We start from the raw sequence: 56,116 nt of genomic DNA on the forward strand, positions 1-56,116 counted from the left end.
GTGGCCCGCGCACTGCGCGACGGCATAGGCGCCATGCCCTCGTTCAAGGCCACGCTCAGCGAGGCCGAGATCGCCGCGCTGTCGCTCTACGTGAGCAAGGCCAGCGCGAAGAAGTAGGCGGCACGGCCCCTCACCGGCGTTCCTGCAGTTCCCGCCGCGCCTTTTCGTAAGGCGTTTCCTCGGGCTCGGGAACATGCACCACGGCCTCGCCGGCACCGCCCAGCGGCATGCGGTAGACCCAGAGGCTGTGGCGGCCCGGTCCCTGGCGCTGCCAGGAGGGCTCCACGCCGGGCAGCGCAAAGTCCAGGCTGACCAGCCAGGCGCCTTCGGGCAGCTCCGTGGCGGCCTTGACGGCCGCACGGCCCATGCTTTCGGGGCGCTGGAACAGGTAGACCATCTGGTAGCCGCTCCAGTCGGCCAGCCAGATATCGGCGCGGCGCACGCGGGCCCAGGGGCAACGCAGCGCGCACAGCCAGCGCAGCGGCCAGCTCCACTCCATGCCGTTGAGCCGCGCCTGCGGGTACTGGCCGCGCAGCGCGCGCAGGCCGTCACCCAGGCCGCAACCGGCATCGAGCACGGCGGCGCCATCGGGCAGCGGCGCGGCATCGGCCAGGCCTTGCAGCGCATCGGTCGGCGTGGGAAACAGCGGCGCATCGCGCCAGGCGTTGAGCGGGTAGACCAGGGTCAGCAGACCCAGCGCCGCCAGCCACAGCCAGGGGCTGATGGCGGCCAGACCGCCCGGCCCCCACAGCATCAGGCAGGACAGCGGAAATCCCGCCGCCACGGCCAGGCGCCGCCACCAGGGCGTGGCCAGCAGGCTGGCGAGCACGCCCAAAAAACAGGCCGCCAGCCAGGCGGCCAGCGGCCCTAGAGTCGATTGCAGCGCGGCGTAGACAAGCCAGGCGCCCGCCCAGGCAAGAAGGGCCGGGGCCGGCCAGGGAAGGCGCCGCATCATGCGCGCCCTCCGGCCGGGAGCCGCTTATTGCTGTTGCAGTGCTTGCGAGGTGGCACGGTCGAGGCGGCCGGTCTGCGGCAGGCTCTGGTCGCGCTGGAACTCGCGCAGGGCGTTCTGGGTGTTCTTGCCCATGGAGCCGTCAGGCGTGCCTGCGGTGTAGCCCAGGGCATTGAGCTTTTGCTGTGCGGCGCGCAGCGACATGCCGGCGGCATTGGCGCCCGGAGCCGATGTCTGCGACGGTGCGGCACCGCCGTCCACGCCCAGGCGTCCACCGCCGCCCAGGCCCTGGCCCTTGACGGTCTGCGCCTTGTAGTTGCGCAGCGAGCGCACCATCTGGTTGTAGGCGTCCATGAAGGCGGCGGCGATCACCTTGCCTTCGGCCGTGCGCGTGTAGCCGCCCAGCGAGGCGCCAGCGGAGCCGCCGAATAGCGCGCCCATGCCGCCCCAGTCGGTCTTGGAGGACGAGCCTTCGGAAGCCGACACCTGCACGCCCGAGCGGTTGTCCACCAGGGCCAGCATGACCGAGGCCTCGCGCGTCTTGGTGGCTGCAGCCAGCGCACCGAAGATGCCGCCTGCGCGGCCGCCGATGGCGCCGCCCATGCCACCGGCATCGCTCTGGTTGAAGATCACTTCGGGGGACAGGCCGTAGTCGGAGGCCACCATCTGGCCCTTGCCCAGGTTGCTGCCGCCGCGCATTTCGCCCGAGTCCATCAGCGCGCGTTCACGCGCCATGGCACCCATGCCGGCCGCGCCGCGTTCCACGACGATGAAGCAGTTGGACTGCTGGATCATCAGGCGCAGCAGCTGCGAGGTGGGCGGCAGGCGGTACTGCTGCGTGAGGATGGTGTACCAGCCCGCGGTCTGGTTCTCGACCAGGGAGATGGTGCCCAGCGAGGAGTCGCAACGCTCCAGCTCGGTGTTGGCGTTCTCGGCGCTGGCACCGCCTGCGGCGCCCGTGGCCACGGTCTTGGCTTCGGGCGAGCCCATGCGCATGTCGGTGGTCACGCAGCCGGTCAGCGCCACGGCAGCGATGGCAGTCAGGGCAAGATACTTCTTCACGTTGTAATCCTCTTGGTCTGGTCTAGGTGAATCAGCGCCAGGGCAATGGGCATCCACGCACTGGCAGCGTCGCCAGTCAGCGATTACACACAATTACCCCGCATAACAGCGCGCAAATATACCGGGATTCACCCTTGCGAAAAAGCGCTGCATTGCTGGAGAACGACAGATCACAGACGGTTACAAGCTGTTGTCATCACTCGGGTGCATCGCCGCGCAAACGTTCGATCAGCCCGTTGAGCGCATCGAGCGAGCCGAACTGGATCGCCACTTCGCCCATTTCCTGCAGCTTGCCGCCACGGCGCACGGACTTCTTGATGCGCACTTCGACATCGGCCATGAGCAGGTCGGACAGCTCTTCTTCCACGCGCTTGATGTCGCGCGACTTGCCGTCCTTCTTGGACTTCTGGCGCACCAGGCTGAAGTCGGCGCCGATCTTCTTGACCAGGGCCTCGGCCTCGCGCACCGACAGCTTCTTGGCCGCGATCTGGTTGCCGGCCGTGATCTGGGCCGCGCGGTCCAGCGACAGCAGGGCGCGCGCATGGCCCATGTCGATGTCGCCGGCCATGAGCATGGTCTGCACCGGGTCGGCCAGGTTGAGTAGGCGCAGGATGTTGGTGGCTGCGCTGCGCGAGCGTCCCACGGCCTGGGCCGCCTGCTCGTGCGTGAGGCCGAATTCCTTGACCAGGCGCGACAGGCCCTGGGCCTCTTCCAGCGGGTTCAGGTCCTCGCGCTGGATGTTCTCGATCAGCGCCATGGCGGCGGCGGCCTCGTCGGGCACCTCGCGCACCAGCACCGGCACCTCGGCCAGGCCGGCGATGCGGGCCGCACGGAAGCGCCGCTCGCCCGCGATGATTTCGTACTTGCCGGCGTGGTCGCCCTTGGCCAGGCGGCGCACCAGGATGGGCTGCATGATGCCCTGGGCCTTGATGCTTTCGGCCAGTTCGTAGAGCGCGCCCTCGTCCATGTGGGTGCGCGGCTGGTACTGGCCGGGCACCATGACGTCGAGCTGCAGGATGCTGGGCAGGCCGGTCTCGGCCACCGGGCCGCCGCCCTCTTCCTTGTCGTGGACCTTGGGTCCGAGCAGGGCTTCCAGCCCGCGTCCCAGTCCCTTGGGTTTCTTGGTCACCATGGTGTTGTCCTTGTCAAAGCGATGCCAGCAGCGCGTGTCCGCTGTCCCAGTCGCCCAGCCCGCTGGCCGTGTTGAGATGGCCCGAAGGCCCTGCGTCGACGAAGCGTGCGCCCCAGGCATCGGCCATGGCTTGCACGCGCTGGGCGCTGCAGTAAATGTCGTTGTCGCTGCCGACCACGATGGAGGCAAACGGCAGGCGCTGCATCATCACGGGCGACCAGCCGGGCAATTGCTCGCGCAGCTGGGGCTGCTCGGTATCGCCGGGGGCCACCAGCAGCGCGCCGCGCACCTTGCGGGCGGCCAGCGGAGAATGCGCCGCCCACCAGGCCACAAGGATGCAGCCCAGGCTGTGCGCCACCAGCACCACGGGGCGCGGCGCGTCGAGCACCGTCTCCTGCAGCCTGGCGCTCCAGTCGCCGCGCAGCGGACGGTCCCAGTCGTTTTGCTCCAGGCGGCGGTAGCCGTGGCGCTGCTCCCAGCGGCTTTGCCAGTGGTCGGCGTCCGAGTTCTGCCAGCCGGGCAGCAGCCAGACGTCCTCGGCAGTCACGTCGATTTGCATGTTCTGCTCAGCCATTTAAATAACCAATGCGCTGAGTTGCGCCTACAGCCCATGAAACCGGCGTGGCCCAAGGCCAGTGACAGCAAGCAAGGGCCGCCCCGCAGCGAGGCTGTCGTCCCCCTCCCGCAGGAGAGGGGGAAGGCGCGAAGCGACTCAGGGGGTGTTGTGTCGAACCTTGCATGGCTCTCACATCTTCTTGATGCGGCGCACCATCTCGTGCGCGAAATCGATGAAGGCCTTGCTGCCCTTGGCGCCCGGGTCGAAGACCACGCCCGGCACGCCATAGCTGGGCGCCTCGGCCAGGCGCACATTGCGCGGGATGACGGTGTCGAACACCTTGTCGCCGAAGTGTTCCTTGAGCTGGTCGCTGACCTGCTGCTGCAGCGTGGTGCGCGGATCGAACATCACGCGCAGCAGGCCGATGATCTGCAGGTCAGGGTTCATGTTGGCATGCACCTGCTTGATGGTGTTGACCAGGTCGGTCAGGCCTTCGAGCGCGAAGTACTCGCACTGCATGGGCACGACCACGCCATGGGCCGCGCACAGGCCGTTCAAGGTGAGCATGGACAGGCTGGGCGGGCAGTCCACCAGCACGAAGTCGTAGTCAGCATCGACCGCCTTGAGGGCGCCCTTCAGGCGATCGTTGCGGCGCTCCAGGGTGACCAGCTCGATCTCGGCGCCGCTGAGTTCGCGGTTGGCGCCCAGCACGTCGTAGCCCACGGCATCGGAACGCACGGCGGCTTCCTTGACGCTGGCGTTCTCCAGCAGCACGTCATAGACCGACAGCTCCAGCGCACGCTTGTCCACGCCCGAGCCCATGGTGGCATTGCCCTGCGGGTCCAGGTCGATCATCAGCACGCGCTGGCCGACCTTGGCCAGGCCCGCTGCAAGGTTGACGGCGGTGGTGGTCTTGCCGACCCCGCCCTTTTGATTGGCGACACAGAAGATTTTGGCCATGGTATTTACACGCTTATTTGGCGATGGCCAGCTTGAGGCCAAAACCGATCAGGAACACGCCCGCAGTCTTTTCGAGAACCCGGGAAACCGCAGGATTGGCGCGCATGCGCTCGGCCAGATGCGCGGTCAGCAGCACCACGATCAGGCAATAGAGAAAGGTCAGAGCGGCCACCGTGGCCGCCATCACCGCGAACGTGAGCAGGCCCTGGTGGCTTGCGGGATCCACGAACAGCGGGAAGAAGGCCATGTAGAACACGATGGACTTGGGGTTCATCAGGGTGATCAGGCCGGCCTGGCGAAAGTAGTGGCGCGGCTCGATGTGCAGCACGGGCTTGTCGCCGGGCTTGGCAGTGAGCATCCTGAAACCCAGCCAGCCCAGGTAGGCGGCGCCCAGCCACTGCACGGCATGGAAGGCCGTGGGATAGGAGGCCAGCAGCGCGGCCACGCCCGCCACGGCCATCCAGATCAGCACCTGGTCGGCCGCCAGCACGCCGGCGCAGGCCGCCATTCCGGCACGTATGCCGCCCTTGCCGGTGGAGGTGATCAGCGCCAGATTGCCCGGCCCCGGAATCAGCAAAAACAGAAGAATGGCAACAACGAATGCGCTGAAATCGGAGATGCCGAACATGCTGACCCCTGAGCGATGAAAGCTGGGAGTTTATGCGAGGGCCATGGCCAGCGCATGTGGAACATGGCCCAGCCGCAACGCGGCAGTGTGCCATTCAGTAAAAAATCAGGCGCAAACGCGCAGCCAGAGGATGCAGCGCTCGGCATCCAGGCCCGGCACCTTCAATGGTTCCACGTGAAACACCTGCACGTCGGCGGGCAGCGCGGCGATTTCATCGTCGGGGTGCTTGCCCTTCATGGCCAGCCAGGTGCCGCCCTCCTCCAGCGCCTGGCGCGACCAGCTGGTGAAGTCCACCAGCGAGGCAAAGGCACGGCAGCTGATCAGCGGATAGCGCGTGGTCAACTGCTCCACGCGGCTGTGGATGCCGCGCAGGTTGGACAGGCGCAGCGTGGCCGCTGCCTGCTGGATGAAGGCGGCCTTCTTGCCCACCGTGTCCACGCAGTGCACGTCGATCTGCGGGCAGCAGATGGCAAAGACCACGCCGGGCAGGCCGCCGCCCGAGCCCACGTCCAGCATGGCGGTGCGGCCTTCGCGCGCAGGCATCTGTGCCAGATGGCGCTGCAGCGCCGGCACGGCAGCCAGGCTGTCGAGCAGGTGATGGGTCAGCATCTCCTGCGGATCACGCACGGCCGTGAGGTTGTAGACCTTGTTCCACTTGCCCAGCAGGGCCTGGAATTCCATCAGCGTATCGATCTGGGCGGGGGTGAGGTCCAGCCCCAACGCCTGCAGGCCGGCTTCGAGCGGAGCGCGCAGTTCCTGGCTCATGCGGATGCCTCCTCGCCCTTCGCGTCAGTCACATCCGGTGCAAAGCCCCGAAAGCCCCCCTTCTTCAGGTGCACCATCAGCAGCGAGATTGCCGCCGGCGTCACGCCCGACATGCGCGACGCCTGGCCCAGCGTCTCGGGCCTGTGCTTTTGCAGCGACTGGCGCACCTCGAAGGACAGGGCCGGCACCTGCATGTAGTCCAGCTCGGCCGGCAGGCGCAGGTTCTCGAAGTGGGCGGCGCGCTGCACCTCGTCCTTCTGGCGGTCGATGTAGCCTGCGTACTTGGCCGCGATTTCCACCTGCTCGACCACGGAGGCGCTGAGATCGCCCAGCACGTCGGGCTGCACATCGGCCGAGGCATAGCGGCCCTCGTTCAGGCTCATCAGCTTGCCGTAGCCCACATCCGGCCGGCGCAGCAGGTCGAACAGGTTGTACTCGCGCTCGATGGACTTGCCCAGCACACGCTCCGATTCCTCGGGCGTGACGATGCGCGGATTGACCCAGGTGGACTTCAGGCGCTCTGTTTCACGTGAAACAGCATCGCGCTTGCGGCTGAAGGCATCCCAGCGCGCATCGTCCACCAGGCCCATGGCGCGGCCGGCCTCGGTAAGGCGCATGTCGGCGTTGTCCTCGCGCAGCTGCAGCCGGAACTCGGCGCGGCTGGTGAACATGCGGTAGGGCTCGGTCACGCCCTTGGTGATCAGGTCATCGACCAGCACGCCCAGGTAGGCCTCGTCGCGGCGCGGCAGCCAGGCTTCCTGGCCGCGGCACTGCAGCGCGGCGTTGAGGCCGGCGAACAGGCCCTGGGCCGCCGCTTCCTCGTAGCCGGTCGTGCCGTTGATCTGGCCCGCGAAGAACAGGCCCTGGATCTGGCGCGTCTCGAAGCTGCTCTTGAGCGAGCGCGGATCGAAGTAGTCGTACTCGATGGCGTAGCCGGGGCGCAGGATGTGCGCGTTCTCCAGCCCCTTCATGCTGCGCACCAGTTCGTACTGGATGTCGAAGGGCAGGCTGGTGGAGATGCCGTTGGGATAGAACTCGTTGGTGGTCAGGCCTTCGGGCTCCAGGAAGATCTGGTGGCTTTCCTTGTCGGCAAAGCGGTTGATCTTGTCCTCGACGCTGGGGCAGTAGCGCGGGCCCACGCCTTCGATCTTGCCCGTGAACATGGGGCTGCGGTCAAAGCCGCTGCGGATGATGTCGTGCGTGCGCTCGTTGGTGTGGGTGATCCAGCAGGGCATCTGGCGCGGGTGCATGGCCGCATTGCCGATGAAGCTGAACACGGGCAGCACGCCTTCGTTGACACCACCGGGCATGCCGTCGCCGGGCTGCTCCTCGCACTGCGAGAAATCGATGCTGCGGCCATCCAGGCGCGGCGGCGTACCGGTCTTCAGGCGCCCCTGGGGCAGCTGCAGCTCCTTGAGCCGCGACGACAGGCTGACGGCCGGCGGATCGCCCGCGCGGCCTGCCGCGTAGTTGTTCAGGCCCACGTGGATCTTGCCGTCCAGGAAGGTGCCCGCCGTGAGCACCACGGTGCGGCTGCGAAAGCGCACGCCCACCTGGGTGACGGCGCCCACCACGCGGTCGCCCTCGACCATGAGGTCATCCACCGCCTGCTGGAACAGCCACAGGTTGGGCTGGTTCTCCAGCATGTCGCGGATGGCGGCCTTGTAGAGAATGCGGTCGGCCTGGGCGCGCGTGGCACGCACGGCCGGGCCCTTGGAGCTGTTGAGGATGCGGAACTGTATGCCGCCGATATCGGTGGCCAGCGCCATGGCGCCGCCCAGCGCATCCACTTCCTTGACCAGATGCCCCTTGCCGATCCCGCCGATGCTGGGATTGCAGCTCATCTGGCCCAGGGTCTCGATGTTGTGGCTCAGCAGCAGCGTCCTGCAGCCCATGCGCGCAGCGGCCAGCGCGGCCTCGGTGCCGGCGTGGCCGCCACCGACCACGATCACATCAAATTCCTGTGGGTACAACATGCTTATCACTCCGGGGGCCTGCCCGGCCCAAGCCCCCGACACGGAGCACTCACGCTCCGGCGCTCATGGCAGGTGGCCCTCGTTCATGTAGCGAGGGGAACCCAGCGGGGAACCCGCGATTTTCCCACCTTTGCCGCACCAATGCCTTGCAAGGGGTCGGCCGGCCCCGCCACCGGGCCGGCACTGTGCCGGTGTTCCACGTGAAACAGTGCGGCGGACACAGCGCGTGCACCGCAGGATGCTGCGCGCCGCCACCCGCAGGGCGGCCCGCTTGCAAGAAACATGTGCAGGGCCTGTGATGCAATGGCGGCCATGCAGATCCTCATCTTCGCGGGCAGTACCCGCCAACAATCGCACAACCGGCGCCTGGCCGCCGCCGCCGCCGACATGGCGCGCGAACTGGGCGCCCAGCCCACGCTGCTGGAGCTGTCGGATTTCGACATCCCCATGTACAACGCCGACCTGGAGGCCAGCGGCACGCCGCCCGACGTGCTGCGCTTCAAGGCCGCGCTGCACAGCCACCCTGCCTGGCTGATCTGCTCGCCCGAGTACAACGGCAGCTACCCTGCCCTGCTCAAGAACGCCATCGACTGGGCTTCCAGCCCCGTGGCCGGTGATCCGGTCTGGTCCGATGGCACCCTGCCCTTTCGCGGCAAGGTCGTGGGCATGGCCAGCGCCTCGCCCGGCGGCCTGGGCGGCCTGCGCGCCCAGTCGCACCTGGCGCCGCTGCTGCTGAACCTGCAGTGCTGGCTGGCCCCCGTGAGCCACGCCGTCGGCCAGGCAGGCCAGGCATTCGACGAGGCCGGCCGCCTGCAGCGCCCCCAGGACCAGCAAGGCATGAAGGCCGTGCTGGAACAGGTGCTCTGGGCTGCACAGCGCCTGTCGGCCTGAACCCTGCCGCCAGCGCGGTCCCATCATGCGCAGCCCCTGCACATGGGGTTAGCATGGGCGCTTGTCTTTCTTACCCTGATCGGAAGCCATCCACCATGAAGCTCTACTACAGCCCTGGCGCCTGCTCTCTGTCTCCCCACATCGTCCTGCACGAGGCAGGCCTGGCCTACGAGCCGGTCCTGGCCAGCACCAAGACGCACAAGCTGCAGGACGGCACGGACTACTACGGCATCAACCCGCTGGGCTATGTTCCCTTCCTCGTACTCGACGACGGCGACACGCTGCATGAAGGACCGGCCATCGTCCAGTACCTGGCCGATCTGGTCCCCGAGAAGAAGCTGGCACCGGCCAACGGCACCATGGCCCGCTACCACCTTCAGGAGTGGCTGAACTTCATCGGCACCGAGCTGCACAAGGGCTTCGGCCCCCTGTTCAACCCCGCCACGCCCGACGACTACAAGCCCGTGGTGCGCCAGCGTGTGCTGGACCGCCTCAAGTGGGTGGACGGCGAGCTCAATGGCCGCGACTACCTGATGGGCGAGCAGTTCACCGTGGCCGACGCCTACCTGTTCACCGTGACGGGCTGGGCCCAGTTCGTGGGCGTGGACATCTCCGAGCTGACCAACCTCCTGGCCTACCGCGAGCGCGTGCTGGCCCGCCCTGCCGTGCAGGCCGCGATGAAGGCCGAAGGCCTGCTCAAGTAAGCAGCGCCGCGCCCGGGCTCGGCGGCACAAGGGGGGGGGGGGGGGGGCCCCCCCCCCCGGCCCCTTATCTTTTGCGCGTGCGGATGCGCTGCTCTATCTGGGCCGCCGCAGCGCGCACCTGCTGGGCGATGCGCCGCACGCGCGCCGCCGTCATGCGCTGGGTCAGCGCGGCCACGCTGACCGCCCCCATGGCCTGGCCCATGCTGTCGCAAAAATGCGCGCCCACGGCCGTCACGCCCAAGCTCACGCGGTTCTGTATCACGGCCACGCCTGCGCGGGCCGTTTCCTCGCAGGCCAGGCGCAGCCCCGCATCGGTGAGCTTGCCAAAGGCCGGCAGGGCGGGCGCCACGCGCTCGATGATGGCCTCGCGCTCCTCGGGCGCAATGGCGGCCAGCACGGCCAGCCCCCCGGCGCCCACGCCCAGCGGGCGCCGGCTGCCGACCTGCAGCACCAGCGTGCGTATGGGGAAGTCGCCTTCGAGCCGGTGCAGGCACACGGCCTCGAATCCGCTGCGCACCACCAGGTAGGCCGTGTCCTCGGTTTCACGTGACAGCGCCGCCATGGCCGGCTCGCACAGGTCGCGTATGTCGTGCAGCATCGACCCGGCCAGGCCCAGCTCGAAGGCCAGCGGCCCCAGCCGGTAGCGGTGGGTCTGGGCGTCGTGCACCACCAGGCGCTCGGCAATCAGCTGCTTGAGGATGCGGTGGGCCGAAGGGTGGGGCACGCCGGATTTTTCGGCCAGTTCGCTGAGCGGGCAACCGCGCGCGCCCCCGGTCGCCAGCAGCTTGAGAAAGGCCACGCCCCGCTTGAGGGAGCCGGCATCGGACGATGAGGTCATGTTCGTTTATCGGACAACTGAGTGGCGCCGCCGGGCGATTTGAAAACAATCGGAATGGCCGATCAACCACGGCCCGGCCAGGGCACGGCAAGGCCGGGCGCCACGGATTTCCGAATGATGCAACTCTCCCATCCGCCATTGCAAGACAGAATCGCCGTCGTCACCGGCGCCAGCAGCGGCATAGGCGCCGCCACGGCGCGGGCCCTGGCCCGCGAGGGCGCCACCGTCGTGATCGGCTACCACCAGGGCCGCGACCGCGCCCAGGCGCTGCGCGAGAAACTGCCGGGCAGCCACCACACGCTGCAGCTGTCGCTGCAAGACGAGGCAAGCCACGCCACCGCCGCCCAGTGGCTGCAGCAGCACCTGGGCCGGGTGGACCTGCTGGTCAACTGTGCGGGCTTCACCGAGCGCATCGCGCACGCGCAGATCGATGCGCTGGAGCCCGCTCTGTTCAACCGCATCCTGTGCGCCAACGTGGGCGGCACCTATGCCGTGACGCGGGCCCTGCTGCCGCTGCTGCGCGCCTCGCAGGACGCCGCAGTGGTCAACGTGTCCTCGGTCTCCGCCTTCACGGGCCTGGGCAGCAACATGGCCTATTGCGCCGCCAAGGCCGCGCTGGACACGCTGACGGTGTCCATGGCGCGCGCCTTCGGCCCGGTGCGCTTTCTCTGCGTCTCGCCAGCCGCCGTGGACACGGGCTTCGTGGGGGGCCGCAGCCGCCAGGAGCTGGAGAAAAAGGCCGCGCACACGCCGCTGGGCCGCGTGGTCGAGCCCGGCGATGTGGCGCAGGCCATCCTCGCCTGCGCCACGCATCTGCGCACGGCCACGGGCACGCGCATCGTGATCGACGGCGGCCACAGCCTCGGTTGAAAGAAGGCACGTCATGCTCGTCGAACAACGCACCTACACCGCCCACCCCGGCAAATGGCGGGACTACCTGGCGCTCTACCAGGCCGAGGGCCTGGAGCTGCAGCAGCGCATTCTGGGCCGCATGGTCGGCTACTACACCAGCGACTCGGGGCCACTCAACCAGATCGTCCACCTGTGGGCCTATACGGACCTGAACGAGCGCGCCGAGCGCCGCGCCCGCCTGCTGGCCGAGCCACGCTGGCAGGCCTATGTCGCGCGCATGCTGCCGCTGCTGCAAAGCCAGGAATCGAAGTTCCTGGTCCCGGCCCCCTTCTTCCAGCCCCAGTGGAGCGGCTGCCAGGAGCCGCTCCACGGCGCCACAGGCCCCGATTCCGCTTCCGGCCCCCTTTCCACCGACTGACAGGAGACATCCATGCTGTGCAAAAAGCTTCACCACGCCGCCTACCGCTGCAAGGACGCGGCCGAGACCGTGCGCTTCTATACCGAGGTGCTGGGCCTGCGCTTCACCCACGCCATGGGCGAGGACCATGTTCCTTCCACGGGCCAGTACAGCCCGCACATCCACATCTTTTTCGAGATGGAGGACGGCAGCTCCATCGCCTTCTTCGAGTGCCCCAGGGACCCGGGCCAGATGAAGGACATGGAGTCGCCGGGCTGGATACAGCACTTCGCCTTCGAGGTCGCCGACGTGGACACCGTGCTGCGCGCCCGGCAGGACCTGCTGGACCGGGGCATTGACGTGGTGGGTCCCACCAACCACGACGACTTCATCACCTCCATCTACTTCTTCGACCCTTCGGGCCACCGCCTGGAGCTGACCGCACGCACGGCCGACGCGGCGCGCCACCAGGTCTTCGAGCAGGAGGCCATGCAGGTGCTGGCCCTGTGGAACGAGACCCACGACTGGTCGCAGCGCGAAAAGCTCTACGGCGCCCAGACCGGCTACGCACGCGCGGACCGCTAGCCGCAACGCCAGCGAGGCCTGCCAGGCCAGCCAGGCCAGCCAGGCCACTGGACACGTCCGCAGCGCGCAATACAAAAAAGGAGATATGACATGACTGCCATCACCCGACGCACGGCCCTGCTTGCAGGCGCCGCCTCACTCGCCCTGTCCACGGCCCGGGCCCAGGGCGGTTTTCCCAACCGGCCCATTCAATTGATCCACGGCTTTGGCGCGGGCGGCAATGCCGACGTGGTGGCCCGGCTCGTGGCCCAGAAGCTGCAGGAATCGCTCAGGCAGCCCGTGGTGGTGGAGATCAAGAGCGGCGCGGGCGGCTCCATTGCCAGCAACTTCGTGGCCAAGGCGGTGCCGGACGGCTACAGCCTGGTCATGCTCACGGGCGCGCACACCGTGTCGGCCGCGCTGCGCAAATCGCTGCCCTACGACGCGGTCAAGGACTTCGCCTTTGTCTCCACCGTCTCGTCCTTTCCCTTCGTGGTGGCCGTGCGTGCCGAGCATCCCGCCAGGACCCTGGCCGATCTGCTGGCCATGGCCCGCAAGGAGCCGGGACGCATCACCTTCACCTCGGTGGGCGTGGGCTCCACCCAGCACATGGCCGGTGAGCTGCTGGGCTCCACGGCCAAGGTACAGCTGCTGCACGTGCCCTACCGGGGCGGCGGCGCACCCGTGCAGGCCGTGATAGCGGGCGATGTGGACGTGCTCAGCGACACGCTGACCGTGGCCATGCCGCACATCAAATCGGGCAGGCTGCGCGCCCTGGCCGTCACCAGCGCCCAGGCCTGGCCCACCCTGCCCGAGGTGCCACCGGCCTCGGCCGTGCTGCCCGGCTTCGAGGTGCGTTCCTGGCTGGGCCTGGCCGCGCCCGCAGGCACGCCCGCCGACGTGGTGCAAAGGCTGGCCGCCGAAGCCCACAAGGCCCTGAAGGAGCCCGACCTGCTCCTGGCCCTGGCCAGCGCCGGCAGCGCGGCCACGCCCTGCAGCCCCGAGGAGATGCGTGGCATGGTGGGCGCCGAGATCGCGCGCTGGCGCGGCGTCATCCAGCAGGTCGGCATCCCGCTGCAGGCCTGACGCCATGGACATCATCGGCCTGTGCGGCAGCCTGCGCCGCCATTCCCTGAACCGCATGCTGCTGGAGCTGGCGGGCGAATGCCTGCCACCCCAGGCCACGATGCAGGTCTGCGACTGGCGCGCGCTGCCGCCGCTGGATGCCGACCTGCTGGCCACGGGCATGCCCGAATCCGTGCACCAGTTGCGCGAGCGCATCCGTCGTGCCGACGCCATAGTGCTGGCCACGCCCGAGTACAACTTCTCCATTCCAGGCATGTTCAAGAATGCGCTGGACTGGATCTCGCGTGGCGACGACCAACCCTTTCGGCACAAGCCCGTGGCCCTTGTCTCGGCCTCGCCCGGCCCGCTGGGCGGGGCGCGCGTGCAGTACGAACTGCGCAAGGTATTGCAGTGCATGGAAGCCGACGTGCTGGCCCGGCCCGAGGTGTTCGTGGGCCAGGCGGCGCAGAAATTCGACAGCCAGGGCCTGTGCACCGATACCGCCACGCGCAGCTTCGTGACGGCGCAGATGCAGGCGCTGGGGCGACTCGTGGCACAGCACCGTCGCCTGCACGACAGCGCGCAAATCCCTGGCCTGCACGATTGATTCCATGGGCGTAATCTGTGCCGTACGCCGCGCCGCCCGCACGGGTGGCGCTTTTGCTTCACGCACAGAAAGCCCCGTTGCATGACCTCTCTGTTCGATCCCATACAGGCTGGCGAACTGCGCCTGCCCAACCGCATCGCCATGGCGCCGCTGACGCGCAACCGCGCACCCCAGGCCCTGCCCAACGACATCATGGTCACCTACTACGCCCAGCGCGCCAGCGCCGGCCTGCTGATCAGCGAAGGCACGGCCATCAGCCACCAGGGCCAGGGCTATGCCCATGTGCCGGGCCTGTACGGCAGCGAGCAGCTCGACGGCTGGAAGCGCGTGACCGACGCCGTGCACAAGGCCGGCGGGCGCATCGTCACCCAGCTGTGGCATGTGGGCCGGGTCTCGCACACCTCGCTGCAGCCCGAAGGCCAGGCGCCCGTGGGGCCGTCCCCGGTAGCGGCCAGATCCAAGACCTATGTGATTGACGAGGACTCGGGCAAGGGCCAGTTCGTGCCCACCTCCGCGCCGCGCGCGCTCGCCCAGCACGAGCTTCCCGCCATCGTCCACAGCTTCGCCGTGGCCGCGCGCAATGCCGTGGAGACGGCCGGCTTCGACGGCGTGGAGCTGCACGGCGCCAACGGCTATCTGCTGGACCAGTTCCTCAAGACCGGCGCCAACCAGCGCGATGATGACTACGGTGGCAGCATCGAGAACCGCGCCCGCCTGCTGCTCGAATGCACGCGCGCCGCCGCCGATGCCGTGGGCGGCGGCCGCGTGGGCATCCGCCTGTCGCCCGTGACGCCGGCCAACGACATCGCCGATGCCGACCCTCAGCCGCTGTTCGAATACGTGGTGCGCCAGCTGGCGCCGCTGGGCCTGGCCTACATCCACATCATCGAAGGCTCCACCGGCGGCCCGCGTGAGTTGCCCGACCGGCCCTTCGACTACGCGGCCCTCAAATCCGCCTACCGCGAGGCCGGCGGCCAGGGCGCCTGGATGGTCAACAACGGCTATGACCGCGACATGGCGCTGCGCGCCGTGGAAAGCGGCCACGCCGATATCGTGGCCTTCGGCAAGGCCTTCATCTCCAACCCCGACCTGGTCCACCGCCTGCGCGACGACCTGCCGCTGAACCCCTGGAACTCCAGCCTGTTCTACGGCGGCGGCCCCGAGGGCTATACCGACTACCCGTTCGCGCGCCAGGCCTGATTTGCGGCCGCACAAACAAAAAGCGGAGTGCATCGCACTCCGCTTTTTTTGTCCAGACGATCCACGTGGAACAGGGGTCAGGCCCCTGTCCCTGCGTCCGCTATCTCAGGCGTGTTCCAGCAGCTGGGTCTCGCGCGTGTCCCGGCCAGAGGCCAGCGAGGCGCGGCCTGCAGCCGGCGCCAGGCTGGGCTGGCCCTGGGAGGGACGGCCATAGGAAGCATGCGAGCCCATGGACGCCACGGCCGCACCGGCAATGCGGAACTGGCCCACCACCTGCGCCAGGCGCGCGGCCTGCTCGCGCAGCGACTCGGCGGCGGCAGCCGATTCCTCGACCAGGGCTGCGTTCTGCTGCGTCATGCGGTCGATGTCGCCCACGGCCTGGTTGACCTGGCCGATGCCCCCCGACTGCTCGCTGGAAGCCGCCGTGATCTCGCCAATGATGTCGCCCACGCGCTGCACGCTGTCCACGATTTCCTTCATGGTCTTGCCAGCATCCTCCACCTGGCGCACGCCCACGTCCACGGCCTGCACGCTGGTCTGGATCAGCGCCTTGATCTCGCTGGCCGCCTGGGCCGAGCGCTGGGCCAGCGAACGCACCTCGGCCGCCACCACGGCAAAGCCGCGCCCCTGCTCGCCGGCACGTGCCGCTTCCACGGCGGCGTTCAGCGCCAGGATGTTGGTCTGGAAGGCGATGGAGTCGATCAGGCCGATGATGTCGCCGATCTTGCGGCTGGAGGTCGTGATCTCCTGCATGCTGACCACGGCCTGGGCCACCACGTCGCCACCGCGCGTGGCCGTGGTCGAGGCAGAGGCCGCCAGCTGGTTGGCCAGCTGCGAGGACGATGCCGTCTGCTGCACCGTGGCCGTGAGCTGGGACAGCGAGGCCACGGTCTCCTGCACATTGCTGGCCGTCTGCTCGGTGCGCGAGGACAGGTCCTGGTTGCCCGTGGCGATCTCCTGGCTGGCCGTGGCGATGTTGCCGCTGGCGTCGCGCACCTGGGTCACCATGGAGCCCAGGCTCTGCTGCATCTGGTCCAGCGCGCGCTGCAGATCGGCCACCTCATCCTTGCCCTCCACCTTCACGCTCTGCGACAGATCGCCCTGGGCAATGGTCAGCGCCGTCTGGCGCGCCTGCACCAGGGGGCGGCAGATGGACAGCATGTTCATCAGCGTCAGCGGCACCACCACCAGCACCGTGAGCACCACGGCCGCCACGAAGATCCACTGCGTCTGCTCGGCCACGCCCTGCTCCTCCGCGGCCATGGCATCGACCTGCTGGCGCAGCAGCTGGTCGAGCTGGGCGATGAGCTTTTCGACCTCGGCCACCTCGGCCATGGCCTTGCCGCTCATGCGGTTGGCCGTGGTCGCCGTGTCATAGCCACCGGCCTCCAGCTGCCGCGCAATGTGCTCGAACTGCTGGCGGTAGCGGTCCACGCGTTCGGAGATGCCGCTGACGATGGCATCGTCGGCCGGGTCCTCGTCCTTCAGAAAGCGCTCGGCCACGGATTTCACGCGGTCGATGGCGGCCAGCCACTGGGTGTGGGCCTTGCGCACCTCTTCGGCACGCTCGTACTGGATGATCATGTCCTTTTCATGGGCGCGCACGGCACCCAGCTCGGCGCGCAACTCCACCATGTAGCCCATCTTGGCGTACGAGGTATGCATGAACTGCTGACTCATGCCATGGATGCGGAACATGCCCAGCATCCCGGCTCCGCCCAGCAGACCCAGCAGTACCAGCACCATGGCGATGGCACCCAGCATCCGCGTGCGGATCGTGAAAGCCCGCATCATTCCCAACAAGTTCATGACCGTTTTCCTCTCTGTCAGTCAAGGCGCCCGCACGGTCTCCAAATGCATAGCGCCAACGTAAATACAAATTGTTGCAGTTTGTCAGATGATCGCCAATGGCCTATGACGGTTTTTGCCTATTCACGGCTCTTTTCGATCTATCGGCCATTGCAGCGGATCATTGAGCCGGCCGGCTCACATCGAATTGGGCCAAATCAACCCTTGTCCAGCCAGGAGCTTGACCTTGCCATGGTGTTAGGGTTCAACATGCCGTCCATGGCTTGCGCCACTTCGGCGCGCCCCAACCAGGAGCGAGAGATGCAACATGTTTTCACCGTGCAGGGCATGACCTGCGGCCACTGCGAACGCGCCGTCACCCAGGCCGTGCAGGGCGTGGATGACCAGGCCCAGGTAAAAATCGATCGCGCCGCCCAGCGCGTGGAAGTCGACAGCAGCGCCAGCCGCGAGGCACTGGGCGCCGCCATTGCCGAAGAAGGCTACAAGGTCGCCTGAGAGACACCTCAAAGACGCCCGAAGGCATCCGAAAGGCACGCACCATGTCCGCCCACCCCGCCCAGCACTGGCCCGTCTCCATCGGCGAGGCCGCACGCCGCGCCGGTGTCTCGGCGCGCATGGTGCGCCACTACGAAGCCCAGGGCCTGCTGCCGCCCATGCACCGCACGGACGGCGGCTACCGCCAGTACGCCGAGGCCGACGTGCATGCCCTGCGCTTCATCCGCCGGGGGCGCGACCTCGGTTTTTCCATGGACGAGATCGCCACCCTGCTCGGCCTGTGGCAGGACAAGAGCCGCGCCAGCAGCCAGGTCAAGGCCATCGCCCAGCGCCACATCGACGAACTGACCGAGCGCATCGCCGCCATGCAGGCCATGCAGCGCACGCTCAAGACCCTGGTGCACTGCTGCCACGGCGACGACCGGCCGGACTGCCCGATATTGGATGATCTGGCGGCGCAGGAGAGTGCGGCACCGTAGCGTGGCTCACGGCAGGGAACGGCACTTCAGCCGCCCGCCTTCGCACGCTTTGCAGGCTTGCCCACCTTGGGTGGCTTGGATAACTTGGGCGTATCGAGAACATCCGCCCGCCGCAGCACACCCCCCATCAAGGTATCAATGCACTGCTGCGCCACTTCCTCGGCCGAGTACTGGCCGCCAGGCTGGTACCAGCGGCCTATCCAGCTGAGCGCGCCGGCGATGACAAACGCGGTCATCTTGGGGTCGCAGGGGGCCAGCGAGCCCTCCTGCACGCCAGCGGCCACCAGGCGGCGGAAGGCCTGGTCTATGGCGGCCTTCTGGCGGCGCAGTTCGCGGCGGCTGTCGGGGGGGACCTGTTCGTCGCCGACACGGATCAGGCACATGCCGAAGTCCATGGTGACGATGCGCGCATAGACCTGCATGCAGGCGCGCAGCTGGTCCACGGCCTGGCCGCCTGCGCGGCGCGAGGCCTCGATGCCTTCCAGCGTCATGGCCAGGCCCTGGTTCACGCACTGCAGCAGGATCTCGTCCTTGTTCTTGACGTAGTAGTACAGCGTGGGCTTGCTCACGCCCAGCCGCGCGGCGATGTCGTCCAGCGAGGTGGCGGAGAAGCCGCGCTCGTTGAACAACTGGGCGGCGGCCTGCAGCACGGCCTGGCGCTTGGCCTCGCGCTGCTGCTCGCGGTCGGGCGTGCCGCTCCAGGGCGAGTCCACGGCGGGCGCCGCACGGCCTTTGCGGGTGCGGGTTCCGGGGCTGGGTCGGGTCTTGGTTTTAGGGCTCGATGGCTTCATGGCGGCGGGTGCACCGGGGAAATCACCGATGCTGCATGCGGTGGGCGACAACCAGAATCTACTCCAAAGTAAACAGCCTACGCATCAGTAGGCTCCTGCCCGGCTCGACGAACCAACGCACGAGAGCGCCATGGAGACACACCCCGACGGCGGCCCGCCCGCCCCCTTGCTGCAGGTCGATGGCGTCACGCTCGCCTTTGGCGGCGTGAAGGCGCTGTCGGGCGTGGGCTTCGATGTGCAGCCCGGCTCGATCACGGCGGTGATCGGCCCCAACGGCGCGGGCAAGACGTCGCTGTTCAACACCATCTCGGGCTTTTACCGGCCCACGGGCGGCTCCATCCGCTTCCAGGGCGAGGACATCACGCGCATGCCGGCGCCGCGCCGCGCGCGGCTGGGCCTGGGGCGCAGCTTCCAGAACATTGCGCTGTTCCGGGGCATGACGGTGCTGGACAACATCAAGCTGGGCCGCCACGCCCACCTGCGCACCAACGTGCTCGACGCCCTCCTCTACCTGGGCCGCGCGCGCCGCGAAGAGGCCGAGCTGCGCCGCGACATCGAGGAGCGCATCATCGATTTTCTGGAGATAGACCACATCCGCCATGCGCCCGTGGCCGCCCTGTCCTACGGACTGCAAAAGCGCGTGGAGATGGCGCGCGCCCTGGCCATGCAGCCGCGCATCCTGATGCTGGACGAGCCCGTGGCCGGCATGAACCGCGAGGAGACCGAGGACATGGCGCGCTTCATCCTCGACGTGCGCGCCGAATGGGGCGTGACCGTGCTCATGGTAGAGCACGACATGGGCATGGTCATGGACCTGTCCGACCATGTGGTGGTGCTCAACTTCGGCCAGGTCATCGCCCAGGGCACGCCCGCCGTGGTGCAGGCCGATCCCGAGGTGAACCGGGCCTACCTGGGCGCCGGTGATGTGGGCGAGCTGCGGCGCCGGCTGCGCGGCGCGTCCACCCGGCCAGAGCCCGCCACGCCGCAGCCTGCCCTGGCACAGGAAGCCGCATGATGGACTGGGCCTACCTGTTCGAGATCGCCCTCACGGGCCTGGCCGCAGGCGGCCTGTATGCGCTGGCCGCGCTGGCCTTCGTGGTGGTCTACAAGGCCACGCGCGTGGTCAACATCGCCATCGGCGAGCTGCTGATGGTGGGCGCCTACCTGTTCTTCACCTTCGCGGCCATGTTCGCGCTGCCGCTGTGGCTGGCCATTCCCGCCGCCGTGCTGGGCACGGGGCTGCTGGGCGCGCTGATCGAGCGCACCATGATCCGGCCGCTGCTGGGCGAGCCGCCGATCTCGGTGTTCATGGTCACCGTGGGCCTGGCCTCGGTACTGGTGGGCCTGGTGGAGCTGATCTGGACGGCCGACCAGCGCCGCCTGCCCGAGTTCATGCCCACGCAGCCCGTGATGATCGGCGAGGCCTTTCTCGCGCCCAAGGTGGCCTGGGGCGCAGCCGTGGCCGTGGTCTTCATCGCGGCCGTGCTGCTGGTGTTCCGCTACTGGCGTGGCGGCGTGGCCCTGCGCGCCACGGCCAGCGACCAGGCAGCGGCCTATTCGGTGGGCATCAACGTGCCGCGCGTGTTCTCGCTGGCCTGGGTGGTGTCGGCCATGATCGCGGCGGTCTCGGGAATCATCGTCGGCTCCATCGGCGGCATCTCGTCGAGCATGGGCGTGTTCGGCCTGTCGGTGCTGGTGGTCGTCATCGTGGGCGGGCTGGACAGCGTGCTGGGCGCCCTGGTCGGCGGCCTGTTCATCGGCCTGGTGGAGGCGCTGGCCGGCGCCTACCTGGGCGGCGAGTACAAGCTGCTGGCCACCTTCATCGTGCTGGTCGTGGTGCTGATGCTCAGGCCCTACGGCCTGTTCGGCACGCACGAGATCGAGCGGCTCTAGACAGCTTCAGAAAGACGGCAGCATGCGCATAGGCACCCTCAAGGAAAGCTACATCGCCGATGCGGCGCTGTTCGACTCCCGCACGCAACGCATCTGGCTGGCCATGGCCGGCGCGCTGCTGCTGCTGTTTCCCTTCATGGCCAGCGACTACTGGCTGTACCTGGCCTGCCTGGTCAGCATCAACGTGGCCGGCGCCACCGGGCTGAACATCCTCACCGGCTACACGGGCCTGGTCAGCCTGGGCCAAGCCGCCTTCATGGGACTGGGCGCCTACACGGTGGCCATCGTGCAGGCGCGCTGGGGCACGCCCGTGCTGTTCAACCTGCTGGCGGGCGGCTTCGTGGCCATGCTGGGCGGCATCGTGGTGGGCCTGCCCTCGCTGCGCGTCAAGGGCCTGTACCTGGCGATTGCCACCATCGCGGCCTCGTTCATCGCCCATTTCCTGTTCGCCAACCTCAAGCTCACGGGCGGCACGGCGGGCCTGACGCTGCAGCCGGCCACGGTGTTCGGCGTGGCGCTGGACACCTCGTTCCGGCTGTACTGGGTGATCGTGCCCGTCACGCTGCTGATGCTGCTGGGCGCGGCCAACCTGTTTCGCACGCGCATAGGCCGCGCCTTCATCGCCATCCGCGACCGCGACATCTCGGCCGAGGTGCTGGGCATACCGCTGCTGCGCTACAAGCTGCTGTCGTTCGGGCTGTCCTCGTTCTACGCGGGCGTGGCGGGCGGGCTGTGGGCGTACTTCTTTCGCGTGGTCACGCCCGAGAGCTTTCCGCTCTTGATGTCCATCTTCTTTCTGGCGGCCATCATCGTCGGCGGCATGGGCTCCATCCTGGGCGGCATCCTGGGCGCGGTCTTCATGACCATGGTCCCGGAGCTGCTCAAGCTCATCGTGGACCTGCTGCCCGGCGGCTCGGAGCTGGCCGTCTTCCTGTCGCCCGTGCGCACCATGGTGTTCGGGCTGCTGATCATCGTCTTTCTGGTCTTCGAGCCGCAGGGGCTCGCAGAAATGTGGCGGCGCCTGCGCCGCTTCTTCCACCTGTGGCCCTTCCGCAATTGAGGCGGCGCCGCGCACGACAAGCAAAAGGAGACAAGCAATGCAGCAACACCCGACCTCCTCGCGCCGCCGCAGCCTGCTGCTGGCGGCCGGCGCCAGCCTGGCCGCACCGCTGGCCGCCCGCGCCCAGGCTGGCGGCGAAGACATCGTGATCGGCGGCTCCATCCCCATGACGGGCGTGTTCGCCTTCGCGGGCGTGGGCATCAATGCCGGCATGGGCGACTACGTGAAGATGGTCAACGAGGCAGGCGGCATCAAGGGCCGCAAGATCCGCTACGTGCCCGAGGACACGGGCTACAAGGTCGATGTCTCGGTGGCCGCGTTCAAGAAGATCACCAGCCAGAACAAGGTCAACCTCTACTACGGCGACTCCACGGGCTTTTCCAAGACCATCAACCCGGAGCTGGACCGCAACGGCGCCATCCTCATGGCGGGCGCCTCCTTCGCCACCGAGCTCAACAACCCGGCCAAGTACCCGAACCAGTTCCTCGTGGGGCCCGACTACACGGAGATGTTCGGCATCCTGCTCAAGCACATCGCCAAGGAAAAGCCGGGCGCCAAGGTGGCCTTCGTCTACTCCGACTCCGAATTCGGCCGCGACCCCATCGAGGCCAGCGAGGCGGCCGCCAAGAAGCTGGGCCTGAACGTGGTGGCCAAGCTGATGACACCGCCCGGCAGCGTGGACGTGTCCACCGAAGTCATCAAGCTGCGCCGCGCCGCGCCCGACTACACCATCTTCCACGGCTACATCCTCGCGCCCATTCCCGAGTTCATCCAGCAGGGCAAGCAGATGGGCATGACCAGCCAATGGATGGGCACCTTCTGGACCATGGACAGCTCCACCGTCATGAAGATGGGCGAGGCCGGCGACGGCTTCATGGGCGTCATGCCCTACCGCTACTACTACGACACCTCGGCCAAGGCGCCCATGCTGGACAAGATCCGCGCGCTGCGCCCCGAGTACCAGAGCACGGCCTATATCCAGGGTTTCCTGGCGGCCATGCTGTTCGTGGAATCGGCCAGGCGCTGCCTGGACGCTGGCAAGCCGCTCACCGGCCCCAACCTCAAGGCCGCGCTCAATTCCATCAAGGACTTCGACACGGGCGGACTGATCGGTGTGCCCATCACCATCAAGGGCAATTCGATTCCCGTGGGCCGCGTCTACAAGGCGGATATGAAGGCGCAGAAGATGCTCCCAGCGTCCGACTGGATAGCGCTCTGAATCCCGTGGCGCCATGACCCAGACTGCCCAGGATCTGGTCCTCGAAATCAACAACATCGAGGTCATCTACAACAAGGTCGTGCAGGCCCTGCGGGGCCTGTCGCTGGCCGTGCCGCGCGGCCAGATCGTGGCCCTGCTGGGCAGCAACGGCGCGGGCAAGAGCACCACGCTCAAGGCCGTCTCCGGGCTGCTGGCGCTGGAGGACGGCCTGCTGGCCAGCGGCAGCGTGCGCTACAACGGCCAGTCCACCGCGCAGTACGCGCCCCAGCAGCTGGTGCGCCTGGGGCTGTCGCATGTGATGGAGGGCCGGCGCGTGTTCGAGGACCTCACGGTGGAGGAAAACCTCGTGGCCGCCACCTACGCGCTCACGGGCCGCAATCAAGTCAAGCCCGACTTCGACCTGGTCTACAGCTACTTCCCGCGCCTGCATGAGCGACGCAAAGGCCTGGCCGGCTATCTGTCGGGCGGCGAGCAGCAGATGCTGGCCATTGGCCGCGCGCTGATCGCCGAGCCCCAGCTCATGCTGCTGGACGAGCCCTCGCTGGGCCTGGCGCCGAAGCTGGTGGAGGACATCTTCACCATCATCGCGCGCATCAATGCCGAGCGCGGCACCTCCATGCTGCTGGTCGAGCAGAACGCCACCGTGGCCCTGGCCGTGGCGCACAGCGGCTACATCATGGAGAACGGCAAGATCGTCATCGACGGGCCGGCCGAACGTCTGGCCCAGGATGCCGACGTGCGCGAGTTCTACCTGGGCATGGGTGGTGGCGGCGAGGCAAAAAGTTTTCGCGACCTGAAGCACTACAAGCGCCGCAAGCGCTGGTTGTCATGAAGCACCCCCTGAGTCGCTTCGCGCCTTCCCCCTCTCTCCCGCTTCGCGAGGGAGGGGGACAGCACCCTCGGTGCGGGGCGGCCCTTCCTCGGTGCTCCCGTGTGGGGGCACGCCAGTGTCACAGGCAGCGCGATGGGTCATTGATATGAAGAACCTTCCCGAACTCACCCTGCCCCAGATGCTGGCCGAACGCGCGCGCAGCGATGCCCAGCGCGTGGCCATACGGCAAAAGGACTTCGGCATCTGGAAGCCCACCAGCTGGGCGCGCTACCACGAGCGTGCCAGCCACTTCGGGCTGGGCCTGGCACAGCTGGGCCTGCCGCCAGGCGGCCACATGGGCGTGATCTCCGAGAACCGCATCGAGTGGGTGCTGGCCCAGATGGGCGCGGGCCTGATCGGCGCCATCACCGTGGGCGTGTACCCCACCAGCCCCACGCCCGAGGTCGCCTATGTGGCGGGCCATGCCGATGTGGACATCATGGTCTGCGAGGACCAGGAGCAGACCGACAAGCTGCTGGCCGCCCTGCCCCAGCTGCCGCGCCTGAAGAAGATCATCGTCATGGAGACCAAGGGCCTGCGCAGCTTCGCGCCCGAGGTCCGCGCCCTGATCGCCACCTTCGACGAGGTCGAGCGCCTGGGCGCCCAGGCTGCCAGCCGTGCCCCCATCGAAGAGGCGCTGGCACGCCAGACGCTGGATGACGTGGGGCTGATGATCTACACCTCGGGCTCCACCGGCAAGCCCAAGGGCGCCATGATCACCTACCGCAACATCCGCGGCGTGGTGCCCGGCATTGCCGAGCGGCTGGGGCTGGACGGCGGCACGCGCCACCTTTCCTACCTGCCGCTGTGCCACGTGGCCGAGCAGATGCTGACCAGCTTCGTGCCGGTCTACCTGGGCTCGCAGGTGCACTTTGGCGAGTCCATCCGCACGGTGCAGGAAGACCTGCGCGAAGTCGCGCCCAACATGTTCCTGGGTGTGCCGCGCATCTGGGAGAAGCTGCATGCGGCCATCAGCATCAAGATGCAGGAGACCGGACCGCTGCGCCGCGCGCTCTACCGGCGCGCCATGGCGGCCTGCGCACCGCTGGCCGAAAAGCCCCGCAGGCAGTGGAGCCTGGCCGAGCGCCTGGCCTGGGCGGCCAGCTACTGGAGCGTGCTGCGCGCGCTGCAGAACTTCATCGGCCTGCGCGAGGCACGCGTGGCGCTCACCGGCGCCGCGCCCATACCGCCCGACGTGGTGCGCTTTTTCCGCACGCTGGGCGTGCCGCTGATCGAGGTCTACGGGCTGACCGAATCCACGGGAATGGTTACCGGCCACCGCCTGGACGACGTGGCCGTGGGCACCGTGGGCGTGGCCACCGAAGGCGTGCAATGGCGCATTGCCACCCATGCCGGCCCCGATGAGGGCGACGGCAGCGGCGAGCTCCAGATCAAGGGCGACATGGTCTTCGCGGGCTACTACAAGAACCCCGAGGCCACGGCGCAAAGCCTGCAGGACGGCTGGCTGCACACGGGCGACGTGGTGCGCGTGCAGGGCGGCCAGCTGCGCATCGTGGACCGCCTCAAGGACATCATGATCACCGCCGGCGGCAAGAACCTCACGCCCTCGGAGATCGAGAACACCATGAAGGCCAGCCCCTTCATCAAGGAGTGCATCGTCGTGGCCGAGGGCCGCAAGTTCGTGGGCGCGCTGGTGCAGATCGACTACGAGACGGTTGGCCAATGGGCCCAGGCGCGGCGCATTCCCTTCACGCATTTCCGCTCCCTGGCCGAGATGGCCGAGGTGCGCGCGCTGATCGATGCCGAGATCGCGCAGGGCAATGCCCGCCTGGCCCAGGTCTCGCATGTGCGGCGCTTCCATCTGCTGACCAAGGAACTGGACCACGACGACGGCGAAGTCACGGCCACGATGAAGGTGCGCCGCTCGTCCATCTACAAGACCTACGCCGCCGAAATCGACGCCCTGTACCACTGATCCGCTCCCATGACCGACACGCAAGACACCCCACTGCTGCTGCACCGCGAAGGCGCCATCGCCACGCTGACCTTCCACCGCCCCGCCGCCCTCAACGCCATCGACGTGCCCATGGCGCTGGCACTGCGCGATGCCGTGCGCACCCTGGCCCAGGACCGCGCGCTGCGCTGCGTGGTGCTGGAAGGCGCGGGCCGCGCCTTCATGGCGGGCGGCGACCTGGACACGCTGGCCGCCGACCCCGTGCGCGGCGCGGCCGAGCTGCTGGCGCCGCTCAACGAGGCCGTGGCGCTGCTGGGCCAGCTCGATGCGCCCGTCATCGCCAAGGTGCACGGCGCGGCGGCAGGCGCCGGCCTGTCGCTGATGCTGCAGGCCGACTTCGTCTACGCGGCCGAGGGCACGCGCTTCAACCTGGCCTACATCAACCTGGGCGCCAGCTGCGACGTGGGAGCCTCCTGGGCGCTGCCGCGCATCGTGGGCCTGCGCAACGCGCTGGAGATCGCCATGCTGGGCGAGACCCTGGACTGCGCCCAAGCGCAGCGCCTGAGCCTGATCAACCGCGTCCTGCCGCCCGCCGAACTCGACGCCGCCGTGCAGCAGCTGGCCCAGCGCCTGGCCGCCGGCCCCACGGTGGCGCTGGGCCATATGCGCCGCCTCATGCGCGCGGGCCTGGACCGCAGCCTGCGCGACCAGCTGGCCGCCGAGGCCTGCGCCTTCGATGCCTGTGCGCGCACGGCCGACCTGCCGCGCGGCATTGCGGCGTTCCACGCCAAGCAGACGCCGCAATTCGAGGGGCGTTGACCTGCGCCCGGAACTGACGCCGAGGCGGCTGCGCTGCCTGCCGCCTGCCCGGCACAATGCACTCCATCCCCCGTGTTCATCGCTTCGAGGAGCTTCACCATGACCCCACGCGACGTCTTCGTCGTCGGCACTGCGCGCACCGCCATCGGCACCTTCGGCGGCAGCCTCAAGGACGTACCCAACACCCAGCTGGCCACCACGGCCGTCAAGGCGGCCATCGAGCGCGCGGGACTGGCGCCCGACGCCGTCGGCCACGTGGTCATGGGCAATGTGATCCCCACCGATACCAAGGACGCCTACCTCTCGCGCGTGGCCGCCATCGATGCGGGCTGCCCCATCGAGACGCCGGCCTTCAACGTCAACCGGCTGTGCGGCTCCGGCCTGCAGGCCATCGTCTCTGCCGCCCAGGCCATTGCGCTGGGCGACTGCGACGTGGCCATCGGCGGCGGCAGCGAGTCCATGAGCCGCGGGCCCTACTTCGACCAGGCCGCCCGCTGGGGCGCGCGCATGGGCGACGCCAAGAGCATCGACTACATGCTGGGCATCCTGCACGACCCCTGGCAGAAAATGCACATGGGCATCACGGCCGAAAACGTGGCCGAGCGCTACCACATCAGCCGCGAAATGCAGGACGAACTGGCGGCAGCCAGCCACCAGCGCGCGGCCGCTGCCATTGCGGCAGGCCACTTCAAGGAGCAGATCGTTCCCGTGGAAATCGCCACGCGCAAGGGCGTCGTGGTCTTCGATACCGACGAGCATGTGCGCGCCAGCACCACCATCGAATTGCTGTCCACCATGAAGCCCGCGTTCCGCAAGGAAGGCGGCAGCGTGACGGCCGGCAATGCCTCGGGCATCAACGACGGCGCCGCCGCCGTGGCCCTGGCCGCAGGCGATCGCGTGGCCGCCCTGGGACTGAAGCCGCTGGCGCGCCTGGTGGGCTACGCCCATGCCGGCGTGGATCCCGCCTACATGGGCATAGGCCCCGTGCCGGCCACGCAGAAGGTGCTGCAGCGCACGGGCCTGAAGATTGCAGACATGGACGTGATCGAGGCCAACGAGGCCTTCGCGGCCCAGGCCTGCGCCGTGATCCAGCAGCTGGGCATGGACCCGGCCAAGGTCAACCCCAACGGCTCGGGCATCTCGCTGGGCCACCCCGTGGGCGCCACGGGCGCCATCATCACGACCAAGGCCATCGCCGAGCTGCAGCGCACGGGCGGCCGCTATGCGCTGGTGACCATGTGCATTGGTGGCGGCCAAGGGATCTCGGCCATCTTTGAAAGAGTCTGAGCGCCGCCTGAGCGTGGCGATGTTTCACATGAAACATCGCCACCGCAGCCGCCTGCCGGCTTAGAAAGGCGCTTCTTCAGGCGCCGTATCCACGGGCGCCAGGGCCGGCCCCGTCAACGCACCACGGCCCGAGGCCGCTGCACGCGGTGCCGCTGGTGCCGCTGTAGGAGTCTGGGCAGCGGGTGTCTGCAGCGATGCCGGCAGATCCTGGCCCAGGCCCGTGCGCCCTTCCCCGCCCAGCGCCTCGATCAGATCGGGGATGAGCTTGGACAGCTCGCCCGTGGCAATCGCCACATCGGCATCGAAGCCGCCGTCGTCCTGCGACTGGCCTTCCATCACGGCATCGAGCAGCGCGATCTTGCGGATCTGCAGACCCTCGGTCAGCACGAAGCTCACGCGGTCATCCCAGGTCAGCGCCAGGCGCGTGGGCAGCTTGCCGTGCTCGATGTGCTGGCGCACCTCGTCGATGTCCAGCGGATGGCGCGCATAGCGCACCACGGCCTTGGATTCGTCGGCGGCCTTGAGCTCGCATTCGCGGTCAATCGAGAAGCCGGCCGGGCTTTCCTGCGTGGTCAGCCAGTGCGCCATGGCGGCCTGGGCGCTGGTCTGCGTATCGACCAGGGCCAGCGCAAAGCCTGTGAGGCCCTCCACCAGCGAGCTGACCACCTCGTCGGCGCGAGCCTGGCTGCCGGTGTCCAGCACCAGGGTGCGGGCCTGCGGGTCCAGCCAGACCCACATGGCGCCCTGCTTGGTGAAGGCCATGGGCAGCAGGTCCAGCTTGGCCTCGTCCTTGAGTTCCTTCTTTTCCTTCTTGCCGGGCTTGCGGCCTTCGGTGGCCTCGATGTGGGCAGCCTTTTCGTTGACGCGGCGGTTGAGCACGCTGGCCGGCAGCATCTTGGCCTCGGTCATGAAGCGCATCACCCACTGATTGGCCACGGACTCGGCCAGCGGGCCATGGGGCTCGCCGCGCGGCGGCACCCAGCCGGCGCTGCGCTCCTGCGTGGCGCCGCACTCGGCAAACGGGCTCTTGCCCAGGGCTTCTTCAAGCTGCTGCAAATCGCCCTGCCAGCTCTCGGCAATGCGATAGACGATCATGTTTTTGAACATAGCGAACCTTTGCTCGGACGGACTGCGGCTGCGCCGCAGCAGGGGTGTGCAACACCGGGCTGCGCCGCCTCCATCCAGAGGGAGAAAACAGAAAAAACAGCAGGGGCGCCATGCCTTGGCGCCCCGCCCGGTCATTGTGCATGCCTGGCACCGGACGGCGCTGCACAAGCTTGTCAATTCTTTACAAGCCGTGCGCAAAACCTCACTGCCCCGATACATCGGACGACCACACTTCAATCATCCGCTGCACAGGGCTCGCCAAGTGCCTTGACGGCGGCCTTCAGTCACCCTCTCCAGAAAGGATTTTGGAATGACCACCACCTTCCGCCGCACCCTCGCCAGCGCCGCCGCTGCCACCGCCTTGCTGGCATCGTTCGCCCTGCCCTCGTACGCCCAGACCGCCGCGCCGGCAGCCCCCGCCGCCGCCGCTACCACCACAGCGCCCAAGCCCGATCGCGCCATGCACAAGCACGGCGACCGCAGGGAGCACATGCAGCAGCGCATCGCCAAACTCAAGGCCGACCTCAAGCTCACGCCGGCCCAGGAAACCGCATGGAACACCTATGCGGCCACCTTCAAGCCCGGCGAGCGTCCCCAGCGCATGGAGCGCGAGGACTTCGCCAAGCTGACCACGCCCCAGCGCATCGACAAGATGCGTGAAATGCGTGCCCAGCGCGCGGCCGATGCCGATCGCCGCGGCGAAGCCACCAAGGCCTTCTACGCCCAGCTGGATGCCAGCCAGCAAAAGACCTTCGATGCCGCCACGCTGCACAAGGGCCACCCCGGCCACCACGGCATGGACCACGGCCCGCGCCATGACCACAAGAGCGGCCAGGCCCGCCCTGCCCCGGCACCCGCCCAGTAAGCAGCCACCTGGCCTGCCCGCCACCAGCGGGCAGCCGGATTGCTTGCGCCAGCCCTTGCACGGACGCCTTGTCAGGCGGCCGACAGTGCAAGGGCTTTTTTGCTGACTCCCCGATCTTCCCCGGACTGCCTAGAGTGGAACAGGCACAGCATTGTGTGCTGCCCCGGAGAAGATCATGGCCCCCAAAAACACTCAAACGACGCCATCCAGCTGCCAGAACCACGCAACGGCGCGCAAACATCCACCAGAACGTTCAGGGCGACCAGGACGACCAAGACGAACCGCAAGTGTTGCCGCCGTGCTGCTGGCCGGTGCAGCGGCCGTCCTGCCCCTGGCGGCGCAGGCGCAGTCCACGCCGGAATCCTCCCCCTCCATGTACCTGCAATACGGCGCGGCCGAGCACAGTGCCGACAGCTGGACCGTGGGCGTCACCGTGCCCTGGCGCAACTGGCGCCATGCGCTGTGGGGCGGCCAGCTCAGCGGCTACTGGGATGTCTGGGGCGCCCGCTGGTCGGCGCCGCTGGAGGGTCGCGATCGCGGCACCTGGGTCATCGGCGTGAATCCCACCGTGCGCTGGCGTCCCAGCAACGGGCAGTCGCCCTGGTTTGCAGAAACCGGCGTGGGCCTGAGCTGGGCGCTGAACCGTCGCTACGTCACGGACGAGAAGGAATTCCCCACGCGCTACAACTTCGCCACCCATATCGGCGTCGGCTACCTGTTTGGCAGCCAGGGCCAGCATGAGCTGGTGCTGCGGCTGGAGCACCATTCCAACGCAGGCATCAAGAAACCCAACCCCGGCGAAAACTTCCTGCAGCTGCGCTACGCCCACCATTTCTGACCACGGTTGCGGATCCCGGCAAGACCACCTTCAAGGTGGTCTTTTTTTGTCCTCAGCCGACCTGTGGAAAAACCTGGGCATAAAAATCTCGTAAATCCATGCTTATCCACAAGGAGGATGCGCCATGGAAAGTTGTGCCCAAAACGGGTGCAGCAGCGAAGCAGCATCCACCACAGGGTTTGAAGTGTCTTAAGTTGTTGATTTTTATAAGACAAATTCAGTTATCAACAATTAAGCACTTCACTTACTACTACTACTAATTAAAAAATAAGAGAGATAGGAATAACAGCCAAGGGCGGTTTTTCACAGTGGCAAGACCGTTCGGGATAAAAAAAGGCAGCCGGTCCATCAGGAAAAACGGTCTGTCAACAGGTCACAGCACTGCAAGACCATGTGCTCATCCATGTCTGGCAAGCCTTCCTTTCACATGGATAAGCTGAAAAATCCTTATAGATCAATAACTTGAAGTGCAATAAAGAAAAAAATGCACCTCACACAAAACTGTGGATAGATGAAGACCAACTCAACAGTTATCCACAGAAAAAATCGAAACGGGCAAACTATCCCCGTTCAGGAGACACCGGGAACAGGGCTTTGATCACATGTTTTTCAATCAGGCAAGACATTGTTTTTTTTGAGGAATAGTGAGTTATCCACAGAGATGTCATGCCTCTACTACTACGACTATTCTTTATAAGAAGATCAAAGAACAACCGAAGGCGAAGTCACGCGGGAAGCGAAGGCCGAACGGTTTTTCAAAAAAACAGACGTGCCAGGTTGTCTGGAGCCTGGGCATGTCCAGACGAGGGACTGCTCCAGCGAAATTGGCGCGCCTGTGTTCAAAAAAATTCCGGATCGGTTCGCGCGCCATGGCCGTATGCACGAAGACGCACGAAGACAAGACTTCCTCGCGGCCTCGCAGGAACGCTGTGGAACGGGCGCTTTTCCACAACGGGCTGTGCACTGGACGTGGAAGACTTCAGGAAAACGCGGTTTGCCAGGTGGACGCAAGCGGATGCGCCAGAGGCAGTGTTCGGCCATTCAAAAAAATTCAACCCCTTGTTGCCGGCCTGCAAGAGGACTGCGCATCCAGATCAGGAGCAGCAGATCCAGTCCAGGCAAGGGCAATCACGAAAAGTGATGGCTGCTGGCGCACCAGGGCAAGAGGACGTGAATCAGCCCGAGCGCTTCAGCGGCCTGCAGAGGACCGTGGAGGCTTGGCAGCTGTCAGGCCCTGGGTTGCCCGCGCCAGCGCGTCCTGGGCGTTCCACAGGCCTGTTGGAGGGATCTGTTGGCGGGTATGGCCGGGCCGGGGAGCAGGCACGGTCTGCGAGATCCAGCGGTATCCAGCGGGATCCGGGACCGTGCTGCAGAGGGCATGTAGGGAGATGCGGGAGCCGGGAAATACGGTTGCCCACAGGCTGTGTGCAAGTGGCCTGTGGGCAATCGGCAAGCTCGCTGATTGAAAAAATCAGCCGTGATCAATGACTTGTGTATGCAAGGGAATGCAGTGGCGACAGGGCGCGGCCTGTTTTTCGCATGCTTTCCACAGGGTCCGGCTCAGCGTGCCGGGCGGCGCTGCAAGGCAAAGGGCGGCAGGCCCTTGAGCAGCTGCTGGCCATAGCTGGTGTTCACCAGGCGCCGGTCATAGCAATACACATGGGCCTGGTCTTCCTCGGTGCGTATGGCGCGGCCCACCCACTGGGCCAGGCGGATCGCCGTGGCCGGCACCACCAGCTCATTGAAGGGGTTGCGGCCGCTGCTGCGCAGCCATTCGGCTCGGGCCTCGCCCACGGGGTCATCGGGCGGGGCAAAGGGCAGCTTGGTGATGAACAGGGACTCGCACAGCGCGCCGGGCAGGTCCAGGCCCTCGCCGAAGGACTGCATGCCGAAGATGATGGACGGCTCGCCCATCTCCACGGCATCGCGGTGGCGGGCCAGCAGCAGGGCGCGGGGCATGGCCGTCTGCACCAGCACCTGCGAGCGCATGGCCGTGGACAGCGCATCGACCGCCAGGCGCATCTGCTCGCGCGAGGTGAACAGCACCAGGGCGCCGGCCTGCACGCGGGACAGGTCGCCCAGCAGCGCGTCCACCATCTCCTGGGTGAAGCGGGCGGCCTCCTTGGGGTCGGCCACGGTTTCGCGCGCCACCAGGGTGCCCTGGCGCGCGTAGTCGAAGGGGCTGGGCACTTCCAGCGTGGTCACGGCCGCATCGTCGTGCAGGCCTGCCTCGCGCAAAAAGAAGTCGAATTGTCCACAGCTGGTCAGGGTGGCCGACGTGAGCACGGCACCGCGCACCTGGGACCACAGATGGTGGCGCAGCGTGGCACCGGGCAGGATGGGGCTGGCATGGGCCTTGACCACGATGTACTCGCCATCTGTCTCCAACGTAAACCATTTGGCATTGGGAACGCGGCTACTGTCGTCATCCTGCGCTGGCTGTTGCATCAGCAGCTGGGCCGTGTCATAGACGGATTCCAGGCGGGGAGCCAGTGCGCCAACCTGTGCATAAGCTGTAGACAGCCTGCGTGCTTCCTCTGGATTGTCCTTGATGGCGGCGCGCAGTGCCTTGGAGATGGCGCGCAGCGCATCCAGAAAGCTGTTGGCATGGTGGGCGGCCTTGCCCAGAGGCTCCAGCAGGGGCTCGGGCAGCATGCCTCGCGGTGCGCGCACCCGCGCCGGCCCCCAGCTGTCCTTTTGTGACTTGAGCGTATCGCCGTACAGCTCCATCACCAGGCGCGCCAGTTCCTGCAGCTGCTGGCGCAGCTGGCTGGCATGGGCTGGAAGGTCTGCCAGCTCTTCGACCTCGACCATAGTGTTCACGCGCAGGGCACGGCTGGTCAGCTTGTCTATCCAGCCCAGGCGGCTCAGGTCCATCTCGCCGGCGAATTGGCCCAGCGCCGTGGCGGGCAGATGGTGGGCTTCGTCCAGCACCAGCAGGCAGTTGTCCAGCTCGGGCAGCAGCCGCGCACCCAGGGAGGACAGCAGCAGATCGTGGTTGGCCACGATGACCTGGGCGGCCACCAGGTCCTTGCGGCGCTCGTAATAGACGCAGTTGCTGAAGGCCGGACAGTGCTTGCCGGTGCAGGACGAGGATTCGGCCGCCACGGGGCTCCAGGCCTCGGCCTCGGGCGGGGTCTCCAGAGAGTCGCGGTCGCCGTCCCAGGCCTGGGACGCCAGCGCGTTGGCCATGCTTTTGTAGAACTGCATGCGCGCCTCCAGCTCCTGGGCCGGGCGTGCCACGCGGCTTTGGGCCTGCGCCTTTTCTTCGGCGAACAGATCGTCCAGATCCTCGTCCTGGGCCTCGCCGGTGCTGGCCAGCCGCTCCAGCTTGAGCTTGCAGACAAAGCGGCCCCGCCCCTTGGCCAACGCGAATTTGAAGGGCTGCTCCAGCTGCTGGGCCAGCGCGGGCAGATCCTTGTTCACCAGCTGTTCCTGCAGGGCGACGGTGGCCGTGGAAATCAGCACCCGGGTGCCGCGCGCCAGCGCCATCGAAATGGCGGGAATGCTGTACGCCAGCGATTTGCCCACCCCCGTTCCGGCCTGCACCACGGCAATGGACCGGGTGGGCTCCGGTGCGCCCTCATCGATTTTTCCCAGCTGGGCCTGGCTGAAGGTCTGCGCGATCTGGGCCGCCATTTTTCGCTGCCCCTCACGATTTCGGAACCCTGGGATGGCCCCGACCACGTCATCAAAGGATTTCAGGGCCTGATCAGCCCATTTTTTTTCATGCATTTCGGCGTGTTTTGACCAAATGGATCATCTTGGTCCATCTGTTTATAAAGATTCGTACAGTGATATGTATTAAATAAGATGCGAAATCTTATGAAATACAGCGCACAAAGCGCGTTTTTCGTATGCCGTACAGCCTACAAGCTGCCCGTCATATGGATCACTGAACCCGCCAATCGCATGTGTGCACAGGTGGGTATCGGTCACCGGGATGGACATCTGTCCACCGGCTGTTCCTGGATTGTTCCCATGGCTGTTGATGGCCATGCGCGTGGCTGCATCCACAGTCTTGCCCACAGCAGCCAGGGCGTCCGGCCTGTGATCAATCCTGTGTGCATGTTGTTGGCATGCTTGTGGATTGATTGGGTGATTGTCGCCATTCACCGTTGATTTGCAACGGGTTTTTCATGGGTTCAGGTTCCCCGCGATTTCCAGAGGATGGTGGAAGTTGTCACCACTGTGGAAAACAGGGCCTGTGCAGATCTTTGGCTTTGCAGAGCGCGTTTTTCCCCGGGATATCCACAGGTCTGCGGCCGCTGCAGCTGCTGCGGCTTGGGCCTTGGTGCACCGCCAGGCGGCAGGTCCGCGGCGGCGCAGCGGATCGCGCTGGATCTCGAAAAAGCGCAGGCGATCCTGCCGGACCGGCCCCAGGCGCCGGCCCAGGTACGCGAATGTCTTACCAAACGGTAATGAAGGCTTCACGCACGCAGGAAGATGCGTTTTCTAGCATCTGTTTCATCTCAGGAGACAAGGGTCGGCTCGCTGCAGTCCCTGCGCTCCAGGCATGGATTGAAGGGGCAAGAATGATCAAGACATTTGCGGGCCTGCCCAAGGCAGCCCGGTTTCCGGCGGCATCGGCATGCGCTGTCATCGCCGTGGCCTGCCTTGTGGCGGGCTGCGATGCATCCAAGGCATCGGCACAGAACGAACCTGCCGTGCAGGCGCCCGCGCCGGCCGGCGTGGTGCGGGTCAAGCCCGAGTCGCTGAAGATGCTGGACATCGCCGTGGTGGCCGATCCGCAGGGCACGCAAATGGCCTGGGCGCCCGCGCGTGTGGCCTTTGCCGAGGACCGCGTGGCCACTGTCTCGGTGCCGCTGGCCGCGCGCGTGGTGTCGGTTCGTGCCCACGTGGGTGACATCGTCAAGGCCGGCGACGAGCTGGCCACCCTGGTCAGCCCCGAGGCACTGCGTGTGCGCTACGAGGTGGAAGCTGCCCGCAGCGCGCATGACGTGGCAACCGTGGAGGTGCGGCGCCAGCAGACCATGGTGGACAAGGGCGTGGGCGTGGAAGTGGATCTGCGTGCGGCCCAGGCCAAGCTGCGCGAGTCGGCCCAGGAGCTGGCGCGTGCCCAGGGCACGTCGGCGCTGCTGGGGCAAGGCGGCGGCGACCGGCTGGTGCTGCGTGCGCCGCGCGCCGGCGTGGTGGCCGAGCGCAAGGCCGTGGTCGGCGCCTCGGTCGAGCCCAGCGGCGAGCTGTTCCTGATCGGCGATCCCGCCGCCATGAACGTGGTGGCCGATGTCTTTGAAAGCGATCTGCCCGGCATCCGCCTGGGCAGTGCCGTGCAGGTCGATGTGCCGCAGCTGCCCAAGCCCCTGACCGGCACGGTGCGCCACCTGGGCGCCACGCTGGACAAGGAGTCGCGCCGCGCCTCCGTCATCGTGCAGCTCGATGCGCAGAACCCCGTGCTGCGTTCCGGCATGCAGGCGCGCGTGGGCCTGCAGGTCTCCAACGAGCACGAGATGCTGATCCCCGTGACGGCCGTGCTCATCAAGGATGAAAGCCGCAGCATTGTCTTCGTGCAGACCGGCGAGCAGCAGTTCGAGGCCCGCACCGTGGTGCTGGGCCGGCCCTCGCGCGGCATGGTGCCCGTGGTGTCGGGCCTGAAGTCGGGTGAAAAGATCGTCGTGCGCGGTGGCCTGCTGCTCGACGGCGCAGCCAGCCAGCTGCTCTGATCGCGGCCAGGAGACTCATCAATGCTGCGTTCCCTGATAGCGTTTGTGGTGCACCGGCGTCTCGTCGCCCTGTGTGCCACCCTGATCATCGCCATCTATGGCGTGTACTCATACCTGCACACGGCCATCGAGGCCTATCCCGATGTGACCAATGTGCAGGTCGGCGTGATTGCCCAGGCGCCGGGCCTGGCCCCCGAGGAGGTGGAGCGCCAGATCACCCAGCCGCTGGAGCGCGAGCTCAACGGCACGCCGGGCCTGGTGTCGCTGCGCTCGGAGAGCTACTTCGGCCTGGCCATGATCAACCTCGTCTTCAATGACGATGCCGACAGCTTCCATGCGCGCGCCGAGGTGTCGCAGCGCCTGCCCCAGGCCAACCTGCCCGACGGCGTCACGCCCGAGATGGCGCCCGACTACACGCCGCTGGGCAAGATCTTCTACTACCGCCTGAAGAGCGACCGCCACACGCTGGCACAGCTGCGCACCGAGCAGGAATGGCGCGTGGTCCGCACCCTCAAGCAGGTGCAGGGCGTGGCCGACGTGGTCAGCATCGGCGGCTTCGTCAAGGAGTACCACGTCGAGGTGGATCCCGAGAAGCTGTATGCGCTGGGCCTGTCGCTGGAAGACGTGAGCGATGCCCTGTCCAAGTCCAACCGCAACGTGGGCGGCGGCTTGATGCGCCGGGGCGAGCAGTCGCTGATCATCCGCGGCATCGGCCTGCTGCGCACGCCGCAGGAGATCCAGGGCGTGGTCGTGGCCATGCGCGGCAGCGCGCCCGTGACCATTGGCGACGTGGCGCGCGTGGTGCAGTCGCACACGCCGCGCCAGGGCTCGGTGGGCATGGACGATGCCGACGACGTGGTCCAGGGCATCGTGCTGCTCAAGCGCGGCGAGAACCCCTCGGTGGTGCTGGACCAGATCCATGCCAAGGTGGCCGCGCTCAATGACGGCGGCCTGCCCGAGGGCATGCACATGGAGACCAACTACGACCGCTCCGATCTGGTCGGCCACACGCTGGGCACGGTGCAGCACAACCTGCTGTTCGGCGCCACGCTGATCGTGGGCGTGCTGTGGCTGTTCCTGCGCAGCCTGCGCGGCTCGCTGATCGTGGCCACGGTGATCCCGCTGTCGCTGCTGGTGGCCTTCATCGGCCTGCACCTGCTGGGCATGCCGGCCAACCTGATCTCCATGGGCGCCATCGACTTCGGCATCATGGTGGACGGCGCCGTGGTGCTGGCCGAGAACATCATCCGCAACGCCCGCCTGCGCAAGCCGCAGACGCAGGCGGACATGCGCCACATCATCATCGACTCGGCCGTGGCCGTGGCCAAGCCCACGCTGTTCGCCATGGCCATCGTGATCGCGGCGCTGATCCCCGTGTTCTCGCTGGAAAGCATCGAGGGCCGCATCTTCCGTCCGCTGGCCATGACCTACAGCTTCGCGCTGCTGGGCGCCCTGGTCTTCGCCATGGGCCTGGTGCCGGCGCTGTGCGCGCTGTTCCTCAAGCCCCAGCACGTGATGGTGGAAGAGCCCAAGATCTTCGACCGCGCGCACCACGGCTACCAGCACTGGATCGGCACCCTGCTGGGTGCCGGGCGCCGCCGCGTCATCGTCATCGTCGGCTCGCTCGCCATCCTGGTGGCGGCCGGCCTGTCGGCGGCCTGGCTGGGCACGGAATTCCTGCCCGAGCTCGATGAAGGCGATGCCTATGTGCTGGTGCAGATGCCGGCATCGATCTCGCTGGAAAAGGGCCAGGAAGTGCTGCGCGACGTGCGCCTGCGCCTGAAGACCTTCCCCGAGGTGATCACCGTCACCACCGAGCAGGGCCGGCCCGAGTCCGGCACCGACAACGAGACGCTGAACCTGGCCAAGGTGCTGGTGCGCCTGAAGGGCCACGGCGAATGGCGCAAGGGCCTGACCAAGCCCCAGCTCATCGAGCAGATGCGCGCCACGCTGGGCGAGATTCCGGGCGTGTCGTTCAACTTCGCCCAGCCCATCCGCGACAGCGTGGAGGAATCGACGTCCGGCGCGCGCGGCCAGGTGGTGCTCAAGGTCTTCGGCCCCGACATTCCGCAGCTGCGCGCCATCCTGCAGCAGACCGTGGACCTGGTGAAGGACATCGACGGCGTGGTCGATCTGGGCCTGTACCGCGATGCGCCTGCACCCCAGGTCCACGTGGAGTTCGACCGCCAGTCGCTGGCGCGCCAGGGCATTGCCATGGAGACCGCGCAAAAGACGCTGGAGGCGGCGCTGGCCGGCAACATCTCCACCACGCTGTGGGAGGGCGAGTACCCCGTGCCCGTGCGCGTGCGCCTGCCCTATGTGGACCGCATGGATGAGGAGCGCATCCGCAACATCGCCATCCCCCTGCCCAATGGCGCTGCGGGCGGCTCGGTGCCGCTGCATTCGGTGGGCCAGGTCGCCATCAAGATCGGCAACTCCTCCATCTTCCGCGAAGGCAATGCGCGCTACATGGCGCTCAAGTTCAACGTGGAAGGCCGCGACATCGGCTCCGTGGTCAAGGACACGCTGGCCACGTTCAAGAAGAACGTGAAGATCCCCGAGGGCTACCAGGCCGTCTGGGGCGGCGAGTGGGAGAACCAGCAGCGCGCGGCCGCACGCCTGAAGATCGTGGTGCCGCTGTCGCTGATCATCGTCTACGCCCTGCTGTTCGGCGCGCTGGGCCAGGCGCGCAGCGCCGGCATCATCTTGCTGTGCGCGCCCTTCACCATGGTGGGCGGCATCGCGGCCCTGCACTTTGCGGGCATCGAGCTGTCCATCAGCGCGGCCATCGGCTTCATCGCGCTGCTGGGACAGGTGGCGCTGGCCGGCCTGCTGGTGATCTCGGCCGTGGAGGAATTGCGACGGCAGGGCATGCCCATGATGCAGGCCCTGGTCGAGGGCGCTGCCGAACGCATGCGCTCCATTGTGCTCGTGGCGCTGCTGGCGCTGCTGGGCCTGCTGCCCATGGCGCTGTCCACGGGCGTGGGCAGCGAGACGCAAAAGCCCTTCGCCTCCGTGATCGTGGGCGGCATGGTGGTGCTGCCCCTGGTGGCCCTGGTGCTGCTGCCCGTGCTCTATGCGCTGCTGGGCCCCAAGAACATGTTGACGCAGGAAGAACTCGATGAAAAAGAGTGATAGCCCCCTGAGCGGCTTCGCCGCTTCCCCCTCTCGCTTCGCGGGGGGGACGACGCCCTCGCCGCGAGGCGGCTCTTGCTCGGCGTCCCTGGCTTTTGGTCGCGCCGGTTTTGCAGGCAGCGCCCGTTATCGGGCCCTGTTTGTGGCTGTGGCGCTGTGCTGGGGGGCGGGTTCTGCGCTTGCGCAGCAGGCTGTACCCGCTGTGCCCGCTGTACCGGGCGGGACGGCTGTGCCGGCCATCACTGCGGCGCCTGCCTCCGAGGTGGCTCCGGCGGCGGCGCCGCAGCAGCCGGTGGGGATGCAGGAGTATCTGCAGATGGTGGTGCGCAACCAGCCCCAGCTGGCGGCGCAGCGGCTGCAGATCGGGATTGCGCAGGCGGACAGCCGCACGGCGGCGGCGTTTCCCAATCCCACGGCGTCGCACAGCAGCAAGCCGGGCGAGAAGCAGTGGGGCATAGAGCAGCCGCTGCCCATCTTCGGCCAGCGGCGTTTGCGCATGGAGAACGCGCGCAAGGGCGAGACGGCGGCGCGTGCCAATGTCGAGGTGGCCGTGGCCACCACGCTCAACGATGCAGCCACGGCCTTCATCGACCTGCTGATGACGCAGCAGCGCCTGAAGGTCTGGGAAGAGGCGCAGGAGTCGCTGAACGGCGCAGGCAATATCGTGCGCGGCCAGATCGAGGCCGGTGCGCGCAGCCGCTATGACGGCGCGCGCCTGAGCCTGCAGCAGGCCCAGATGGCCATGCAGGTCAGCCAGGCCCAGTCGGACTGGCAGGACGCCGCCTCGCACGCCGCCGCCCTGGCCGCCCTGCCCCAATGGGCGCCGCGCGCCACGGGCAGCCTGCAGGCCGTGCCCGTGGGCCAGCTGCTGCACGAGCAGGAGCTTTGGGAGGCCGCGCGCCTGCGCCTGCCGGCCCTGGTCGCTGCCCAGGCCGAGCTGGACCAGTTGCGCCACAAGGTCGAGCTGGAACGCCGCGAAGCCCTGCCCACGCCCAGCGTGAGCGTGGCGCGCGTGCGCAACCGGCTTGACGGCAACTACAACCAGATCGGCGTGTCGGTGGAGCTGCCGCTGTTCGATCGCCGCGAAGGCCCCATCGCCCGAGCCCAGGTGGAGGCCGAACAGGCCCAGCTGCGCTACGACGCCGCGCTGATCGAGGCGCGTACCGAGCTGCAGCGCGCCATCAAGCAGCTGAAGCTGCGCCGCGATGCCGTGCGCGCCTACGAAAAGCAGGGCCTGGCGCAGATCGCGCCGCTCAACCAGATGGCCCAGGATGCCTACAAGCTGGGCCAGGGCTCCATCCTGGAGCTGATCGATTCGCTGGGCTCCATCAACGAGCACCGCCTGGAGCACCTGGACCTGGTCAAGGAAATGATGCTGGCCGAGTGGCAGGTGCGCGTGGCCAGCGGCGATCTGCCGATGTGGGCAGCGCCCTGAGGCGCTTGACGCCCTTCCCCTCCTGCTGTGCGGGAGGGGCGGTCGGACCCTGGGTGGCACCCCGCGGTGTGCCTGGTCCGGATCACGCCAGTTTCATGCGGTGCGATGCCGCGCAGCGCAGCCCAAGGCTGAAAAGAGGTGGTAAACATGCCGGCACCCCCACCGATATCGGCGGAGTCTGGCGCGCCGTATAGTGTCTGCCTCAGTTTCGAGTCAGGCCCTGCCGCCCGCATGTACCGCTATCTCATCATCGAAGACGACGCGCTGAACGCGCGCTACATCGCCGAAGGCCTGCGCCAGCAGGGCGCGCAGGTGGCGGTGTGCAGCGATGGTGTGCAGGGCATCGCCATGGCCGTGGGCGAGAGCTGGGATGTGATCATCCTCGACCGCATGCTGCCCAACGGTTTCGACGGCCTGCAGATCCTGCAGACGCTGCGCTCCATGGGCAAGCAGACGCCGGTGCTGGTGCTCAGCGCCCTGTCGGCCACGGACGAGCGCGTGCGCGGCCTCAAGGCCGGCTGCGACGACTACCTGACCAAGCCCTTTGCCTTCTCCGAACTCTCGGCGCGCCTGGAGGCCCTGGTGCGCCGCGCCCAGATCCCGGCCCCCGCGCGCGAGATGCGCCTGGCCGACCTGCGGCTGAACCTGCTCACGCGCAGCGCCGAGCGTGCAGGCCAGCCGCTGGCCCTGCAGCCGCGCGAGTTCCGCCTGCTGGCCTTTCTGATGCAGCATGCGCACCAGATCGTCACGCGCACCATGCTGCTGGAGTCGGTGTGGGACTACCGGTTCGACCCGCAGACCAATGTCATCGACGTGCACATCAGCCGCCTGCGCGGCAAGGTGGACAAGGGCTTCGAGCCCGCGCTGATCCACACCGTGCGCGGCGTGGGCTACAGCCTGTCGGACCGGCCGCAGGACCTGCCGCAGGTGGCCTGATCCGATGTCGCTGGCCAAGCCCTGGAGCTCCACGGCCTTCCGGCTGGCGCTGACCTACGGCGTGCTGCTGGTGCTGACCATGTCCATCGTGCTGTCGGTGTTCTACGTGCAGACCGTGGGCGTGCTGCGCATGCGCATGGACCGGCAGGCCGAGAACCACATGCGCCGCCTGGTCGAGCACCGCGACAAGTACGGCGAGCCCGCGCTGGAGGCCGAGATCCAGCAGACCCTGCTGGACGGCGTCAACACCGATACCGAAATCCTCATCCTCATGGATGGCGACGGCAATCCCATCATCGGCAACGCCGACGTGGTGCCCGCACGCCGCCTGACGGAGATGGGCGTGCGCGATCTCAAGGTGCGGCGCAACGGCCGCATCATCGCGGGCCGCGTGGCCGTGGCCCAGCTGTCCGACGGCAAGCTGCTGGCCGTGGGCAGCGACATGCAGGTGCAAAGCGATGTGGAGGAGCTGTTCGGCCGCGCAAGCCTGCTGGCCGGCCTGGTGGCCCTGGGCATGGCCGTGCTGGGCGCCGGGGCCTTCCGGCGCGTGGTGGAAGAGCGTGCCGCCGACATCCGCAGCACCATGGCGCGCGTGGCCACGGGTGATCTGCGCCAGCGCATTCCGGTCACGCGCCGCGACGATGAGTTCACGCTGCTCAACCGCGACATCAACACCATGCTGGACCGGCTGGAACTGCTGATGGACGGCATACGCCATGTCTCCAACACCATCGCCCACAACCTGCGCACGCCGCTGACGCGCATCCTGCTGCGCCTGCGCAATGCTCAGCAGGCCACGCCCGAGGAAAAGAACGAGACGCTGGCGCTGGTGGCCCAGGAAGTGGCCGAGCTGGGCGTGGTCTTCGACAAGCTGCTGCAGATCGCCGAAGTGGAAAGCGGCGCCAGCCGCAAGAACTTCGCGCCCGTGGACCTGCGTGCCCTGCTGGTCGACGTGGTGGAGTTCTACGAACCGCTGGTCGAGGACGCAGGCGGCGTGCTGCGCCTGGAGGTCGAGGGCACGCCCATGGCGCTGGGTGACGGCGACCTGCTGGCCAGCGCCGTGGCCAACCTCGTGGACAACGCCATCAAGTACGGATCACTGCCCGACAGCGACCACGGCGCCGACATGCTGCTGCGCGCGGGCGTGGCCCACGAGCACGGCATGGACGGCGGCGCCTGGGGCGTGGAAATCATCGTGCAGGACCGCGGCCCCGGCGTTGACGCGCAGACGCGCGAGAAGATGAGCACCCGCTTTTACCGCGCCGAATCGGACCGCGAAGGCTATGGCCTGGGCCTGGCCAGCGTGCTGGCCATCGTGCAGCTGCACGGCGGCAAGCTGGGCTTCGAGAACATGCATCCGGGCCTGCAGGCAAGGATCTGGCTGCCCGGGTTGCCCACGGCCTGAAGCCGTTTCAGCGGTCCTTGTGACCGTAGGCGCAAAAGCCGGGCTTGGGCCCCTTCTTGGGGTGCAGGCGACAGGTTTCGGGCCGCTTGTCGTATACCGTGCAGCGCCGCGACTTGGCATCCAGGAAATTGCAGTCCCCGCTGGCGCGCCGCGCCATGGTGAAGATGTTGTGCTTGGGGTTGTAGTGGTCGATCAGCCGCATCTTCATCAGCCGCTTGGCGATGAGCTTGGGCTCCACGTTGTCCACCTCGAACGGATCCACCAGCTCCAGCCGCACCAGATCGGGCAGCTGCACCTCCAGCGGCATGGTGCAGCAGTTGGCCGCACAGCTGTCGCACATGCCGGGCTTGTATTTGCTCCAGGAGTCGAGGCGGTCGACGTCGACGATGCTGATGGGGGATCTCATGGTGGGGGATGGGCGTGTGCAGGGCCGCTATTTTTCGCCAGAAAGCCCGGCGGCGGTTGCCGCGCCGGCGTAGCCAAGCGACGGGGCGGGTCTTTGGGAGACGCTGCCCCTGCATCCATCCCCTGGCCTTCAGGCCGGCCGCTTCCTCAACAGGTATTTCTGAAACCCGTCGGATACCCGCTCGTCGCGCTGGTTCAGCACCTCGGTGGCCAGGGTCAGCACGCCAGTGGTGTTGCCGGGCTTGAGCTCGGACACCGTCAGCGTGCAGTACAGCGTGTCGCCCACATAGACGGGGGCCAGGAAGCGGCTGCCCTGCTCCAGAAAGCCCTTGAGCGATTCCTCGACCATGTGCGGGAACAGGCCGGCGCCTGCCGCCGTCTGTATGGCCACCTGGTAGCCGTGGGCCAGCATATGGGGCATGCCGCGCGCGCGGCAGTACTCCACGTCGTAGTGCACGGGATGGTTGTCGCCGCTGGCCAGCTGGAAGGCGGCGAACAGGGCATCGGTCATGGTGCGCGAGGGCAGGGCGAAGACCTCGCCCAGCGCGAAGTCTTCAAAGTAGCGCTGGGCGCACAGGGATGGGTGGCGTGGCATGGCGACTCTCCTCAGTTCGCGCTCATGTGGGCGGCGCGGGCGACCTTGCCCCATTTGTCCAGTTCCTGCTTGAGGAAGGTGGCCAGCGCCTGGGGGCGCGGCTGCTTTTCCAGCACCAGGCCCATGTCGTAGGCCTTTTTCTGCAGCCCGGCATCGTCCACCGTGGCCTGCAGGCTGGACTGCAGGCGGGCAATCAGCGCTGGCGGCGTGCCTGCGGGGGCGAACACGGCGTTCCAGGTATAGGCCTCGTAGCCGGGCACCTGCTCGGCAATGGCAGGCGTGTCGGGTGTCTGCGGCAGGCGCTGGGCCATGGTGGTGGCCAGCAGGCGCACCGTGCCCGCCTTGACCTGGGCCAGGCCCGTGGGCGCGCTGTCCAGCATGAAGGCCAGGTGCCCGCCGATGAGGTCCTGTATGGCTGGCGCACTGCCCCGGTAGGGCACATGCTGGGCCCGGGTTCCCGCCATCAGGTTCAGCAGCTCCGCACCCAGATGCGGAGCGCTGCCCACGCCCGCCGAGGCATAGTTGACCTGGCCGGGCCGCGCCCGCAGATAGGCCAGGAAATCCGGCAGGCTCTGCACGGGCAGCCGCTTGTCCACCACCAGCACCAGCGGCGCCCTGGCGAGCAGTCCCACGGGCGCGAAGTCTTCCTCCGTGCGGTAGCCCAGCTTGTCGTGGATGTAGGGATTGACGGCATGCGCCACCGTGGTCAGCAGCAGGGTGTAGCCGTCAGGGGCTGCCTTGGCAACCGCCTCCGTGCCCACCAGGGTGCCGGCACCCGTGCGGTTCTCGATCACCACGGGCGTGCCCAGCTTCTGGCTCCAGACATCGGCCATGGCGCGGCCGAAGGTGTCGGTGGGGCCGCCTGCCGCGTAGGGAATCACCAGCTTGATGGGGCGCGCAGGATAGTCCTGCGATGCGGCCGCGCCGGCGGCCAGAAGCAGGGCGGTGAGAAGGGTTTGGCGTCTTGCCGTCTTGAAGTCCATAATTTTCTCCGTTGTCTCCTGGCGCCGACTATAGAAATGCGCGGCCAATGCAGCCAGTCGAATCATTGATAGGGCGGTTAGAAACCGTCTAACACCAAGGAAATGCTCCCGGCGGGCATGTAACGGATGCGATATGAATTGACGGATCTCAGGGTTTTCCTTGCCATTGCCCAGGCCAAAAGCCTCAGCGCAGGCGCGGCTGAAATGCATTTGACGGCGCCATCGGCCAGCTACCGGCTCAAGAATCTGGAGCAGGCCATGGGTGCATCGCTGTTTGAAAGAACGTCCAAAGGCATGGTGCTCACTCCGGCCGGCATGACGGTCAAGAAATACGCCGATTCCATTTTCGGCAGCGTGGACCGCTTGCACGGAGAAATGCAAAGACACATCAACGGAATATCGGGACATATCCGCGTCTTTGCCAACAGCAGCACGCTGACGGGAATTGCGCCTGTGCTCAGCCGCTATCTGGCCCATTATCCGAACGTCAATGTGGACCTGGAGGAGCGCCTGAGCGAAGACACGGTGCGTGCCGTGCTCGACGGCAATGCCGACGTGGGCCTGGTGGCCGGCCAGATCGATCTGCATGGCCTGCATGCCATCACCTATGGCCACGATGAACTGGTGTTTGTGGTGCCCGCTGGCCACCCCTTGGCCGCCAGCAGCAGGGTGCCGCTGGAAACCGCGCTGACCTACGACCTGGTCTCGATCGGCCGCAAGACCAGCAACTTCCTCTACCTCCAAGGCATGGCTTCCAGGCTGGGCATGAATCCCAGGGTACGTGTGCACGCACCAACATTCGAGGCCGTGCTGCAGTGCGTGCAGGAAGGCGTGGGCATTGCGCTGGTGCCACGTTCCATTGCCCGGCCGGCGCTGCAGGCGCGCAGGCTGGCTGCCGTGGGCCTGGACGAGGCCTGGGCGCAGCGCGAGCAGAAGGTGGTCACGCGCGAACCCGAAACCCTGCCCGCCTATGCCCGCGATTTCGTGGCCTATGTGGCGGCCCAGCCTTTGCCCGAGGAAGGCGCCGTGCAGGAATCCCTGCCTTAGAAGATTTGAAATTCCGCTTAGAAAATGCCGACTGGCTGGGTGATGGTCGCACTTCTAGAATGCGGCGAATCGAATATTCGCCTCGTTCAAGAAAATGCAGACACGCCCATTGGATGGTTTGACGGTATTGGCCATGGAACACGCCGTGGCAGGGCCTTTTGCCAGCCGGCAGCTGGCGGACCTGGGGGCCAGGGTCATCAAGCTGGAGCGATTGCCCGATGGGGATTTTGCACGGGTCTATGACGACAAGGTCCATGGTGAATCATCTTTTTTTGTCTGGGCCAATCGGGGAAAGCAAAGCCTGGCTGCGGATATCAAGACCGCCGAGGGGCGGCATATCGTCGGGAAAATACTGGAAAACGCCGATATCCTGATCCAGAACCTGGCCCCGGGTGCCCTGCAGAGAATGGGCATGGATTTCGACAGCCTGCATGAGAAATATCCGCGTCTCATCGTCTGCGATATATCGGGCTATGGCGAGGGCGGACCGCTCAGCGACAGAAAGGCCTACGACCTGCTGATCCAGGCGGCAGCCGGCCTGATCTCGGTCACGGGCACGCCCGACCAGCCCGCGCGCGTGGGCATTTCCATCGCCGACATCGCGGCCGGCATGTATGCCTACTCGGGCATTTTGTCCGCCCTGCTGCAGCGCGCCCGCACGGGCCGGGGCCTGCGCGTGGAGGTGTCCATGCTGGAGGCGCTGGCCGAATGGATGTCCTACCCGCTGAACTTCGCCCACTACGGCGGCACGGCGCCCGCGCGCAGCGGGCTGACCCATCCTTCCATCGCGCCCTATGGCCAGTACACGGCCGGTGACGGCCAGAGCCTGATCTTCGGCCTGCAGAACGACCGCGAATGGCACAGCTTCTGCACCCATGTGCTGCAGCAGCCCGCGCTGGCGCAGGACACGCGCTTTGCCACCAACCTGCAGCGCGTGGCGCACCGCGCGGAACTCGATGCGGTGATCGCATCCGTGCTGGCCCACCTGAGCCGCGAACAGGCCATGCAGCGCCTGGATGCAGGCGGCATCGCCAACGCGCCGCTCAACGACATGCACGCGGTCTGGAACCATCCGCAATTGCAGGCGCGCGAACGCTGGCGCGAGGTGGTCACGCCCACCGGCAGCATCCAGGCCCTGCTGCCCCCGGCCACGCTGTCGGACGCCGAAGCCGCCATGGGCGCCGTGCCCGCGCTGGGCGAGCACACGCAGGCGCTGTGGGAGGAGTTTGGCGGGCAGGCTCGAGGCTGGCTAGAGTGATGCCCGATGGGTCCAGGCGGGCGATGGTGGTTGAACTACGGCACCCATTCCAGAGTGGCGAACTCGACCGCTTCCTTGGTTGTCATCGGCTCTCTTGAGAGGGACGAAGAGGATCGCGCTCAGGCCGCGAGCGCTGCGCGCAAGCGCTCGAGTCTTCGCCGCCGCTCGGCGCGCGCTTCGAGCGCCTGCGCCATATCGACCTCGACAAAGCGTGCCTTGTGGTTTGGCTGCATCTGGGCGATGAGATCCATGTCGGCGCTGATGACGGTGCCCACCATCGCGTAGCCGCCGCCCGAGACCGCGTCGCGGTGCAGGATGATCGGTTCGCGTCCGCCCGGCACCTGGATGGAACCGTACGGGTAGCCCGCATCGACGATGTTCGACGGGTCGTCGCCCGCGCCGAATGGCGGCGTGCGCTCGTGGAACTTCAGCGGCGTGCCGTTCTTGTAGCGGTAGCCGATGCGGTCGGCCTCGGAACCGACGGTCCAGGTGTCGGCAAAGAAGCTTTGCACCGACACCTCCTGCAGTCGGTGAAAGTAGATGCCCGGCAGCACACGCAGGACCACTTCCTTGTCGAGCACCGGCAGCAATGCGGCCTGCACCGTGCGACCCGCGCGGGCGGTGGCGGACGGTACTCCCACGGGCAGTCTGTCGCCGGCCAGCAGCTTGCGTCCGTTGAAGCCGCCGAATGCGCCTAGGCCGTAGGTCGAGCGGCTGCCCAGCACCACCGGCACGTCGATGCCGCCGGCCACGGCAATGCACATGCGCGCGCCGAGCTTCATGAAGTCGAAGCCGAGCCTGTCGCCGGCCTGCACCGCGAATGCGGTATTGCGTGGCACCTCATTGCCGTTGAGCTTGATCTTCGCGTCGGCGCCGGTCACGGCCACCAGCGCGGGCGCGTCGAACTGCAGCTCGGGACCGAGCAGCGTGCTTTCGATGACGGCCGCACCTTCGTCGTTGCCGACCAGCAGGTTTGCGAGCACCAGGCTTTGCTGGTCGAGCGCACCCGACAGCGGAATGCCCAGGTGGTAGTAGCCGGGGCGGCCGGCGTCCTGCACGCTGGTCGCGAGGCCGGGCTTGAGCACTTCAATCGCCATGGAGCACTTTCAGGAGCTGTTGGTTGTAGCCGCCCGGGTCGGCCAGGAAATCGTTGAGCGAGAACGACACTGGTGCGATGCGCAGCGCGTAGGTGCCGGCCTCGACCTGCGCGATCTGGCGGTCGTACTCGGCGCGGTCAATGGGCTTGTACTTGACGATGTCGCCGGGCTGGAAGAACACCATCAGCTCCTTCAGGTAGGACAGCCGTTGCGCCGGGTCGAAGATGGGCGCGGGCGTGACACCGAACATCTGGTAGCCGCCCGCACCACGCACCGAGTAGATGCAGCTGAAGCAACCGCCGTGGCCCAGCGTGAGCCTGGGCGTGTCGGTGCGCGGGCTCAGGTACTTGGGCACCTGGATCTGGCGCTGGCGCTCGACCATCTGGAACAGAAAGGGCAGGCCGGCCACGAAGCCGACCATCGACACGAACCAGGGCGCCGACGAGTGCGCCTCGATGAAGGCCTCGACCGAGACGTGGCCGTTGATGCGCGCCGCGTACTCGATGTCGGTGCCTGACGGGTCCTGGTGCCGCTCGCGAAAGCGCATCAGCGTCTCGTGCGTCCACGGGTCGTTGTAGAGCACGGGAATCTCGACGATGCGCGTCTGCATCTGCAGGTCGGCATCGCCCAGGCCCGCTTCGATGTCTTTGAGCGTGGCGAGCAGTGCGTCGGGCGCGATCGCATCGGGATCGAAGCGCACGAGGTAGGCGGCGTTGGCGGGACAGATCTCGGTCACGCCCGTGATCTCGCCCGCCTGTGCGCGGCGGCGCAGCTCGTTGCAGATCGCCATGCCCTTGAAGAACGCGGGCAGCGACATCTCCTCGCTGATCTCGACGAACAGGTGCTCGTCGCCGCCGAAGCTGTAGCGGGCCTGGGTGGGGAGGGTGCTGGCAGCGGTCATGCGGTCACCTCCGTAAGTGGAGCGGGTGCGTCGGCCAGCGGATTCACCGCCAGCCAGGTTTCGAGAAAGCCCGTGTGGAATGCGGCCTGCGCCACGCCCGCGTCCTCGCACAGTGCGCGGTGCAGCGGGATCGTGGTGTGGATGCCTTCGACCTGCAGCTCGTCGAGCGCGCGCCGCATGCGGGCCAGCGCACCGGCGCGATCGGTGTCGTGCACGATCAGCTTGCCCAGCAGCGAGTCGTAGTACGCCGGCACGGTGCAGCCGGGGAACAGCATGGTGTCGAAGCGCACGCCGGGGCCGCCCGGCACCACGAGCTGTGACACGAGGCCCGGGCTTGGCATGAAGTTCTTCGCGGCGTTCTCGGCGTTGATGCGCACCTCGATGGCCGCGCCGGTCAGCCGGATGTCTTCCTGCTGCAGGCGCAGCGGCTGGCCCAGCGCGATGCGCAGCATCTCCTTCACGAGGTCGATGCCGGTGATCATCTCGGTGATGGGGTGCTCGACCTGGATGCGCGTGTTCATCTCGATGAAGAAGAACTCGCGCGTGTCGTCGTCGTACAGGTATTCGAGCGTGCCCGCGCCGCGGTAGGCCACGGCATGGGCCAGCCGCAGCGCCGATTCGCACAGCGCCGCGCGCGTGGCCTCGCTGATGGCGGCCGAGGGCGCTTCTTCCCACACTTTCTGGCGGCGTCGCTGCAGCGAGCATTCGCGCTCGAAGCAGTGAACCACGCGCTGGCCGTCGCCCAGGATCTGCACCTCGATGTGGCGCGCCTGGCGGATGAAGCGTTCGAGGTATACCTCGCCGTTGCCGAAAGCGGCCTGCGCTTCCGCCGTGGCGGTGGCGAACTGCTGGCGCAGCTCGGCTTCGTCATGCGCCACGCGAATGCCGCGCCCGCCCCCGCCGGCCGAGGCCTTGATCATGATGGGGTAGCCGATGCCCTTTGCCAGCGCGACGGCGGTGTCGGCGTCTGTCACCACGCCCACGCTGCCGGGCACGGTGGGCACGCCGGCCTTCATGGCCGCGGCGCGCGCGGCGGCCTTGTCGCCCATGGTGCGAATCGCGTGCGGCGTCGGGCCGACGAACACCAGGCCCGCGGCCTCGATGCGCTCGGCGAACGCGGCGTTCTCCGACAGGAAACCGTAGCCCGGATGCACCGCGCCGGCGCCGCTGTCGGCTGCCGCTTCAAGAATGGCGTCTACGCTCAGATAGCTCCTGGTGGCATGCGCCGGGCCAATGCGCACGGCTTCGTCGGCCATGCGCACCGCGAGGCCTTGCGCGTCAGCGTCGCTGTAGACGGCGACGGTCTTGAGGCCCAGTTCCTTCGCGGCGCGGATGATGCGCACCGCGATCTCGCCGCGGTTGGCGATGAGCAGTTTGTCGAATGCGGCGGTCATGGTCCGGGGCCTCACGCCGTTTCGATGACGGCCAGCGCTTGGCCAGGATCGACGGGTTCGCCGTTCTCCACGGCAAAGCCCCGCAGCCGTCCGGCCACGTCGGCCGTGACTTCGCTGAACTGCTTCATCACCTCGACCAGGCCGATCACATCGCCCACGGCCACGGTGTCGCCTTCGGCCTTGAATGGCGGCGCGTCAGGCGCCGAACGGCGGTAGAAGGTGCCCGGCAGCGGGCTCAGGACTTCATGGGTAGCGGGCATCGATGCACTCCTGGAAAGCGGGAACAGGAACGAAAGCGGGAAGAACGGAAAAACTCAAGGCTGCGTCGGCGCAGCCGCACCGGCAAAACCTGCAACTTCGATGCCGTGCTCGGCCAGTGCTCGGCGCGTGGCCTGTACGAGCGCCAGCGCGCCAGGTGTATCGCTGTGGATGCAGACCGAGTCGAAGCCGATCGCCATGTCCTGGCCTTCGACCGTGCGCACCACGCCTTCGGTGCAGGCGCGCAGCACCTTGGCGGCCACGGCCTCGGGGTCGAGCGCGCCGACGCGGCGGGTGAAGACGATGGAGCCGCTCAGGTCGTAGTCGCGGTCGGCATAGAACTCGCGCGCCACGGGCTGGCCCAATTCGCACGCCACCTGGAAGGTGACGGACGATTCCATGCAGAACAGGCGCAGCGTCGGTTCGATCTGCTGCAGGGCCGTGACGAGTGCGCGCGACAGCGCCTCGTCGCGCGCCGCATGCATGTAGAGCGCGCCGTGCGGCTTGATGTGCTGCAGCGTCATGCCGGCCAGCCGCGCGAATTCGCGCAGCGCGCCGAGCTGGTAGACCATGTCGTTCACCAGCTCGTCGGCCGGTGCATTGATATGGCGGCGCCCGAAGCCCACGAGGTCGCGAAAGCCCGGGTGCGCGCCGATGCCCACGCCGTTTTCCCGGGCCAACAACACCGTCTTGCGCATGATGTTCGGATCACCCGCATGAAAGCCTGTGGCGATATTGGCCGAGCTGATCAACGGCATCAATTCCTGGTCCACACCATCGCCGATGGCCCATGGACCGAAGCTTTCGCCCATGTCGGAGTTCAGATCAATCAGCGTCTTCTTCACGTTTTTGCCTTGTGTTGTTGGCACGGCCAGATGGCAGCAATGCGGGACAAGGTGAAGATTAGTGAGCTGAAAATCGGCTGAAAAGCATTATTTACAGGCGATGCGATATCTGAAAAACAGATACTCCGACCGCCTGCAATGAACGCTACCCTGCAGATCAGTGAATACTCGGTATCGGATTTGCGCGCGCTGGCATGTAATTTTTGAGAGATAAGTAAATACCCCAGGAAGACCGCACCATGTCTCTGACCCTTCGCCAGCTCAAATACTTCACGGCGGTGGCCGAAGTGGGGCGCATCTCACATGCGGCACTGCAACTCAACATCTCGCAATCGGCGGTGACCACGGCAGTCCGGGAGCTGGAGGAAATGCTGGGGCAGCAGCTGTTTGAGCGACAGCCTCATGGCGTGGAACTGACCCGGGCCGGACGGCGTTTTCTGAGCCATGCCTATGCCGTGCTCTCTGCTGCCGACGAGGCGATCCGCATGCCGCATGAGGGAGTGAATGTCGAGGGGACGCTGACCATTGCCGCCACCTACACGGTGCTCGGCTACTTCTTGCCCCATCACCTTCAGCGTTTCGAGCAATTGCATCCGCAGATCAAGGTCAAGGTGCACGAAGTAGTGCGTGAAGCCATTGAGGAGGGACTGATCACGCAGCAATACGACATGGGAGTACTGCTCACCTCCAATGTGGTGCTGCGCGAGCTGTCGCTCGAGACATTCTTTGGCTCGCAACGCCGACTGTGGGTGCCGGCCAAGCATGCGCTGCTCGAAAAGGCGGAAGTCACGCTGGCCGATGTGGCGGCCGAGCCCTACATCCTGCTCACCGTGGACGAGGCTGCGGGCACTGCAATGAAATATTGGAGCAAGACGCCGTACCAACCTCAGATCAGGCTGCGCACGAGCTCTGTAGAAGCAGTGCGCAGCACCGTGGCGAATGGCCTTGGCGTGACCGTTCTCTCGGATATGGTTTATCGACCTTGGTCGCTGGAGGGAAAGCGCATTGAAACCATCAGTCTGCGCGACGCCGTTCCTACGATGAACATCGGGCTTGGGTGGAAGCAAGGCATCGAATTTTCCCCAGCGATGACGGCGTTTCGCGATTACTTTCGGCAGTTGTTTCTCGAGCCGGTCGTGCATCAAGGCAGAAGGAGGCCCGGCGGTTGATGTCGTTGGTTGGACATGCCCGTTTCTGCATTCAGCAAAACGGCTTTCAACGAATTTCTCGCGCATGCGAATGCATCAATTGAGGCATCACTTCATGGCCCGGGTGAAGAATGCCGGCGATTCTTGGATCAATCGACATTCTCTTTCAGCCGCTGTTTTTCACGTTTGATCTACGGCATGGCCATGGTCTCATCTACGGCCCTGCGTCACCGCTGCGCCGCAGGCGGCAGCCGCCTTGTGGCGCTGACGCTGGACGGCCAGTCGCTGGGTCACATGATCTCGGCGGATCTGAGAATTCGGGCGTGCGCGGTTCGCTGTTCTTGAGACCTTCCTGAGGGAGCTAGCCCCGCACATGGTTTCGGTCGCGCCCGGGGCAGTCCTGGTTGGGGTGCTTTGCCCCAATGCGCCTCTTGTAGACTTGGCCGGCCATTGAAGAATGGCCTTATCTCTTCTGCTGCATGGTGCAAAAGGTCCCCTCATGAGCGATATCCAGCTTTTCCGTCTGCAAGGCGGCACCGCCACCGAATTGGCCGCCACGGCGGTGGCGCTGGAGCGCAATCTGCAGACACTGATCGAAGGCCAGATGGAAACCTTCCTGGGCGTGCGCTTCCTGGCCACGGAATACGCCACCGGCAAGACGCACCGCGGCCGTATCGACTCGCTGGGACTGGATGAGAACAACTGCCCCGTCATCATCGAATACAAGCGGCACAGCAACGAGAACGTCATCAACCAGGGGCTGTTTTACCTGGACTGGCTGCTGGACCACAAGGCCGAATTCCGTTGGTTGGTGATGGAAAGGCTGGGCAAGGACGTGGCGGACAGCGTGGAATGGTCGGGCACCCGGCTGCTGTGCATCGCTGCGGATTTCACGCGCTACGACCAGCACGCGGTGCAGCAGATCCCACGCAATATCGAGCTGATCCGCTACAAACGCTTTGGCGAAGACCTGTTGCTGCTGGAGCTGGTGAACACGCAGACGGTGGTCGAACCGGCTACGGAAACTGCCAAGTCTTCTTCGGTGGATGCCAGCCCCATCACCTCCAAGCCGCAAGGCAAAGACAAAAGCTTTGCCGAACAGCTGCAAGGCGCGACTGCGGACATCCAGGCCCTGTATGCCGATGTGCGCTCCTTCGTGTTTGCGCTGGGCGACGACGTGACGGAAAAGCAGCTCAAGCTCTACGTCGCCTTCCGCAAGCTCAAAAACTTTGCCAGCGTGGTGATGTACCCCAACAAGATGCTGGTGATGCTGAAACTGGACCCCGACACCGTGACACTGGAGGAAGGCTTCAGCCGCGACGTGCGGCAGATCGGGCACTGGGGGACGGGAGAGCTGGAGCTGTGTCTGCGCAGTGCGGGGGATCTTGAGCGGGCGAAGGTGTTGCTGGAGCGGGCGTATGTGGAAGGGTGAGGAGTTGGCCCGGCTTTCCGGATGGCGATAGCCGGCTTGGTTTTCCGTCGGCCCTCCGTGATGATGAGGCGGGCTTAGACCAAACATCCTCCGCAAAGCCCGGGGCGATTCAGAACGGAACTGGCTGCAGTCCATAATGTATCTATACGTAAAGAAATAGAGGCAATGGAGAGTGAGCAATTTTGACTTTCTGAGCGCACATTCCCAGTCGCTGGCTGCTCTGGGCCTGGCTGCCGAGAAGATCTTTCCTCATGACCCCCCCAGTTGCGTTGCAAAGCTGCGCTTGCTGGCGGAATCCATTGCCAAGGATGTGGGTCACCGTATCGGGCTTCAATTGCTGCAGCCTACACAGGCCGAGCTTCTACGTGCAATTGACAGCCGCCTGAGCCTCGATCCGCAACTGCGTCAAATGTTTCATCTGCTGCGCACGCGCGGCAATGATGCTGTGCATGAAGCGGGCGCCATCATCGGTTATCGCGAGGCCCTGGAAAGCCTCAAGGTCGCCCGAGAAGTCGCGCTCTGGTTTCATCGAACCTTTGGAGCCAACCCTCAATTCAAGCCAGGGCCATTCCAATTGCCGGATGACCCAAGCCAGAAGCTCTATGCACTGCAAAAGCAAATTGAAGCGCTTCATGTGCGACTGAGCAGCGAGCAAGCGCTGGTTTCAGACCGTGAAGCGCTGGCCAAGCTTTTGCATCAGCAGGCCGATCAGGAAAAGTCCCTGGCGGCTCAGGCTCTGCAGGAGCGCGACATTTATGAGCAGCTGGCCAGCGAAGCCAGCGCCACCATCGAGCAACTCAAGGCAGAGCTGGCCAAAGCGCAGGCGGCAGCAGCAACAGCGCAAGCCCCCAGCGCAGAGTCTGTGCGAGCCTGGAGTGAGCGTTCTCGCAAGGCAGCCAGTCTGGTGACGATGGACGAGGCGGCTACCCGACTCATCATTGACCAGATGCTTCGCGATGCAGGCTGGAAGGCCGATACCGTCAAGCTGACCCATGCCAAAGGCGCCCGTCCTGTGCGCGGGCAGAACCTGGCCATTGCCGAATGGCCCATGCAAGGCATGCAAAGCGCAGACTACGTGCTGTTTGCCGGCCTGATTCCCGTGGGGGTGGTCGAAGCCAAGCGAATCAACCAAAACGTAGCTGGCAAGATTGGTCAGGCGGAGCGCTATGCACGCAGCTTTGCCCTGGCGGGTGACTGTGAGATGGCTTGGAAAGAGCAGCCGCCTTCGCAGCCGTGGAAAGATGGGCAAGGGGGTCTGTTCCAGATTCCGTTTGCCTACTCTTGCAATGGTCGTCCCTACGTCAAGCAGCATGAGCAGTCCAGTGGAACGTGGTTTCGCGACCTGCGTCACACGGCCAATCTGGCCAAGCCGCTGCAGGGCTTCTATTCGCCAGAGGGCTTGCTGGATCTGCTTCGACGAGATATTGCCAAGGCACAGGAAAAGCTGGAGGCCGAGGCTGCAATCTATCTGGGCCTGCGTGACTATCAGCTCGACGCGATCCAGGCCGTTGAGCAGAGTCTTGCCAATGGTCAGCGCAACTGTTTGCTGGCCATGGCCACG

At 66.5% G+C, this 56,116-nt stretch carries 53 protein-coding genes (2 of these 53 running past the window's edge); 32 read left to right on the forward strand and 21 right to left on the reverse strand.

What is annotated here, in order from left to right; translation table 11 throughout:
* A protein-coding gene (gene sorU / locus IAE24_RS02945) for a SorU family sulfite dehydrogenase c-type cytochrome subunit (protein ID WP_034397533.1) crosses the window boundary here: on the forward strand, positions 1-117 show its 3' portion. 231 nt of this gene lie to the left of the window's left edge; the window shows 117 of its 348 coding nt (coding positions 232-348); its start codon lies beyond the left edge, outside the window; its stop codon occupies positions 115-117.
* Positions 118-130: 13 nt separating this feature from the next.
* Here sorU and IAE24_RS02950 read toward each other — a convergent pair whose 3' ends face one another.
* The 8 genes from IAE24_RS02950 to mnmG all read right to left on the reverse strand — a co-directional run bounded on the left by IAE24_RS02950 (position 131) and on the right by mnmG (position 8,031).
* Positions 131-955 carry a class I SAM-dependent methyltransferase gene (locus tag IAE24_RS02950; RefSeq protein ID WP_192368560.1) on the reverse strand — a complete coding sequence of 275 codons (825 nt, stop codon included), beginning with the start codon at positions 953-955 and terminating at the stop codon, positions 131-133.
* 24 nt (positions 956-979) lie between these two features.
* Positions 980-2,014: a peptidoglycan-binding domain-containing protein gene (locus IAE24_RS02955; protein ID WP_013799966.1), complete on the reverse strand. Its 1,035-nt coding sequence runs from the start codon at positions 2,012-2,014 to the stop codon at positions 980-982.
* Between the two features lie 196 nt (positions 2,015-2,210).
* Positions 2,211-3,146 (reverse strand): ParB/RepB/Spo0J family partition protein, encoded by a 936-nt coding sequence (locus tag IAE24_RS02960; protein ID WP_013799965.1) that lies wholly within the window; start codon positions 3,144-3,146, stop codon positions 2,211-2,213.
* A 13-nt stretch (positions 3,147-3,159) separates the two neighbouring features.
* Positions 3,160-3,705 carry an RBBP9/YdeN family alpha/beta hydrolase gene (locus IAE24_RS02965; protein WP_043783088.1) on the reverse strand — a complete coding sequence of 182 codons (546 nt, stop codon included), beginning with the start codon at positions 3,703-3,705 and terminating at the stop codon, positions 3,160-3,162.
* A gap of 186 nt (positions 3,706-3,891) precedes the next feature.
* A complete protein-coding gene (locus IAE24_RS02970; protein WP_034397528.1) occupies positions 3,892-4,662 on the reverse strand; it encodes a ParA family protein in 771 nt (256 codons plus the stop codon).
* Positions 4,663-4,675: 13 nt separating this feature from the next.
* The gene (locus tag IAE24_RS02975; RefSeq protein ID WP_012201988.1) at positions 4,676-5,290 is read right to left on the reverse strand and encodes a LysE family transporter; all 615 of its coding nucleotides are present in this window, start codon (positions 5,288-5,290) and stop codon (positions 4,676-4,678) included.
* A 105-nt stretch (positions 5,291-5,395) separates the two neighbouring features.
* Positions 5,396-6,055 (reverse strand): 16S rRNA (guanine(527)-N(7))-methyltransferase RsmG, encoded by a 660-nt coding sequence (gene rsmG, locus IAE24_RS02980; RefSeq protein ID WP_099750991.1) that lies wholly within the window; start codon positions 6,053-6,055, stop codon positions 5,396-5,398.
* Entirely contained in the window at positions 6,052-8,031 is a 1,980-nt protein-coding gene (mnmG, locus tag IAE24_RS02985; protein WP_012201986.1) for a tRNA uridine-5-carboxymethylaminomethyl(34) synthesis enzyme MnmG, read from the reverse strand. The genes rsmG and mnmG overlap by 4 nt, the downstream gene beginning before the upstream one ends.
* 303 nt (positions 8,032-8,334) lie before the next feature.
* Between mnmG and IAE24_RS02990 the strand changes: the two genes are divergently transcribed.
* Both IAE24_RS02990 and gstA read left to right on the forward strand, forming a co-directional pair.
* A complete protein-coding gene (locus IAE24_RS02990; protein WP_063327851.1) occupies positions 8,335-8,922 on the forward strand; it encodes an NADPH-dependent FMN reductase in 588 nt (195 codons plus the stop codon).
* 95 nt (positions 8,923-9,017) lie between these two features.
* On the forward strand, positions 9,018-9,626 hold the full coding sequence (gene gstA / locus IAE24_RS02995; RefSeq protein WP_013799958.1) for a glutathione transferase GstA: 609 nt from the start codon (positions 9,018-9,020) through the stop codon (positions 9,624-9,626).
* A 64-nt stretch (positions 9,627-9,690) separates the two neighbouring features.
* On the opposite strand, the gene IAE24_RS03000 is transcribed toward gstA, so the two are convergent.
* On the reverse strand, positions 9,691-10,464 hold the full coding sequence (locus IAE24_RS03000; protein ID WP_065344964.1) for an IclR family transcriptional regulator: 774 nt from the start codon (positions 10,462-10,464) through the stop codon (positions 9,691-9,693).
* 114 nt (positions 10,465-10,578) lie between these two features.
* Here IAE24_RS03000 and IAE24_RS03005 point away from each other — a divergent pair, with 114 nt between their 5' ends.
* From IAE24_RS03005 to IAE24_RS03030, 6 genes are all read left to right on the forward strand, one after another.
* Complete coding sequence (locus IAE24_RS03005; protein ID WP_199958659.1) at positions 10,579-11,334, forward strand: SDR family NAD(P)-dependent oxidoreductase; 756 nt, start codon at positions 10,579-10,581, stop codon at positions 11,332-11,334.
* Positions 11,335-11,347: 13 nt separating this feature from the next.
* Entirely contained in the window at positions 11,348-11,734 is a 387-nt protein-coding gene (locus IAE24_RS03010; RefSeq protein WP_199958657.1) for an NIPSNAP family protein, read from the forward strand.
* A 12-nt stretch (positions 11,735-11,746) separates the two neighbouring features.
* Positions 11,747-12,298 carry a VOC family protein gene (locus tag IAE24_RS03015; protein ID WP_012201980.1) on the forward strand — a complete coding sequence of 184 codons (552 nt, stop codon included), beginning with the start codon at positions 11,747-11,749 and terminating at the stop codon, positions 12,296-12,298.
* A gap of 90 nt (positions 12,299-12,388) precedes the next feature.
* Positions 12,389-13,363 (forward strand): tripartite tricarboxylate transporter substrate binding protein, encoded by a 975-nt coding sequence (locus tag IAE24_RS03020; RefSeq protein ID WP_199958656.1) that lies wholly within the window; start codon positions 12,389-12,391, stop codon positions 13,361-13,363.
* 4 nt (positions 13,364-13,367) lie between these two features.
* Positions 13,368-13,949 carry an NADPH-dependent FMN reductase gene (locus IAE24_RS03025; RefSeq protein ID WP_199958654.1) on the forward strand — a complete coding sequence of 194 codons (582 nt, stop codon included), beginning with the start codon at positions 13,368-13,370 and terminating at the stop codon, positions 13,947-13,949.
* 81 nt (positions 13,950-14,030) lie between these two features.
* The gene (locus tag IAE24_RS03030) at positions 14,031-15,149 is read left to right on the forward strand and encodes an alkene reductase (RefSeq protein WP_047217535.1); all 1,119 of its coding nucleotides are present in this window, start codon (positions 14,031-14,033) and stop codon (positions 15,147-15,149) included.
* 105 nt (positions 15,150-15,254) lie between these two features.
* Here IAE24_RS03030 and IAE24_RS03035 read toward each other — a convergent pair whose 3' ends face one another.
* Positions 15,255-16,958 (reverse strand): methyl-accepting chemotaxis protein, encoded by a 1,704-nt coding sequence (locus IAE24_RS03035; RefSeq protein ID WP_012201976.1) that lies wholly within the window; start codon positions 16,956-16,958, stop codon positions 15,255-15,257.
* 300 nt (positions 16,959-17,258) lie between these two features.
* On the opposite strand from IAE24_RS03035, the gene IAE24_RS03040 reads away from it, so the two are divergent.
* Positions 17,259-17,453, forward strand: a complete 195-nt coding sequence (locus IAE24_RS03040; protein WP_012201975.1) for a heavy-metal-associated domain-containing protein — start codon at positions 17,259-17,261, stop codon at positions 17,451-17,453.
* A gap of 44 nt (positions 17,454-17,497) precedes the next feature.
* Positions 17,498-17,932, forward strand: a complete 435-nt coding sequence (gene cueR / locus IAE24_RS03045; protein WP_012201974.1) for a Cu(I)-responsive transcriptional regulator — start codon at positions 17,498-17,500, stop codon at positions 17,930-17,932.
* Between the two features lie 26 nt (positions 17,933-17,958).
* On the opposite strand, the gene IAE24_RS03050 is transcribed toward cueR, so the two are convergent.
* The gene (locus IAE24_RS03050) at positions 17,959-18,723 is read right to left on the reverse strand and encodes a TetR/AcrR family transcriptional regulator (protein WP_199958653.1); all 765 of its coding nucleotides are present in this window, start codon (positions 18,721-18,723) and stop codon (positions 17,959-17,961) included.
* A gap of 130 nt (positions 18,724-18,853) precedes the next feature.
* On the opposite strand from IAE24_RS03050, the gene IAE24_RS03055 reads away from it, so the two are divergent.
* The 8 genes from IAE24_RS03055 to IAE24_RS03090 all read left to right on the forward strand — a co-directional run bounded on the left by IAE24_RS03055 (position 18,854) and on the right by IAE24_RS03090 (position 27,787).
* The gene (locus IAE24_RS03055; protein ID WP_099751000.1) at positions 18,854-19,738 is read left to right on the forward strand and encodes an ABC transporter ATP-binding protein; all 885 of its coding nucleotides are present in this window, start codon (positions 18,854-18,856) and stop codon (positions 19,736-19,738) included.
* Positions 19,735-20,616, forward strand: coding sequence for a branched-chain amino acid ABC transporter permease (locus IAE24_RS03060; RefSeq protein ID WP_013799949.1), 882 nt, complete (start codon positions 19,735-19,737; stop codon positions 20,614-20,616). Before IAE24_RS03055 ends, IAE24_RS03060 begins: the two co-directional genes overlap by 4 nt.
* Positions 20,617-20,638: 22 nt before the next feature.
* Positions 20,639-21,676 carry a branched-chain amino acid ABC transporter permease gene (locus IAE24_RS03065; RefSeq protein ID WP_141833087.1) on the forward strand — a complete coding sequence of 346 codons (1,038 nt, stop codon included), beginning with the start codon at positions 20,639-20,641 and terminating at the stop codon, positions 21,674-21,676.
* A 37-nt stretch (positions 21,677-21,713) separates the two neighbouring features.
* On the forward strand, positions 21,714-22,895 hold the full coding sequence (locus tag IAE24_RS03070) for an ABC transporter substrate-binding protein (protein WP_012201969.1): 1,182 nt from the start codon (positions 21,714-21,716) through the stop codon (positions 22,893-22,895).
* Between the two features lie 13 nt (positions 22,896-22,908).
* Positions 22,909-23,727, forward strand: coding sequence for an ABC transporter ATP-binding protein (locus IAE24_RS03075; protein ID WP_192368551.1), 819 nt, complete (start codon positions 22,909-22,911; stop codon positions 23,725-23,727).
* Between the two features lie 145 nt (positions 23,728-23,872).
* Positions 23,873-25,702: an AMP-dependent synthetase/ligase gene (locus IAE24_RS03080; RefSeq protein WP_199958652.1), complete on the forward strand. Its 1,830-nt coding sequence runs from the start codon at positions 23,873-23,875 to the stop codon at positions 25,700-25,702.
* A gap of 9 nt (positions 25,703-25,711) precedes the next feature.
* Positions 25,712-26,500 carry an enoyl-CoA hydratase/isomerase family protein gene (locus IAE24_RS03085; RefSeq protein ID WP_012201966.1) on the forward strand — a complete coding sequence of 263 codons (789 nt, stop codon included), beginning with the start codon at positions 25,712-25,714 and terminating at the stop codon, positions 26,498-26,500.
* A 99-nt stretch (positions 26,501-26,599) separates the two neighbouring features.
* Positions 26,600-27,787, forward strand: coding sequence for an acetyl-CoA C-acyltransferase family protein (locus tag IAE24_RS03090; protein ID WP_013799943.1), 1,188 nt, complete (start codon positions 26,600-26,602; stop codon positions 27,785-27,787).
* A gap of 60 nt (positions 27,788-27,847) precedes the next feature.
* On the opposite strand, the gene IAE24_RS03095 is transcribed toward IAE24_RS03090, so the two are convergent.
* Positions 27,848-28,894 carry a recombination-associated protein RdgC gene (locus IAE24_RS03095; protein WP_199958651.1) on the reverse strand — a complete coding sequence of 349 codons (1,047 nt, stop codon included), beginning with the start codon at positions 28,892-28,894 and terminating at the stop codon, positions 27,848-27,850.
* 310 nt (positions 28,895-29,204) lie between these two features.
* Between IAE24_RS03095 and IAE24_RS03100 the strand changes: the two genes are divergently transcribed.
* A complete protein-coding gene (locus IAE24_RS03100) occupies positions 29,205-29,759 on the forward strand; it encodes a Spy/CpxP family protein refolding chaperone (protein WP_071953965.1) in 555 nt (184 codons plus the stop codon).
* 175 nt (positions 29,760-29,934) lie between these two features.
* Entirely contained in the window at positions 29,935-30,597 is a 663-nt protein-coding gene (locus IAE24_RS03105) for an acyloxyacyl hydrolase (RefSeq protein WP_199958650.1), read from the forward strand.
* Between the two features lie 1,560 nt (positions 30,598-32,157).
* On the opposite strand, the gene dinG is transcribed toward IAE24_RS03105, so the two are convergent.
* A complete protein-coding gene (gene dinG, locus IAE24_RS03110) occupies positions 32,158-34,332 on the reverse strand; it encodes an ATP-dependent DNA helicase DinG (protein WP_141833097.1) in 2,175 nt (724 codons plus the stop codon).
* Between the two features lie 800 nt (positions 34,333-35,132).
* Here dinG and IAE24_RS03120 point away from each other — a divergent pair.
* From IAE24_RS03120 to IAE24_RS03140, 5 genes are all read left to right on the forward strand, one after another.
* The gene (locus IAE24_RS03120; RefSeq protein WP_013799937.1) at positions 35,133-36,281 is read left to right on the forward strand and encodes an efflux RND transporter periplasmic adaptor subunit; all 1,149 of its coding nucleotides are present in this window, start codon (positions 35,133-35,135) and stop codon (positions 36,279-36,281) included.
* Between the two features lie 21 nt (positions 36,282-36,302).
* Positions 36,303-39,416, forward strand: coding sequence for an efflux RND transporter permease subunit (locus IAE24_RS03125; protein ID WP_199958649.1), 3,114 nt, complete (start codon positions 36,303-36,305; stop codon positions 39,414-39,416).
* On the forward strand, positions 39,403-40,851 hold the full coding sequence (locus IAE24_RS03130; RefSeq protein ID WP_199958648.1) for a TolC family protein: 1,449 nt from the start codon (positions 39,403-39,405) through the stop codon (positions 40,849-40,851). Before IAE24_RS03125 ends, IAE24_RS03130 begins: the two co-directional genes overlap by 14 nt.
* A gap of 231 nt (positions 40,852-41,082) precedes the next feature.
* Positions 41,083-41,787, forward strand: a complete 705-nt coding sequence (locus IAE24_RS03135; RefSeq protein WP_017407046.1) for a response regulator transcription factor — start codon at positions 41,083-41,085, stop codon at positions 41,785-41,787.
* Between the two features lie 4 nt (positions 41,788-41,791).
* A complete protein-coding gene (locus IAE24_RS03140) occupies positions 41,792-43,192 on the forward strand; it encodes a sensor histidine kinase (protein ID WP_013799933.1) in 1,401 nt (466 codons plus the stop codon).
* A 7-nt stretch (positions 43,193-43,199) separates the two neighbouring features.
* Here the strand turns inward: IAE24_RS03140 and IAE24_RS03145 are convergent, their stop codons facing one another.
* The 3 genes from IAE24_RS03145 to IAE24_RS03155 all read right to left on the reverse strand — a co-directional run bounded on the left by IAE24_RS03145 (position 43,200) and on the right by IAE24_RS03155 (position 45,175).
* Positions 43,200-43,598, reverse strand: coding sequence for a YkgJ family cysteine cluster protein (locus tag IAE24_RS03145; RefSeq protein ID WP_013799932.1), 399 nt, complete (start codon positions 43,596-43,598; stop codon positions 43,200-43,202).
* Between the two features lie 129 nt (positions 43,599-43,727).
* Entirely contained in the window at positions 43,728-44,192 is a 465-nt protein-coding gene (locus tag IAE24_RS03150) for a MaoC family dehydratase (RefSeq protein WP_012201953.1), read from the reverse strand.
* A gap of 11 nt (positions 44,193-44,203) precedes the next feature.
* The gene (locus tag IAE24_RS03155) at positions 44,204-45,175 is read right to left on the reverse strand and encodes a tripartite tricarboxylate transporter substrate binding protein (RefSeq protein WP_071953969.1); all 972 of its coding nucleotides are present in this window, start codon (positions 45,173-45,175) and stop codon (positions 44,204-44,206) included.
* Between the two features lie 126 nt (positions 45,176-45,301).
* Between IAE24_RS03155 and IAE24_RS03160 the strand changes: the two genes are divergently transcribed.
* Together IAE24_RS03160 and IAE24_RS03165 are read left to right on the forward strand one after the other, a co-directional pair.
* Positions 45,302-46,222 (forward strand): LysR family transcriptional regulator, encoded by a 921-nt coding sequence (locus tag IAE24_RS03160; RefSeq protein ID WP_180318437.1) that lies wholly within the window; start codon positions 45,302-45,304, stop codon positions 46,220-46,222.
* Between the two features lie 133 nt (positions 46,223-46,355).
* A complete protein-coding gene (locus tag IAE24_RS03165; RefSeq protein ID WP_233626074.1) occupies positions 46,356-47,480 on the forward strand; it encodes a CaiB/BaiF CoA transferase family protein in 1,125 nt (374 codons plus the stop codon).
* Positions 47,481-47,599: 119 nt separating this feature from the next.
* On the opposite strand, the gene IAE24_RS03170 is transcribed toward IAE24_RS03165, so the two are convergent.
* From IAE24_RS03170 to IAE24_RS03190, 5 genes are read right to left on the reverse strand one after another with little or no spacing between them, the layout of a single operon-like run.
* Positions 47,600-48,577, reverse strand: a complete 978-nt coding sequence (locus IAE24_RS03170; protein ID WP_199958646.1) for a biotin-dependent carboxyltransferase family protein — start codon at positions 48,575-48,577, stop codon at positions 47,600-47,602.
* Positions 48,567-49,478: a 5-oxoprolinase subunit B family protein gene (locus IAE24_RS03175; protein WP_012201948.1), complete on the reverse strand. Its 912-nt coding sequence runs from the start codon at positions 49,476-49,478 to the stop codon at positions 48,567-48,569. The genes IAE24_RS03170 and IAE24_RS03175 overlap by 11 nt, the downstream gene beginning before the upstream one ends.
* Positions 49,475-50,872, reverse strand: a complete 1,398-nt coding sequence (locus IAE24_RS03180; protein ID WP_199958645.1) for an acetyl-CoA carboxylase biotin carboxylase subunit — start codon at positions 50,870-50,872, stop codon at positions 49,475-49,477. The genes IAE24_RS03175 and IAE24_RS03180 overlap by 4 nt, the downstream gene beginning before the upstream one ends.
* An 11-nt stretch (positions 50,873-50,883) precedes the next feature.
* On the reverse strand, positions 50,884-51,132 hold the full coding sequence (locus IAE24_RS03185; protein WP_012201946.1) for an acetyl-CoA carboxylase: 249 nt from the start codon (positions 51,130-51,132) through the stop codon (positions 50,884-50,886).
* A gap of 54 nt (positions 51,133-51,186) precedes the next feature.
* Complete coding sequence (locus tag IAE24_RS03190; RefSeq protein WP_199958643.1) at positions 51,187-51,975, reverse strand: 5-oxoprolinase subunit PxpA; 789 nt, start codon at positions 51,973-51,975, stop codon at positions 51,187-51,189.
* 239 nt (positions 51,976-52,214) lie between these two features.
* Here IAE24_RS03190 and IAE24_RS03195 point away from each other — a divergent pair, with 239 nt between their 5' ends.
* The 4 genes from IAE24_RS03195 to hsdR all read left to right on the forward strand — a co-directional run.
* Complete coding sequence (locus IAE24_RS03195; RefSeq protein ID WP_012201944.1) at positions 52,215-53,144, forward strand: LysR family transcriptional regulator; 930 nt, start codon at positions 52,215-52,217, stop codon at positions 53,142-53,144.
* Between the two features lie 15 nt (positions 53,145-53,159).
* On the forward strand, positions 53,160-53,468 hold the full coding sequence (locus IAE24_RS03200) for a hypothetical protein (RefSeq protein WP_199958641.1): 309 nt from the start codon (positions 53,160-53,162) through the stop codon (positions 53,466-53,468).
* 154 nt (positions 53,469-53,622) lie between these two features.
* Positions 53,623-54,555: a DUF5655 domain-containing protein gene (locus tag IAE24_RS03205; protein WP_199958639.1), complete on the forward strand. Its 933-nt coding sequence runs from the start codon at positions 53,623-53,625 to the stop codon at positions 54,553-54,555.
* A gap of 172 nt (positions 54,556-54,727) precedes the next feature.
* Positions 54,728-56,116: the start of a type I restriction-modification system endonuclease gene (hsdR, locus tag IAE24_RS03210; RefSeq protein ID WP_199958637.1), read on the forward strand. 2,088 nt of this gene lie beyond the right edge of the window; only the first 1,389 of its 3,477 coding nucleotides appear in the window; it begins with the start codon at positions 54,728-54,730; its stop codon lies beyond the right edge, outside the window.

Origin of the sequence: Delftia sp. S65 (genome assembly GCF_016516495.1) — a bacterium.
Taxonomy (GTDB): domain Bacteria; phylum Pseudomonadota; class Gammaproteobacteria; order Burkholderiales; family Burkholderiaceae_C; genus Comamonas; species Comamonas acidovorans.

Coding starts and splice junctions, on each gene's coding strand:
- IAE24_RS03165 (WP_233626074.1), top strand. CDS start 46,356: ATGGAACACGCCGTGGCAGGGCCTTTTGCCAGCCGGCAGCTGGCGGAC.
- IAE24_RS03125 (WP_199958649.1), top strand. CDS start 36,303: ATGCTGCGTTCCCTGATAGCGTTTGTGGTGCACCGGCGTCTCGTCGCC.
- IAE24_RS03015 (WP_012201980.1), top strand. CDS start 11,747: ATGCTGTGCAAAAAGCTTCACCACGCCGCCTACCGCTGCAAGGACGCG.
- IAE24_RS03090 (WP_013799943.1), top strand. CDS start 26,600: ATGACCCCACGCGACGTCTTCGTCGTCGGCACTGCGCGCACCGCCATC.
- IAE24_RS03105 (WP_199958650.1), top strand. CDS start 29,935: ATGGCCCCCAAAAACACTCAAACGACGCCATCCAGCTGCCAGAACCAC.
- IAE24_RS03020 (WP_199958656.1), top strand. CDS start 12,389: ATGACTGCCATCACCCGACGCACGGCCCTGCTTGCAGGCGCCGCCTCA.
- IAE24_RS03130 (WP_199958648.1), top strand. CDS start 39,403: ATGAAAAAGAGTGATAGCCCCCTGAGCGGCTTCGCCGCTTCCCCCTCT.
- IAE24_RS03200 (WP_199958641.1), top strand. CDS start 53,160: ATGCCCGTTTCTGCATTCAGCAAAACGGCTTTCAACGAATTTCTCGCG.
- IAE24_RS03080 (WP_199958652.1), top strand. CDS start 23,873: ATGAAGAACCTTCCCGAACTCACCCTGCCCCAGATGCTGGCCGAACGC.
- IAE24_RS03050 (WP_199958653.1), bottom strand. CDS start 18,723: ATGAAGCCATCGAGCCCTAAAACCAAGACCCGACCCAGCCCCGGAACC.
- IAE24_RS03060 (WP_013799949.1), top strand. CDS start 19,735: ATGATGGACTGGGCCTACCTGTTCGAGATCGCCCTCACGGGCCTGGCC.
- IAE24_RS03010 (WP_199958657.1), top strand. CDS start 11,348: ATGCTCGTCGAACAACGCACCTACACCGCCCACCCCGGCAAATGGCGG.
- dinG (WP_141833097.1), bottom strand. CDS start 34,332: ATGCATGAAAAAAAATGGGCTGATCAGGCCCTGAAATCCTTTGATGAC.
- IAE24_RS02990 (WP_063327851.1), top strand. CDS start 8,335: ATGGCGGCCATGCAGATCCTCATCTTCGCGGGCAGTACCCGCCAACAA.
- IAE24_RS03150 (WP_012201953.1), bottom strand. CDS start 44,192: ATGCCACGCCACCCATCCCTGTGCGCCCAGCGCTACTTTGAAGACTTC.
- mnmG (WP_012201986.1), bottom strand. CDS start 8,031: ATGTTGTACCCACAGGAATTTGATGTGATCGTGGTCGGTGGCGGCCAC.
- IAE24_RS02965 (WP_043783088.1), bottom strand. CDS start 3,705: ATGCAAATCGACGTGACTGCCGAGGACGTCTGGCTGCTGCCCGGCTGG.
- IAE24_RS03170 (WP_199958646.1), bottom strand. CDS start 48,577: ATGGCGATTGAAGTGCTCAAGCCCGGCCTCGCGACCAGCGTGCAGGAC.
- IAE24_RS03195 (WP_012201944.1), top strand. CDS start 52,215: ATGTCTCTGACCCTTCGCCAGCTCAAATACTTCACGGCGGTGGCCGAA.
- IAE24_RS02975 (WP_012201988.1), bottom strand. CDS start 5,290: ATGTTCGGCATCTCCGATTTCAGCGCATTCGTTGTTGCCATTCTTCTG.
- IAE24_RS02950 (WP_192368560.1), bottom strand. CDS start 955: ATGATGCGGCGCCTTCCCTGGCCGGCCCCGGCCCTTCTTGCCTGGGCG.
- rsmG (WP_099750991.1), bottom strand. CDS start 6,055: ATGAGCCAGGAACTGCGCGCTCCGCTCGAAGCCGGCCTGCAGGCGTTG.
- IAE24_RS02970 (WP_034397528.1), bottom strand. CDS start 4,662: ATGGCCAAAATCTTCTGTGTCGCCAATCAAAAGGGCGGGGTCGGCAAG.
- IAE24_RS03030 (WP_047217535.1), top strand. CDS start 14,031: ATGACCTCTCTGTTCGATCCCATACAGGCTGGCGAACTGCGCCTGCCC.
- gstA (WP_013799958.1), top strand. CDS start 9,018: ATGAAGCTCTACTACAGCCCTGGCGCCTGCTCTCTGTCTCCCCACATC.
- IAE24_RS03070 (WP_012201969.1), top strand. CDS start 21,714: ATGCAGCAACACCCGACCTCCTCGCGCCGCCGCAGCCTGCTGCTGGCG.
- IAE24_RS03140 (WP_013799933.1), top strand. CDS start 41,792: ATGTCGCTGGCCAAGCCCTGGAGCTCCACGGCCTTCCGGCTGGCGCTG.
- IAE24_RS03095 (WP_199958651.1), bottom strand. CDS start 28,894: ATGTTCAAAAACATGATCGTCTATCGCATTGCCGAGAGCTGGCAGGGC.
- IAE24_RS03180 (WP_199958645.1), bottom strand. CDS start 50,872: ATGACCGCCGCATTCGACAAACTGCTCATCGCCAACCGCGGCGAGATC.
- IAE24_RS03025 (WP_199958654.1), top strand. CDS start 13,368: ATGGACATCATCGGCCTGTGCGGCAGCCTGCGCCGCCATTCCCTGAAC.
- IAE24_RS03100 (WP_071953965.1), top strand. CDS start 29,205: ATGACCACCACCTTCCGCCGCACCCTCGCCAGCGCCGCCGCTGCCACC.
- IAE24_RS03175 (WP_012201948.1), bottom strand. CDS start 49,478: ATGACCGCTGCCAGCACCCTCCCCACCCAGGCCCGCTACAGCTTCGGC.
- IAE24_RS03085 (WP_012201966.1), top strand. CDS start 25,712: ATGACCGACACGCAAGACACCCCACTGCTGCTGCACCGCGAAGGCGCC.
- IAE24_RS03155 (WP_071953969.1), bottom strand. CDS start 45,175: ATGGACTTCAAGACGGCAAGACGCCAAACCCTTCTCACCGCCCTGCTT.
- IAE24_RS03145 (WP_013799932.1), bottom strand. CDS start 43,598: ATGAGATCCCCCATCAGCATCGTCGACGTCGACCGCCTCGACTCCTGG.
- cueR (WP_012201974.1), top strand. CDS start 17,498: ATGTCCGCCCACCCCGCCCAGCACTGGCCCGTCTCCATCGGCGAGGCC.
- IAE24_RS03160 (WP_180318437.1), top strand. CDS start 45,302: ATGCGATATGAATTGACGGATCTCAGGGTTTTCCTTGCCATTGCCCAG.
- IAE24_RS02960 (WP_013799965.1), bottom strand. CDS start 3,146: ATGGTGACCAAGAAACCCAAGGGACTGGGACGCGGGCTGGAAGCCCTG.
- IAE24_RS03065 (WP_141833087.1), top strand. CDS start 20,639: ATGCGCATAGGCACCCTCAAGGAAAGCTACATCGCCGATGCGGCGCTG.
- IAE24_RS03055 (WP_099751000.1), top strand. CDS start 18,854: ATGGAGACACACCCCGACGGCGGCCCGCCCGCCCCCTTGCTGCAGGTC.
- IAE24_RS03075 (WP_192368551.1), top strand. CDS start 22,909: ATGACCCAGACTGCCCAGGATCTGGTCCTCGAAATCAACAACATCGAG.
- IAE24_RS03035 (WP_012201976.1), bottom strand. CDS start 16,958: ATGAACTTGTTGGGAATGATGCGGGCTTTCACGATCCGCACGCGGATG.
- IAE24_RS03120 (WP_013799937.1), top strand. CDS start 35,133: ATGATCAAGACATTTGCGGGCCTGCCCAAGGCAGCCCGGTTTCCGGCG.
- IAE24_RS03005 (WP_199958659.1), top strand. CDS start 10,579: ATGATGCAACTCTCCCATCCGCCATTGCAAGACAGAATCGCCGTCGTC.
- IAE24_RS03000 (WP_065344964.1), bottom strand. CDS start 10,464: ATGACCTCATCGTCCGATGCCGGCTCCCTCAAGCGGGGCGTGGCCTTT.
- IAE24_RS03205 (WP_199958639.1), top strand. CDS start 53,623: ATGAGCGATATCCAGCTTTTCCGTCTGCAAGGCGGCACCGCCACCGAA.
- IAE24_RS03135 (WP_017407046.1), top strand. CDS start 41,083: ATGTACCGCTATCTCATCATCGAAGACGACGCGCTGAACGCGCGCTAC.
- IAE24_RS03040 (WP_012201975.1), top strand. CDS start 17,259: ATGCAACATGTTTTCACCGTGCAGGGCATGACCTGCGGCCACTGCGAA.
- IAE24_RS03185 (WP_012201946.1), bottom strand. CDS start 51,132: ATGCCCGCTACCCATGAAGTCCTGAGCCCGCTGCCGGGCACCTTCTAC.